The organism is Opitutus sp. sgz309028, assembly GCF_059821195.1.
The window spans coordinates 633739-690373 of record NZ_JCAMRR010000001.1 but is presented as its reverse complement, the minus strand read 5'-3'; the positions used below and the strand labels follow the sequence as shown (position 1 = coordinate 690373).

Below are 56635 nucleotides of genomic sequence, written 5' to 3'. Positions count from 1 at the left end.
ATCCAGCTGCCCATGCGCGAGGTGCTCGAGCTCGCACCCGGCTCCGTGGTGCAGCTGACGCAGCACGCCAGCGATCCGGTCGGACTTTTCGTCAACGACCAGCTCGTCGCCTATGGCGAAGTGGTCGTCGTCGAAGACAACTTCGGCATCAAGATCACTGAGCTCGTCGGGAGCGCCAAGTCGTGAACCTGGGACTGTCCACGCGCCCGGACGGGCGCTTGCGTCCGCTCGCCGAGAATCTCGCCCCGGTTGGTGTGGTGCTGCGGCGCCGCTATCCGTCGCGGCTCATTTGTGCGCTGGTTGTCCTCGCGCTGCTGGGGTGTGTCGCGCCGATTTTCGCGGCCCCGACGCATGCCGACGAGGTGATCGTGCCCAACGCGAAAACGGCTGACGCTCCGGCGAGCGGCGTGAAGCCCGTGTCGGGTTCGCTGACATTCGTCGCCGTGCTGCTGCTCGGTGGCGCCAGCGGCTGGATGTTGTGGCGCGGGCGGGCGAATCGCTCCGCCTCGCTCGGTCGCGCCGGGCGTCATCTCGCCGTCGAGGAAACGCGCTCGCTCGGTAACCGGCAGTATCTCGTGGTGGCCTCGTATCAGAATCGCAAATTCCTCCTCGGCGTCTGTCCGGGGCGGATCGACCTGCTGTCGCCGCTGGATGAACCGGCGGCGGCCGGGCTGGAGCGCACGCGCGAATGAGCGCTGGCTTCTCGTTGCTCCGCCGCGTCGCGGGCCGATGGCACCCGCGGCCGTTGTTGCTGGCCGTGCTCGTATGCTGGGCCGTGTGCGGCGTGGGCGCCGCGGCGGCGCTGGCGCAGGCCAACTCGCCGAACAATGTGATCGTGCCCGAAAGTCCGGCGGCGGCGCCCGCTGCGGGCAACGCGCCCGCGGCCTCGAATGCGGCCGCTTCGCAGACGGTCAACGCGGATCCGTTTCGGCTGAACATCGGTCTCGAAGGGACGGGGCAGGAAGGGCAGGTGAGTGTCGCGGTGCAGATCGTGCTCGTGATGACGCTGCTCTCGGTGGCGCCCTCGATCGTGCTGCTGATGACGACGTTTACGCGCCTGGTGATCGTGCTTGGTTTCGTGCGCACCGCGCTCGGCACGCCGTCGGCGCCTTCGAACCAGATCGTGATCGGACTCTCGCTGTTCCTGACGTTCTTCATCATGGGGCCCGTCGTGGACCGGATTCACACGGAGGCGCTCACGCCGTATTTCGCCAAACAGATCACGGCCAACCAGGCGCTCGAGCGCGCGACGGTGCCGTTGAAGGAATTCATGCTGAAGCAAACGCGGACGCGCGACCTGGAATATTTTCTCCAGCTCGGCGGCTACGGGCCGACGGCGGTGAAGGACCTGCCGATGCGCGTGGTGATTCCGGCGTTTGTGATCAGCGAACTGCAGACGGCGTTTCAAATGGGCTTCCTGCTGTTCCTGCCGTTCCTCGTCATCGACTTCCTCGTGTCGTCCGTGCTGATGGCGCTTGGCATGATGATGATGCCGCCGGTGACGGTCGCGCTGCCGCTGAAGCTGCTACTGTTCGTGTTGGTGGACGGCTGGCACCTGGTTGTGAAGTCGCTCGTGCAGAGCTTCGTCGCGTAGAGACAGCCCAGAGCCCAGAGCCCCAAACATGTCTTCTTCACCCGCACCTCTCATGCCCTCGGCTCTCAGCTGTTGGCCCTTGGCTTTACTCGCATGAATCCGGAACTCGCGATCGATATCTTCAAGACCACGGTGATGTTCTCGCTGTATACGGTCGGGCCGTTCCTGCTCACCACGCTGGTCATCGGCCTGACGATGAGCCTGCTGCAATCCGTCACCAGCCTGCAGGAGCAGACGCTCACGTTCGTGCCCAAGCTGATCGCGCTGTCCGGGCTCGTGATTCTGCTCACGCCCTGGCTCCTGCGGACCTTGTCCGAGTTCGCCATCACGATGATTTCGCGGATCGGCACGCTCGGACATTAAGGGAACGGGAGAATCAGCGGGCGGCGGTGCGTCTTCATGTCCCTCGAGTTTCTCGTCACCTGGCTGATGGTGCTCCTGCGAACGCTGGGCGTCATCTCGCAGCTGCCGCTCGTCGCGGGCCGGCCGATTCCGATGATGGCGAAGGTCGGCATGGGCATGTGCATCGCCACGCTGCTGGTGGGCATCGTCCCGGCGGCGGTGGTGCCGGTGACATTGGGGGATTTGGTCGTGGCGGTGGGCGGCGAGACGCTCGTCGGATTGGCGCTCGGTTTCGTTGGCCGGCTCGCGTTTGCGGCCGCCGAGATGGCGGGGCGCATCATCACCACCGAAGTGGGCCTGACGGCGTCGCCGGGCATGGGTATCCCCGAGCCTTCGTCGGAGCCGATGGCGGCGCTGTTGTCGACGTTTGCCATCGTGCTGTTCTTTCTTTTCGGCGGTCACCTGATGATGCTGTCGGCCTTGGCGAAGAGCTTTTCGATCGTGGTCGCCGGCCGGCCCCAGCTCGCTCCGGACGCCGGCGAGTCGATGATCGCAGCGACGGCCCATCTGATCGAACTGGGCCTGCGGTTGTCGGCACCGTTCATCGCGATGAACTTTCTCGTGGTGTTGTCGTTTTCCGCCCTCGGACGGGTCGTGCCGAAATTGAATCCGTTCATCATCAGTTTCTCCGTGAAATCGATCGCAGGCCTCGGACTGCTTGCGACTGCGGGCGGTCTGATCGCGAGCTATCTGTATCAGGAATTCAGTGATACGCCGCTGCGGATGCTGGAGCTGGTGATCGGTTCGTGAATCCGCCGCGCCGATCCGGCCGGAGCGGCAAATTTTGCCGGGGAAAATTCACGAAGTTCCGACGGCGCGTCCGGGAGTGTTTGGGTCGGGCAGATAAAAGTTTAAAACGCTGATGGTAAGTAGCTAAAGATGCGTTGCGACCCCTTGGCATTCGCATTGCTAAACAGCGTGCGCGCATGGCCGAGACCGACCAGGACCAAAAAACCGAACAACCGACCGAGAAGCGGCTCAACGAGGCGCAGGATCGTGGTCAGTTCGCGCGCTCTCCGGAGCTGACGGTGCTGTTCTTGCTGGCGGGGGTGTTGGGTGTGTTGGGTTTCACGGCGAAGACGGCGTCGCGCGACATCGCCGATTATGCGGTGACGATGTTCACCGACTTCGCGTCGATCCCGGTGGCGCGCGACACGGTGAACGTGCAGCTGTCCGAGGCGATGCTGGTGTGCGGGCAGGCGATCACACCGATGCTCTGTGCGTGCGTCGGCGCCGCGCTGATCGCCGGCGGAGTTCAAAGCGGTTTCCGGATGTCGCCCAACGCGATCGGCTTCAAGCCGGAGCGGCTCGACCCGATCGCCGGCTTCGGCCGGATCTTCAACAAGTCCGCCTTCGTGAAGGGGGGCGTCGACCTGTTGAAGTTTGGCGCGATCGGTGGCGCGCTTTATCTCGGCGTGCGCGGGTTGATGCTCGATCCGCTTTTCAGCGCGCCGGTCGAGGCCGCGTATTTGGGACACTTCCTGCAGAACGCGACGCTGATCTTTCTTTCGCGCCTGATCTTCGCGCTCGGGATCGTCACCGCCATCGCCTACACCTACGAGAAATTCAAGACCTCCCGGCAGCTGATGATGACGAAGCAGGAGGTCAAGGATGAGCACAAGAACCAGGAGGGCAATCAGCAGGCGAAGTCCGCAATGCGCCGCATGGCGCGCCGGCTGATCCAGCGCCAGATGCTCAATGCGGTGCCGACGGCCGACGTCGTCGTCACGAATCCGACCCACTACGCCGTCGCGCTGAAATACGAGCGCGGCAAGGACCAGGCGCCGGTGATTCTCGCGAAGGGTGAGAATCGTTTCGCGCAGCGTATCAAGGCGCTCGCGGCGGAGCATGGCGTGCCGATGGTCGAGAACAAGCCCGTCGCCCGCACGCTCTTCGCGCTCGGCAAGGTCGGCGATCCGATTCCCGCGGAGCTTTACCAGGCGGTCGCGAGCATCCTCGCCGTCGTGTATCGGACGCATCGATACTATTTCCACCGGCTCAAGGCGCGCCGGCTCGAGCAGATCGCGTAAGCCATGGCCGCGTCCACCGCCACCGCCTCGACTCCGTTCACCGCGCTGATGAAGCGCGCGGATCTCATTTTCACCGGCGGACTGTTCATCACGGTCCTCCTGCTGATCATGCCGATCCCGACGGTCCTCCTGGACATGTTCCTGGCGATGAACATCGGGCTGTCGCTGCTGGTGCTGCTCGCGATCATCTACATCAAGGATCCGCCGGAGTTCTCGAGTTTCCCGACGCTGCTGCTCGCGCTCACGCTGTTCCGGCTGGCGCTCAACATCAGCTCGACGCGCCAGGTGCTGGTCAACGGCTACGCCGGCCAGGTGATCGACGCCTTCGGCCACTTCGTCATCCAGGGCAACTACATCGTCGGTGCCGTCGTGTTCCTGATCCTCGTGGTCATCAACTTCGTCGTCATCACGAAGGGCGCCGGCCGCATCGCCGAGGTGAGTGCGCGCTTCACCCTCGATGCGCTGCCCGGCAAACAGATGGCCATCGATGCCGAGCTCAACGCCGGCATCATCGACGAGGTTACCGCCACCGCACGCCGCCTGAAGGTGCAGAAAGAGGCCGATTTCTACGGCGCGATGGACGGTGCCTCGAAGTTCGTCCGCGGCGACGCCGTCGCCGGCATCATCATCACGCTCGTCAACGTCATCGGCGGTTTCGCGATCGGCGTGCTGCAGATGGGGCTGTCGCTCGGCGAGTCGCTGCAGAAGTTCACGCTGCTCTCGATCGGTGACGGTCTCGTGTCTCAGATCCCCGCGCTGATCCTGTCCGTCGGCGCCGGCTTGTTGGTCACGCGCGCGTCGGAAAACGCCAACATGGGCGTGCAGCTCGCCGGCCAGCTCTTCCGTTATCCGCGCGCGCTCAAGATCGCGTCCGGGATGCTCGCGTGCTTCGGGATCATGCCGGGCATGCCGATGCTGCCGTTCTTCATGCTTGCCGGCATCGCGGCGTTTCTCGGCAAGGTGCTCAAGGAGCAGGAGGACAAGACCGGCCATGCGCTCGGCGCCGAAGCCGCGGCCGCCGAGAAAGCGAAAACCGCCGCCAGCGGCAAAAGCGCTGCGCCCGCCGCCGACGCGAATGGCGCCGCGGCGCCGGCCGCGTCCGGCCCGAGCGAGGACGTGCGCAAGCTCATCGACGTGGATGTGTTCGCGATCGAGATCGGCTACGGCCTGTTGAATCTTGCCAATGCAAAAACGGGCGGCGACCTGCTCGCGCGCGTCACTGGTGTGCGCAAGACCCTCGCCCGCGAGAAGGGCATCGTGGTCCCGCCGATTTCGGTCCGCGACAACCTCGAACTCGAGGCCAACGACTACCGTTTCCTCCTCCGAGGCAAGCCGCTCGCGCGCGGCCAGCTGCACCCGGGCCGCTCGCTCGCGATGAACGTTTCCGCCAGCAAGGTCCGCCTCCGCGGCGTGCCCACGCGCGAGCCGGTTTTCAATCTCGAGGCGACGTGGATCGACGAGACGGAGAAGAAGACCGCCGAGCTCAACGGCTACACGGTCGTCGATCCGGCCTCCGTGCTGATCACGCACCTGTCGGAAACGCTGAAGTCCAACGCGCACCACCTGCTCGGCCGGCAGGAAGTCCAGTCGCTCATCGATCACATCAAGCAGACGCAGCCGGCGCTCGTTGCCGAACTGCTGCCGGACCTCGTCACGCTCGGCATCATCCAGCGCGTTCTCCAAAATCTGCTGCGCGAGAACATCGCGATCGTGAACCTGCCGCTCATCCTCGAGGGCATCGGCGATTTCGCGTCGCTCTCGAAGAATCCCGACGATCTCAGCGAGCTCATCCGGCGCCGGCTCGGTTTGTATTTCGTGCCCGAATTCGAAACGCGTCCGGGCGTCGTCCGCGCGGTCACGCTCGATCCGCGGCTCGAACAATGGCTCGGCTCGAAGGTGCAGCGTTCCGCGACGGACGTCGGTCTCGCGCTCGATCCATCGACCACGCGTCACGTGCTCGACGAACTCAGCCGCCGCACCAACGACCTCACCGCGCAGGGCCACCCGGCCGTGCTGGTGGTGTCGACGGAAGTGCGGCTGCCGCTGAAGCGCTTCTTCGAATCGTCGTTCCCGCGCCTGACGGTGTTGGCGTTCCAGGAACTGCCGCCCGCCACCGAAATCGAGAACGCGGGGATCGTCGCCGTGCCCGCGCATCTCGCCCGCGCCGAGGCTCCGTTGAAAGCCGCCGCATGAAAACGCGTTCAAATAGCGAGCATCGAGTAGCGAGTAGCGAGCATGAGGTGCGTGCTCGGGCTGCTCGCTACTCGCTACCCGCTACTTGCTGCTACTAACGATGTCCGCGCAACCGACACGTCCCGCTCCGGGTTCCTGTTTCAAATTCACGGTGCGCACCGCCGAGGAAGCGGTCGCGGCCATCCGCGAGAAAATGGGGCAGGACGCCCGCGTGTTGTCCGTGCGCTCCGTATCGCCGACCGGGATACGCCGCTTCTTCGGTTCGCCGCGTCTGGAAGTCATCGCGCAAATGCCGGGCTCACCCGAGGAAATGACCGACGCGCCCGCGGCGACGCCGGCTCCGGCCGAAACCTCGGGCGCGCTCGAGGAAGTTTCCGGCGAACCCGCGCTGCCGGAGATCGCGCCGGTGGACGATGCCCGCACGCGTCTCAATATCCGCCACACCCCGATCGGTCTCACCGATCTGCTGCGTCGCTCGGGCCTGACGGAGACGGCGTTGAACCGGCTGCAATCCGGTGCGAACTGGCGCGAGATCAACCGGCTGCCGCTGCATCGCGCGCTGGCGGAAACCTCGCGTCTGCTGCGCGAACGCGCCGGCGCCCGCCCGGCCCGCGCGCCGCTCTCGCGCGCCGCGTTCGTCGGCACGCCCGGTGTCGGTCGCACGACGGCGCTCTGCAAGTGGCTTTCGCTGGAAGTGTTTCGCCGCGCGCGCGCGGGGCATGTGGTCACGATCGAGTTTGATCGGCCGAATCCGCTCGGTCCGTTGCCGGTGTTCGCCGAGGCGCTCGGCGTGCCCCTCGCGCATTTCCCCTGCGAAACGCAGCCGGCGGTCCCGGGCGGTTTCGTTTATTTCGATCTGCCGAGTCTTTCGCCGCGCCGCCCGACGGACAATGCCGCGCTCGCCACCTGGCTGGACCGCGAGCGGATCAACGAACGCGTGCTCGTGCTCAACGCCGCCTACGATCGCGCCTCGCTGCGCGACGCGTATGCGGCCGGCCGCGATCTCGGCGCGACGCACCTGGTTTTCACGCACCTCGATGAAGTGCCGCAGTGGGGCAAACTCTGGGACTACCTGTTCGACGAGGATATCGAGCCGCTGTTTCTCGCGACGGGGCCGTCGCTCACCGGCGATTGCGAGGAGGACGTCTCGGGCGCGATCGCCCGCCGCACGCTGCCGGAGAACTGAACCGCCATGCCCGCCCAACCTTTTTCGCGTCCATGAAATTTGTCTTTCTCGCCGGCGGAGTCGCCGGGTTCCTCTGCGCCGGGATCGCCGGCTATCTCGCCGAGCGCACGGCCGACCGCATCTTCTTCGACGCCGCGGTCGGCTGTCTCGTCGGCGCGCTGCTCTTCCGCTGGTTCTGGACCGTGCTGGTGCGCGGTATCCGCGAAACCATTCTCGACCGCCACGCCGCCGCCTCCGCCGCGGCCGCGGCGGCTCCGCAACCATCCAAGCAAAAGTAACCCGCTTCACTCATGGACTCCCCCGCGACCGCCACCCCCAGCATGGATGCTGCTCCGAAAACCGTCTGGCGCGCCTATCAGGGTGTTTCGCCGAGTGCCGTCGACGAGAAGGACCTCATCGAGCGCCACTTGTATCTGGTGCGCAATGTCGTCGACCGCATCAAACTCAACCTGCCGACGCACATCGACGCGGACGATCTCTACAGTGTGGGCGTCACCGGCCTGATCGCGGCGGTGCGGAAATTCGATCCGGAGCAGGGCTGCACGTTCGCGAGCTACGCGGCGATGCGGATTCGCGGCGCAATCCTCGACGAGCTGCGCCGCATGGACTGGTGCCCGCGTCGCGCCCGCGCGCGTTCGCGCAAGTTGAAGGAGACGATCATCGAGGTGGAGCAGAAGCTCGGCCGGGCGGCGACCGACGCGGAAGTATGCGCGGCGCTCGGGCTATCGCAGAAGGATTACGCCAAGTGGGTCGAGGACGCGCGTCCGGTGACGTTCCTCGCGATCGATCATCGCAGCGACGGCGAAGAAGGCGAGGGCGCCTCGCTGCACGAGTTGCTGGCGGACGAGACCGACGTCACGGGCCGCGAAAACATGGAGAAACGCGAGTTGCTCGAGCTTCTCACTCAACGGATGACGGAACTGCCCGATATACCGAAGAAGATCCTCGCCATGTATTATTTCGAAAACATGCGTCTCGCCGAGATCGCCGCGGTCTTCGGCCTGACGGAGTCCCGCATTTGCCAGATCCACGCTCAAACCATTCTAGGCCTGCGCGGCTACCTGCAACGCGTCCGCAACCGGTGACGAAGCCGGCAAAGTTCAGCTATTCGGTTCCAGGAAGCCGCCCGATGTCGCGTTTGCGGGGACGTGGGCCGCGTGAGCATCGCCTGGCGGTCCGCCTGGACGCGCGGCTTCGGGGCGTTCGCCAGCCATGCTGATTCTCATCGGAGCTTTCATCGTTTTCGTGTCGACGCTCGGCGGGTTCATGCTCGCGGGCGGTTCGCCGCTGGTGTTGCTCCACGTTTCCGAGTTCGTGGTGATCGGCGGCGTCGCGCTCGGGGTGTTGATCATCGCGAGCCCGGGGCACGTGTTGAGGGACATCGTGCACAAGGTGAAGGCCTGCATCACCGGCAAGAGCGCGAGCAAGGCGGAGTTTTTCGACATGTTGAAGCTGCTCTACGAGATCTTCATGGTCGGTCGTCGCAACGGCCTGATCGCCCTCGAGGAGCACGTCATGGAGCCGGAGAAGAGCTCGATTTTCCAACGCTACCCGTCGTTGCTGCAGCATCCGGAGCGGCTCGAGTTCCTCGTCAACGGCCTGAAGCCCGTCATCGACGGCAAGATCAAGCCGGACCAGCTCGAGGAGCTGATGACCGCGGAAATCGATGCGAAGGAGGAGGAGTGGAATCATCCGGTGCACATCCTCCAGCTGGTCGGAGATTCGCTGCCCGGCATCGGTATCGTCGCCGCGGTGCTCGGTATCATCAACACGATGGCCGCGATCGCCGAAGGTCCGGAGAAGGTCGGCGAGAAAGTCGCCGCGGCGCTCACCGGCACGCTGCTCGGGATTTTCTTCGCCTACGGCTTCATCAATCCCGTGGCGAACCGCATCAAGTTCAACAATGCCTCCGATCTCCTCTGCCTGCGGTGCATCATGCAGGCAGTGGCCGGATTCGCCAAAGGCCTCGCGCCGCTGACCGCGGTCGAAATCGCCCGTCGTTCCCTCGACAGTTCCGTGCAGCCCGGCGCGGTGGAACTGGAAGCCGCACTGAAAGCGCTGCCGCCGGTGAAATGAAGCCAAGAGCCCAGAGTCCAGAGCCCGGAGCCGATCCATCGATCGGCCTGCCTGCTTGCTCGTCTGGACGCTCTGGGCGCTCAGCTCTGGGCTCTCGGCTCACCTGACCCATGGCTAAGAAAAAAGCAGCGGCGCATCACGGCGGGGCGTGGAAGGTGGCTTACGCGGATTTCGTCACCGCTATGATGGCGCTGTTCATGGTGCTGTGGATTTCCGCGCAGGATCAGAAAATCCTGATCGCCACCTCGCAGTATTTTCAAAACCCCTTCCGCTCGCCGGTCGATGCGACCTCAGGCGTGCTGCCGTTCAACAGTGACAAGGCCAACCAGAGCAAGGGCGAGAACGAGGGCACCGAGAAAGAGGACGTGAAGAAAAAGCAGATCGAGATGACGTTCCTCAACACCGTCGCCGCCGACTTCTATCGCCTGCTTCATCTTGACCAGAACCTCGAGGACAAGCCGATCGATATCCAAGTCACCACGGACGGCCTCCGCGTCACGCTGTTCGATCGCGCCAAACGCCCGCTCTTTCGCGGCAACACCGCCGAGTTCACGGAGTGGGGCACCTTTGTCCTCCAGAACCTGTCGTGGACGATCGACCGCCATCACTTCCGGGTCACGATCGACGGGCACACGAAGGCGCACCTGAGCTTCGACCGTGTGGATTACACACCCTGGGAGCTGTCCGCCGATCGCGCCAACGCCGCCCGCCGCGAGCTCGTGCACTACGCAGTGGCGCCGACGCTGATCGAGCGCGTCACCGGCTACGCCGACACAAAACCCCTCGACGGACACGATGCCGACGCCGAGTCCAACCAACGTATCACCCTCAGCCTTACACTCTCCGCCAAGCCGCGCGAAACGGCCAACGTGACCGTCGACGAAGCGGCGCGTGCCGCCCAACCCGTTCCCCCGTCATGAACTCCTTTCTCCAAGGCAAGAAAACCCTCTCCGTTCCTCCGCTGCGCGCCGTGGCCGCGCCGCCGCGCACGGCGATCGGCTCCGCTGCGGCCGCGACCCCCCGCCCGCCCGCCGGTCCGAAGTGCGAAGGCACCGGCCCGACCGTGGAGGTGGTCAAGGAAGGCGACAAGGTCGTCCGTCTCGTGGTGCTTTGCAGCTGCGGCGAACGCATCGAGATCGAGTGCCTGTATCCAGGGACCTGATGCGCCTTCATCGTCGTTGATGTCCGGCCGGGCTGCTTCAGCCCGGCCTTTTTGTTGGCGCGCTCTGCCGGAGCGGGAGCCAGCACCATCAGCGGCAATTCCTGCCCGGCCGGCCACGGCAAGTTTTTCCAAACGGGGCGCCATATCTCACAAATGACTGGTAAAGAGTTAGTTGTGATCTTGGCACCGGCTTTGCTCTCTGTCAGCGCCCATGAATATCGGCCTGTATCAAAGCGCCTCTTCGCTGTCCGCCCTCGAGCGGTGGCAGGATGCCGTGGCGCAGAACATCACGTCGAGCCAGGTCACGGGTTATCGGAAGCGCACGGTGAATTTCTCCACGCAGACGGCCGGCGAACTGCAGTCCGATCCGCGCCGGCCGGTCGGTCACGAAGGCGGCATCGCGACGCTGTTCCCGAAGGTCAATGCCGGCATCAATTTCACCTTTGGCGAGACGCAGCCGACGCGGCGTGAGCTCGACGTCGCGATCCAGGGCGAGGGGTATTTCGAGGTGCAGCGGCCCGACGGGTCCCACGTCTATACCCGCAGCGGCGAGTTTCGCATGCGGGCCGATCGCACGATCGTGACGTCCGCAGGCGACGAACTCCTCAGCACCGCGGGCGCGCCCATCGTGCTCGTGCCGAACGGCGGGGCGATTTCGATCAATCAGGACGGAGCGGTTTTCCAGGGCGAGACGCAGCTCGGGCGCATCTCCGTGCAGCGTTTTCCCGACAACGCCGCGCTGATGCCGATCTCGGGCGGCTATTTTGTCGCGCCCGAAGGTGTCACCCCCGAAGCCGTCGACGAACCCGAACTGCTGCAGGGTTATCTCGAAGGCAGCAACGTCACGCCGCTGCGTGAGATGGTCGACCTCGTGCTGATTTCCCGCGCCTACGAGGCGAATCAGAAAATGATCAACGAGTTCGACAAGCAGGCGCAGAAGGCGCTCGAGGCGCTCGGCTGAGCGGCGAGGAACGCTGCGACCCCACGCACATGATTTCCCCAGACAGACAACCGCAATCACGACTGCATGGCCGAGCCCGCAATGGGGGCGGGCCGGCCCCTTTTTCCAGCCAAGAGCTGAGAGCCCAGAGCCGAGAGCTCGGGCCGTCAGGCTCTGGGCTCTGGGCCTCCGGCTCTCAGCTCTTCCGCCTATGAACCTCTCCCTCTACTCCGCGGCCACGGGCATGGAGGCCCAGCAGCTCAACCTCAACACGATCGCGAACAATCTCGCGAACGTGAACACGCCCGGGTTCAAGCGCAGCAAGATCGAGTTTCAGGACCTCCTTTACCAGAAACCCACGCGCGCCTCGGGCACCGATTCCGGCGGCGGCAACCTCGTCCCCACCGGCATCGAGGTCGGCAACGGTTCGCGCGTTTCCTCGACATCGAAGGTTTTCACGCAGGGCCAGATCACTTCGACCGGCGAGGAACTCGACGTCGCGATCCAGGGCGACGGCTTCTTCGAAGTGCAGCGCGTCGACGGCACGATCGCCTACACACGCGACGGCACGTTCAAGCTCAACGCTCAGGGCCAGGTCGTCACCACCGACGGCCTCCCGGTGCTCAGCGGTTTCCAACCGATTCCGCCGGGCGCGACGGCAGTGAGCATCGCCGAAAACGGACAGGTGACCGTGCAGACGCCGAACGGCAGCACCACCTTCCGCCTGACGCTCACGCGTTTCGCCAATCCTTCCGGCCTGCGCAGCATGGGCGGCAATCTTTACGAGGAAACGCCCGCCAGCGGCACGCCGGAGATCGGCCAGCCGAGCGAGCTCGGTTTCGGCAGCATCATGCAGGGCTACATCGAGGGTTCTAATGTGAACATCGTCGAGGAAATGGTCGCCCTCATCGTCGCCCAGCGGGCCTATGAGATTAATTCCAAATCGATCCAGACGTCGGACGAAATGCTCCAGAACGTCGCGCAAATGAAGCGCTGATCCATGCGAATCCTCCTGCTGCTTTCCTGCTTCGTTTTCGCCCGCGCCTTCGCCGCCGACGCGGCTCCGGCGCTCGCGCCGCTCGAGGTCACGAGCACGCCGCTCACCCGCGAGCGCGTGATCGGCGAGCTCACGCGGGCGCTGGCGTCGCACTTCAATCTCGAAGGCGACCTGCAGCTCGACTTCCTCCGGCCGTGGGAGCCGCCCGCGCGGCTGGCGAACCTGTGGACCCTCGAGATCGTCGAGTATCCGTCGGTCGCGTCGCCTTCGATGCTCGTGCGCTGCCGCGTCCTCGCCGATGCGCAACCCGCCGCCGAGTGGTCGCTGGTGTTGCGCGCTGCGCTGTGGCGCGATGTCTGGGCCGCCCGCCAGCCGCTCGCGAGCGGCGAGACTTTCGATCCGTCGGTCCTCGAGGTGCGCCGCGTCGATCTGTTCCGCGAGCGCGATGCACTGCCCGCGGTCGTCGGCGATCGTTCGTATGCGATGACCCGCGCCATCGCTGCCGGCCGCCTCCTGACCTGGCGCGACCTCCAGCGCCGGCCGCTCGTGAAGAAGGGCGAGCTCGTCGAGGTATCCGCCGTGGAAGGACAACTCCTCATCACCATGAAGGCGCTCGCGATGGAAAACGGCGCCCAGGGCGAAACCGTCACCGTGCGCAATCCCGAGTCGCGGAAGGATTTCGCTGCCATGGTCGTCGCCGAAAACCGCGTCCAGGTCCGCTTCTGATTTTTCCGGTGAATCCCCGCCTCCTGCTCCCGCTTTTCCTCCTCGCCGCCGCTCCGGCGTTCGGCGCCAACGGTTCCCTGTGGCCGGTCAACGGCGCCGGCGAGCGGTCGATGGTCGCGGATCGCAAGGCGGCCCGCGCGGGCGACATCCTCACGATCATCGTCAGCGAGTCGGCGGTCGCGCAGAGTTCGCAGAGCAAGAAGTCCTCGCGCGACGCGAACCTCAACGATTCCGTCGAGCAATTCCTGTTCGCCAACAGCCGCGCGCTCACGCATCGCGGCGGGTTGCCCGGACTCAAGCTCGGCGGCCAGTCGAGCTACGCCGGCGGCGGCGATGTTTCCAATTCCCAAAGCCTCTCGGCGCGCGCCGCGGTCCTCGTCACCGACACGCTGCCCAACGGCAATCTCGTGATCCAGGGCGTGCGCGTGGTCACGTTTTCCGGCGAAACCCAATACGTCGTCCTGCACGGACTCGTGCGCATCGACGACGTGACGCGCGACAACACCGTCGCGTCCTCCAACATCGCCGATGCCCGCGTCGAATTCTACAGCGAAGGCCAGCTGACGGATGCGCAGAAGCGCGGCTGGTTCTCGAAGCTTTACGAAAAACTGCGTCCGTTCTGAAAACGCCGAGAAGCCGCAAAACGGAAAAGCTGAAACCAGAAATGAAAGCCAGGCTGACATTCCTTGCGCCCGCCCGTTTGATCGGCCGGCTTCTGTTCAGTCTTTCGGCGTTTCTGCTTTTCAGCGTTTCGGCCCACGCCTCGCGCGTGAAGGATCTCACCATGCTCGAGGGCGGCCGCGACAATCAGATCGTGGGCTACGGTCTGGTGGTCGGTCTGGCGGGCGACGGCGACAGCAATGCGGCGACGACGCTGCGCAGCGTGGCCAACATCCTCCAACGCTACGGGCTCACGGTGAACTCGACGGACATCAAGGCGAAGAACGCCGCCGCGGTCATGATCACCGCCGACATCGGCGCCTTTCTCAAACCCGGCGCGCGCATCGACGTGAACGTCGCCTCGATGGGCGACGCGAAATCGCTGCAGGGCGGCGTGCTGCTGCAGACGCCGCTGCTTGGCGCCGATGGCCGCGTCTACGCCGTCGCGCAGGGCCCGGTTGCGATCGGCGGCTTTTTCGGCGGCGCCGGTGGCGCGGGCGGCGCGACGGTGCAGAAAAACCATCCGACGGTCGGCGTCATCAGCAATGGCGCGATCGTCGAACGCGAGATCCCTTCGACCTTCGTGCGCGACAACCAGCTCCGTCTGTTGCTGCACAATCCGGATTTCACGTCCGCCGCGCGGATGGCGGACGCGATCAACGCGCGCTGGCCGGCGGCCGCGAGTGCGCTCGACGCCGCCACCGTGAACGTGGCCCTGCCCGAGAATTATCACGGTCAGGACGTCTCGTTCATCGCCGATCTGGGCACGATCGAAGTGGTGCCCGACACCCTGGCGCGTGTCGTGATCAACGAGCGCACCGGCACGATCGTCGCCACGTCGACCGTGCGCCTTTCGCAGGTCGCGATCGCCCTCGGCTCGCTCACCATCACGGTCAGCTCCAACGTCGGTGTCAGCCAGCCGAACGCGTTTTCCGGCGGCCAGACCGTTGCGGTGCCGAGCACGCAGACCGACGTGAACGAAGTGAAGGGCGGCTTCACCGTCCTCAACGAACCGCCGACGATCGAACGCCTCGCGGCGGCGCTCAATGCGCTCGGCGTGTCGACCCGCGAGATGATGGCCATTTTCCAAAGCCTGAAACGCTCCGGCGCGCTGCAGGCCGAACTCGTGATCAATTGAGCGCATGAACGTCGTTCCCCTCAACGCCACCACGCCCGCCGCCGTCGACCGCGTCGCCGATCTCGCCGCGAGCCCGCGCCTGCGCGCCGCCCCACTGACCGGCGCGGCCCTGCGCAACGCGCCGGCGGAGGTGCAGCGCAAGGAAGTCGCCGCCCAGTTCGAGGCCATCCTCGTGCGGCAGCTGCTGAAACCGACGATGACGTCGATGCTCGGCGACGAAGGCGCGGCCGGCAGCATCTACGGCGATTTGATGACGGATTCGTTTGCGACCCAGCTCACGCGCGGCGGCGGCCTAGGGCTGAGCCGCCTGCTCGAACAGCAATTGACGCCCCGCCAGCCCACGCGGCCGGCGGCGGACCAACCCCAGGAATAACCCGCTTTCTCTTTCATGAATTGGCACGCGATCGCCGACTCGCTTCGGCAGGAATTGACCGAATACGGAGAGCTGCTGCGCCTTTTCGAGCAGCAGCAGGAAAGCCTTTTCAAACGCGATCCCGACGCCGTGCTCCGCCTCGGCGGCGCGATCGAGGATCAGGCACACATCCTCAACGATTGCCGCCAGCGTCGTGAGCAGGACGTGGCCACGCTCGCTCGCAGCTTCGGCCTGCCGGCCAGCTCGACGCTCCGCTCGCTGCTCCCGCAGCTCGAGGCCGACGCCCGCCCGCTGCTCGAAGCCCTGATCAACGAGATCAACGTCCTCCTGCACCGCGTGCGCCGCACCAGCCGGCACAATCACGCGCTGCTCTCGCGCACGCTCGAGCTCCACCAGGAAACGCTCCGGCAACTGCGCCCCGAATCCTTCACGAAGACTTACGGCGCGTCCGGCCGGGTCTCCGTGGCAGGCACCCACGCGACGCCCTCGCTGCGCGCCGCGGGCTGAGCGCTGCGCGCGCAAATTTCAGATCTCAAATCCCAAGCCCATGTCCGGCCTCTTCGGCAGCCTCCACTCCTCGGTCAATGCGCTCAACGCGCACAGCCGTTCGATTGAGATCGCGGGCAAGAATCTGGCCAACATCAGCAACAGCTCGTATGCGCGCCAGCGGGTGATTTATGGCGATCGCGGCACCGTGGTCACTCCGACCGGCGCGCAAAGCCTCGGCCTGGAGGCGCTGGGGGTGCAGCAGCTGCGCGACGCGCTGCTCGACCGCCAAGTCGTGCGCGAGTCGGCGCTGACCGCCTATTATCACGCGCAGCAAAGCGGCTATCAGCGCGCGCAGGCCGCGCTCGGCCAGGACATCTCCAGCACCAGCCGCAGCGCCGGCACGTCGAGCAGCACGTCCGACACCGGCATCGCCGCGGCGCTCGACGATTTCTTCAACGCCTTCCAGAGCTTCGCGGGCAATCCGACCGACCCCGGCCAGCGCCAGAGCCTGTTGCAGACCGCCAGCCTGCTCACCGATCGCATCAATCTCGCGGATACACGCCTCGCCCAGGTGCAGTCCGACCTCGACGCGCAGGCGGCGACGGACGCCGGCGAGGCCAACGTGCTGCTGCAGACGATCGCCGACCTGAACGGCCAGATCGCCCGCTTCGAGATCAACAACCCCGGCTCCGCCGTCGACCTGCGCGACCAGCGCCAGGCTTCGCTCGAGAAGCTCGCGGCCAAGCTGCCCATCGAGACCGTCGCCAACGCCGACGGCACGCTGGAAATCACGACCAAGGACACCGGCGGCAATCCGGTCATCCTCGTCACCGGCGCGACGGCCACCGGCCCGCTCGTGTTCGACGGCTCCACCACGCCGCCGTCCGTCACCGCCGGAACGCCCGCGACGGCGCTCGCCGTCAGCTCCGGCGCGATCGGCGGATCGATCAGCGCCCGAACCGGCGCGATCCAGGAACTCCGCGACAAGCTCGATCTTCTCGTCAACCAGCTGGTGACGTCCGTGAACGACGCCTACAATCCGACAGGCACCACGGGCGATTTCTTCGACGCCGCAGGCACGAGCGCGGGCGCCCTGGCGCTGGCGGCGGGGTTGACGGCGTCCAATCTGAAAGCGAGCGATGGCGGCGCCGCGGGCGACAACTCCGTTGCGCTGGCGATCGCGCAACTCGGGACCAAACGCTTCAGCACCAGCGGAGCGCCGCCGGATCTGATCGATGGCTCGCTGGGTGGTTTTTATTCCGGAGCCGTCAGCGGCCTCGGCCAGGCGCTCTCGGGCGTGAACTCGCGCGTGACGGATCAGTCCAGCATCGAGAACCTCGTGCGTTCGCAACGCGATGCGGTGAGCGGCGTGTCACTCGACGAGGAGATGGCCGACTTGATCAAATACCAGCGCGCGTTTCAGGCCTCGTCGCGCGTCTTCACCACGATCGACAACCTGCTCGACCTCGTGGTCAACCAACTCGCCCGCTAACGCGGAAACCTTCGTTCACCATGAGAGTCGCCTCCAATTCGGTTTCGGATTCGATGCTCCGTCAGATCCAGCAGCTCACGACGGATCAGGCGAAGCTGCAGTTGCAGGTCTCCAGCGGGCGCCGCATCACGCAGCCGGAGGACGATCCCGCCGCGATCGGTCGCGTGCTCAATCTGCAGAGCGAGCAGCGTCAACTCGCCCAATACGTGCGCAACGCCGATCGCGCCATGGCGCTGGCGCAGACGTCGTATTCCGGCCTGCAGGGCCTCAAGAAGGTGTCGGATCGCGCCAGCGAACTCGCCACCCTCGGCACCGGCGCCCTCAGCCCGGATGCGATGAAGACTTACGCGACCGAGGTCGACCAGTTGCTCGAACAAGCGGTGCAGCTCGCGAACACGAAGCAGGCCGGCGATTACATTTATGGCGGCACCGCCGTCGACGCGCCGCCGTTTTCCATCACGCGCGACGCCGACGGAAAAATCGCGTCGGTCACTTTTGTCGGCAACACCGAGCAGACCTCGATCCCGCTGTCGGAGGCGAGCAGCGTCTCGCCCTACACCTCGGCGGCAACGAACACCGGTCTCGCCGATTTCATTTCGGGGCTCGTGGCCCTCCGCGATGCGCTGACCGCTGGCAACACCGATGCGGTCCGCGGGGTGCAGCCGGCCCTGACGGCGGCGGAGGATGCGATCATCGGCGCGATGGCCGACAACGGCGGTGTGCAGACGCGCATCGAAGCCGCCCAATCGCAGCAGGCCGATCGCGCCACCAGTCTCGAATCTTCCATCTCCGCGGAGTCGGCCGCCGATCTGCCGTCGACGATCGTGAAGCTCAGCCAGACGCAGACCGCCTACGAGGCGGCCCTGGCTTCCGCGACCAAGATCATGAACCTCACCATTCTCGATTATCTCCGCTGAAAACCCGGCGCCTTCCGCATCTTTTCGCAACCGCACCTTCCTCCATGAAAGTCCTCGACCTCACCCCGCTCGATTTCGGCCAGACTGCGATCAACGAGATCCTTCTGCCCCACGGCATCATCGGCTTCTCGGCCTACAAGCGGGCCGAGCTGCTTTACCTGCCCGACAATCTTCCGTTCCTCTGGCTCCGGTTGTGCGGACCCGAAAACCTGGATCCCGTGCACTTCGTCGTGATGGAGCCGGGCAACTTCGTCCCGGGCTACGAGCCGGAGATCTTCGACGAAGATGCCGAGCAGCTCGGGATCGAGAGCGCCGCGGATGCGATGCTGCTCAACATCGTCACCCTCCGCAACAACCAGCCCGCCGACGCCTCGATCAACCTCGTCGGCCCGCTCATCGTGAACCGCCGGACGCGCACCGGCCGGCAGCTGGTGATTTCGAATTACGCGCGTTACAGCGCGCATCATCCTCTGATTGACCATTCCCGCGAGCCGGCTTTCGCTCAGACCGCTTGAAAACCTCCCGCCATGCTCGTCCTTTCTCGAAAAGTTAATGAGGCGATCGTCATTGGCGATGCCATCGAGATCCGGATCACCCGGATCGAGGGGGATTTCGTCAAGATCGGCATCGCCGCTCCCCGGGATGTGCCCATCTTCCGCAAGGAAGTCTTGAGCGACATCGCCGCCAGCAATCAAGCCGCCGTCGTCCACGCGCCGCGACAAGGTTCGCTGCCGACGCTGCCGCTGGCCAAAAAGAAACCCGCGCCGGCGCCGACCCAGAACGGTTCGGAAAACGCGCTGGCGACCAAGCTTTGAAGTAGGGCAGGGGGAGGGAAGGCCGGTCGCACTGCGACGACCTTCGGAGACTGCGGTCGGGGAGGACCGCAGGTGGACAGTGTTTCTGACAGGGCACGGTTGCGGACGCGGGGAGGAAAAGCCCGTCCGACACGCGCCGCCTTCGGCAGGGAATTTCCTGCCTTCGCGTTTGGGGCAAGTTTTGCCTGGGATCGGTTGATTCGATGCAAAAAGCTATAAAACGGTGACTTACATACCTGGCACGCGGCTTGCACATGAGGGCGGCACTTCGTTAACCCCGCTTCCTCTTCATCGATAACCGCAAGCCCATACCGCCGTGAGCGTCATCAACACCAACATCCAAGCCATCGCCGCCGCGCGTTCACTCAATGCCAGTCAGGAAATGCTGGGACGTTCGCTGACGCGGCTCTCGTCCGGTTCGAAGATCGTGAACCCGTCCGACGATGCGGCGGGTCTCGCGGTGTCGGAGAAGCTCGACGCGCAGAATCGCCGGGTGCAGGCCGCCTCGACGAACGTCCAGAACGCCATCTCCTACATCCAGACGGCGGACGGTTTCATGAGCGGCATGACGAAGATTCTGTCGCGCATGAGCGAACTCGCGATCCTGGCGAAGGACGTCACGAAGAACAGCACCGACATCGATCTTTACCAGCAGGAGTTCAGCGCGCTGCAGGATCAGCTGCGTGCGACGATCGGCGGTCCGACCAGCGAAATCGGCGGCACGACCGCGATCGACACTCCGCTCGGCGCGTTTAACGGCATTTCCCTCTTCGGCTCGAACAGTGCCGGCCACACCGTGACGATCGGTCAGGCGGTCGGGCAGGACATGACCATCAAGGAGTCCAATCTCCGCACCGGCGCGATGGCCGACATCATCACGCAGGATTCCTCCGGCGTCTACTCGCTCGGTATCACGGATTCGGATGCGATCGAGAACATCACCGACGCAATCCAGCAGGTTGCCACCGAGCGCGCCAAACTCGGCGCTTCGCAATCGCGGCTCGAGCTGGCATCGACGACGCTGTCGGTCGAATACGAGAATCTCGCGTCGGCGATTTCACGCATTCGCGATGTCGATGTCGCGAAGGAGTCCACGCAATACGCCAAATACAACATCCTCGTGCAATCGGGCACGGCGATGCTGGCGCAGGCGAACCAGAGCCCGCAGTCGGTGCTGAAGCTCCTGCAGAGCTGAGGCCGCGACGCGGCGTTCAGATAACGATCAACGGGGCGGATAATTCCGCCCCGTTTGTTTTTTTACTCCCGGGGCGTTTCCGGGTGCAGGACCCGGTGCACCATCCACGCGAGCTCGTCGGTCGTGAAGGGTTTGCCCAGGAGTTCGACGTGGCCGATCTGCGCGATCTCCTGCGGCGGGATTTTCAGGAAGTAACCCGACATGACGATGATCGGCAGATCGGGCGCAAACTCGCGCAGCTTGCCCGCCAGCTCGGTGCCGGTCATCCCGGGCATGGTCTGGTCGGTGATCAACACCGCGCACGCGTGCGGATCGGCGCGCAACGCCTCGAGGCATTGCGGCGCGGTGTCGATCGTCGCGGCGCGGTAGCCTTTGTTCTCGAGCGCGAACTTCGTGAAGCTCGCGACGGTATCCTCGTCGTCGACGATGAAGATCATTTCCCCGTTGCCGCGCGGCGACTGCATCGTCGCGCCGCCGTCCGGCTCGGCGTCTTTCGCGGCTGTCGGCAGGTAGATGTGGAACGTCGACCCGACGCCCATGCTGCTCTCGACGTCGATGGCGCCGCGGTGCGCGCGGACGATGCCGTGCACGACCGCAAGGCCGAGGCCCGTGCCTTCCCGCACTTCCTTGGTCGTGAAGAACGGATCGAAGATGCGCTGCAGCGTGGATTCGTCCATGCCGTGGCCGGTGTCGCTCACCGTCAGCCGCAGGTAATCGCCGGACGGCAGGGTCGCGAGGGTGGCGCTGCGGGGGCCGTTCTGGTCGACCGGCGCCAAGGTGATCGAGAGCACGCCGCCCTTCACGCTCATGGCGTGAGCGGCGTTGGAGCCGAGATTCAGGATGACCTGGTGAATCTGCGTCGCGTCGCCGAGCACGGGACCGCACTCGGGCGAGATGTGCGTCTCGATCGCGATCGTCGCCGGGATGGTGGCGCGCAGCAGGCGACGCGCTTCCTCGATGACGAGCGCGATGTCGAGCGACGTGTGCTGGTCGTCCTGCGAATGGCGGCCGAAGGTGAGGATTTGCTCGACCAGTTCCCGCGCCCGGATGCTGGCGCCGCGCGCCTGCGCGAGATAATCGTGGGCGGTCGTGTTGTCGCCGAGCACGTCGGCCACGAGCTCCTGATAGCCCATGATGCCGGTGAGGAGGTTGTTGAAATCGTGGGCGATGCCGCCGGCGAGCGTGCCGAGCGTTTCCATTTTCTGCGCCTGGAAGAGCTGGAACTCGAGTTTGCGGCGGGCTTCCTCGCTGTCGCGGCGGCTGCTGATGTCCTGCAGGGCGCCGATCAGGCGGACGGGTTTGTGGTCGCGCATCTCGGCGCGGGTGAGGGCGCGCACCCAGATCCGGCGTCCGGTCGCGGTGATGAGCGGGAGTTCGAGGTCATAGTGCCGGCCGTGGGTCATCGCCGCTTTCATCGCCGTGGAAACGATGTCGCGGGCTTCGGGAGCGAAGAACTCGATCGAGGAATGGACGGTCGGGCGGTAGCCGGGCTGCACCTCGTGGATGCGCCGCACCTGGACGGACCAGGCCAGCTGCATCGTGTCGAGATCGAGTTCCCAGCCGCCGATCTGCGCCAGCTCGCTGACTTGCGTGGCGAGCTGCTCGAATTGGTGGAGCTTCTGCTCGAGGTTCTTGCGGGCGGTCACGTCGGTGTGCATGCCGACCATGCGGATCGGACGGCCCTGCGCGTCGCGGGTCACGACCTTGCCGCGGTCGAGGATCCACTTCCAGTCGCCCTGCTTCGTGCGCATCCGATACTCGTGGTGGTAGAGCGGGGTGCGGCGGGCGAAGTGATCGTCGGTGGCGCTCAGGCAGGCGGGCAGATCGTCGGGATGGATGAGGCTGTTCCAGCTTTCGATCGTATCGGGAATCTCGCCGACATCGTATCCAAGCATCTGTGACCAGCGCTGGTCGTGATAAGTGATGCCGGTGGGGATGTTCCAGTCCCAGACGCCGTCGTTGGTGCCCTCGATCGCGAGCTGCCACCGCTCCTCCGCCATGCGCAGGGCCTCGAGCGTCTGCTTCTCGGCGGTGACGTCGCGGTCCATGCCGACGACCCGGACGGCCTGGCCCTGTTCGTCGCGGCGGATGTAGGCGTGCATCTCGATGTAGCGCACGAAGCCGTCCGCCAGGACGATGCGAAATTCGTTGTCGAACTCCTCGCGGCCGAAGTGCAGCGCCTCCTGCTCGACCGCCTCGGCGCGAGGGCGGTCCTCGGGATGAAGCAAGTCGAGCCAGCCTTGGTGCGTGCCGGGGAAGGCGGTGCGATCGACTCCGTAGATTTCGAAGAGGCGGTCATCCCAGATTAGGTGGCCGGTTGCCGGGTCCCAGTCCCAGACGCCATAGCGCGAGGCGCGCAATGCCAGCTGCCAGCGATCGGTGAGGGTGCGGAGCCGCTCTTCCTTCTCGCGCTCGGCCGTGACGTCGCGACTCGTGCCGGTGATGCGCAGGAGTTTGCCCTGCGCGTCGCGCTGCACGATCGCGCGCGACTCGACGTGGCGCACGCCCTGGTCGCCGGGCACGACGACGCGGAATTCCTGGTCGTAGAAATTGCCGCCGGCGAGGACCAGTTCGAAACGACCCTGGGCGAGCGGCTGGTCATCGGGGTGGAGACACTTGAGCCACGCCTCGAACGTGCCGTCGAACTCGCCAACGGCGAGGCCGTGGATCGCGTGCGTGCGCTCGTCCCAGGTGTGCTTCTGCGTGGCGGCATCCCATTCCCAGACGCCGAGGGCGGCAGATTGGGTGGCGAGTTGCAGGCGTTCGTTGAGGACCCGCAGGTGTTGTTCGGCGAGACGATGGGCGGTGACGTCAGTCTGGATGGCGATCCAGTTGACGAGTTTGCCGGCGGCGTCGTGCACCGGCTCCATGTCCACGATCAGCCAATACGGGTGGCGGCTCTTGGTGTAGTTGAGAATTTCGACGTAGCAGCGCTCGCCGGCCTGAATCGCGCGGCGGAGTTGAGCCACGCTCGCGGGATCGGTGTCGGGCCCCTGGAGGAAATGCCCCGGCTTGCGGCCTTTCACCTCCGCGAGGGTGTAGCCGGTCATGCGTTCGAAGGCGGTGTTGGCCCATTCGAGCCGGCCGTGGGCGTCGGTGATCACGACGCCGTTGGTGGTGTTGCGCGCGACGAGGCCGAGCTGCGCGTTTTCGCGCGTGGTGGTGCGGAGGTTGACGCTGAGCGTGCGCAGTTCGTTGGTGCGGCGCGCGACGAGTTCCTGCAGGCGCGCGGCCTGTTGCTCGAGCACCGCGTTGAGGCGCGCCTGTTCGCTCTCGGCGGCCTTGCGACGTTCGTCGAGAGCGACGGCGGTCTCGGCGGACAGCATCGCGTGCACGAAACCGACCACGACCAGTGCCGAAAGGAGGAAAACCGGCGCGTAGTGCGGATCGATGAACGAGTAGTTCATCGCCACCAGTGTCACGGCGATCAGGCAGGCCGGGAGGAGGGTGACGCCGTAGAACAGGCGCCGGGCCAGCGCGCCGGTGGCGGAGCGGGCGACCAGCAGGCGCAGCGACCGGCTGTCGGGTCGCAGCAGGAGAATGCCGGCGCTCAGGACCACCAATGCGAACGAGTCGAACCGGCCGACCTGCACTGGTCGCGCGTAGGGCGTCGCACCCTGCAGCAGGTGCATCAGCAGGCTGGCCGCGGCGAGCGCGAGCACCGAGATCGTTAGCCAGGTCGAGACGCCGCGGCGCGTCCGTTTCATGCGGCGGCCGAAGGTCGCCAGCGCGCAGCCGGCGGCGATGAAGAGCACGGACGTATCGAGGGGCAGGAGCGGTTGCGGTCGCCCGTCGGAGAGATCGACCGGGGTGCGGAAAAACAGGCTGTCGAACCGCACCGCCCCCGCCAGGGCATCCCTGGCCAGCAACAGCACGGCCAGCGCCGTGGCGCCGACGGCGGTGGCCAAAGCGGTGCGCGGAAACCGGTCCGTGTGGTGCAGCCATAACGCGGCCGCCAGCAGCATGAGCACGACCGAACTGGCGAGAGCGGCGTGGCCACCCGTGAAGGCCGCGACGGAGAAGCGCGCGAACGAAAGAACCAGGAGAACCCACGCGGCGGGGCCGGACGCCCGGCGCAATTTTTCTTCAAGCGGCATTCAAGGAAGGGAGAAGTGGAGAGGGGAGCGTGGGGATTTGACGGGTCGAACGCAATGGCGCCGCAGCCGAATCTGAGGGACTCACCCCGGTTTTCAGAGGCTTTAGTTTCGCAGGCATGTGACGAAATGGAGTCTGCCCAGTCCCTTCCCGCCCCGGAAGGTGTGCATCCGGGTGCTTAAGTTTGAGCTGTTCGTGACGATTCCGAAACCGACCACCTGCCTTTTCCTACATGAAACTACCGAAAGTCCTCATCTCCCTGATTGCTCTTTCCGGCGCGATCGTCGCTCCCGCGTTGCTCGCGGCCGGCCGTGAACCGCCGGTGCCCGTCCGCACGGTGGCGCCCGAGTATCCCCGCGAGCTCAAGAACCAAGGCGTGTCCGGCATCGTGATGGTGAAGGTCACCATCGACGACCAGGGCAACGTGGCCGAGGTCAGCGTGGCGAAGTCCAGCAACGAGGCCTTCGACAAGTTCGCGACCGAGGCGCTGAAGAAGTGGAAGTTCAAGCCGGCCAAGCAGGACGGCGAAGCGGTGTCCATGCAGGTCACGATCCCGATCAAGTTCGTCGCCGAGGAGAGCTGATCCCGGTCCGGCCGCCTGTCGTTTCACCTACTACCCCGACGCATCATGTCCTTTGCCAATCTCACCATCGGAAAGAAAATCACGCTGGGCTTCGGCCTCCTGTTCGCGCTCCTCATCGTGATTGCGGTCATCGCCTACTCGGCGTTGGGCGTCGCGGGTCGCCGGCTGGCACTGTTCGCCAGCAGCGCGCAGGAAACCTACGCCGCGGCCACGCTCGAGTCGTCGATGCAGACGCTCAAGCTGCAGGTGAACGAGTTTCTCGCCACCGGTTCCGACGAGAGTATCGCCGCCTGCGAAACCGCCCGCAAGGAACTCGACGCCAGCCTCGCCGGCGCCGCGAAGTTGATCGTCGAACCCACGCGCGCCGCTCAGGTGGCCAAGGGCCGTGAACTGCTCGAGACGTATCACCAGGCCTTCGCCGCCCTCGTGGCGAATCACAAGGCCCGCAAGGCCATCGAGCGCGACGTGCTCGACCCTGACTCGAAGACGATCGCCGACGGCCTGCAGGAGATGCTCGCGCAGGCGAGAACGCAGGGCGACATGAACGCGGCCTTCCAGATTTCCAACGGCCTGAAGGCGTTCTTCGAGTGCACCAGCCTCGTGAACGCGTTCCTGCTCACCTCCGACCTGACCAAGGCCACTGCCGCCCGCGAAGCGCTGGCCGTCACGGTCGAGCAGATCCAGCGCATGCAGAAGGATCAGCTCGAAATGGAAAAGCTCGACGCCTCCCTCAAGGACGAGGCCAAGAACGCCCTCCTCGCTCAACTCCAGCAGACCGCGGTGACGTTCAGCGGCGGACTCGATCAAGTGGTTTCCGGCCAGCAGGCCCGCGCCAAGATCCTCCAGGAGCGCATCAATCGCGTCGCACCCGAGTTCACCGCGGCGCTGGTCCGGGTGAAGGACTCGGTGCACACTTACCAGAACGAGCTCGAGGAGCGCACCAACGCCGAACAGCACCGCAACGAAAAGGTCGTGTTCACCGTGACCGCCGTCGGCCTCGCGCTTGGCGCGGTCGCCGCCTGGTTGATCACCCGTGGCGTCACCCGCCGCATCACCGCCGTCGCCGCCCGCCTGGCGAGCGAATCCGACAAAACCGCCTCCGCGGCGATGCAGGTTTCGCAGGCGAGCCAGTCGATGGCCAGCGGCGCCTCGGAGCAGGCCGCCTCGCTCGAGGAAACCAGTTCCTCGCTCCACGAGATGGCGAGCATGACGACGCGCAACTCGGACAACGCGCAGAACGCGAAAACCCTCGCGAACCAGGCGCGCCAGACCGCCGATGCCGGAGCGATCGAGATGGAGCAGATGAAGACCGCGATGGCGGCGATCAAGGGCTCCAGCACCGAAATCTCGAAGATCATCAAGACCATCGACGAGATCGCGTTTCAGACGAACATCCTCGCGCTGAACGCCGCCGTCGAAGCCGCCCGCGCCGGCGAGGCCGGTCTCGGTTTCGCGGTCGTCGCCGATGAAGTCCGCAACCTCGCGCAGCGCTGCGCCGGCGCCGCCAAGGAAACCGCCGACAAGATTTCCGCCTCGACCGAAAAGAGCGAGCAGGGCGCCCGCATCAGCGAAAAGATGGCCGCCAATCTCGCCGCCATCGTCGAGAAAACCCGCCAGCTCGACGAACGCATCGCCGAGATCGCGCAATCCTCGCACGAACAAAGCGAAGGCATCGGCCAGCTCAACACGGCCGTCGCCAGCATGGACAAGATCACCCAGGACAACGCCGCTCTGGCGGAGGAATCCTCCGCTTCCGCCGAGGAGCTCAAGTCCCAGGCCGAGCAGGTCCGCCTCGCCGTCGCCGAACTGATGCGGATGGCGAGCGGCTCCGACGACGCGGCGTCCAAAAAGAAGAACAAAAAAGCCAAGGCCGAGTCCTCCGAGCCCGCGCCCAAGTCGGACGAGATCAAGACTCCCGTGCTGGTGCGTCGCAATGCCCTCGCGGTCCGCCCCGCCCGCCAGCCGGCCGGAGCCCGGGCGAACGCCGCGGACGCCGAGGCCGCTGCCGAATCCGAGGAAACGCATTCGGGCCCGAACGGCGCCAACGGTCACCAGGACACGGACAAGTTCTTCGCCTGACGCGTATCCGCGTCAGCCTGACAGGCGGGTCTCTCGGCCCGCCTTTTTTGTGCCCAGACGTCGCGCGTCGCGAGCCCGCCGTCAGGCGGCGGTCTCGTCGGTGGCGACCCGCGTATCGACGATCACGGCGGTCACCAGATCGCAGCCGACGTTCGTCATGGTGCGGGTCATGTCGAGCACGCGATCGGCGCCGATCACGATGCCGATGCCTTCCGGCGGAATGCCGAACGACATCAGCAGACCGGCGATGAGCGGCAGCGAGCCGCCAGGAATGCCGGCCACGGCGACCGCGCTGAGCACGCTCAACGCCAGCAGCGTCAGTTGCTGCACGAAACCGAGGTCGACGCCGAAAACCTGCGCGACGAAGAGGACGACGCAGCCTTCGTAAAGCGCGGTGCCGCTCATGTTCATCGTGGTGCCGAGCGGCAGCACGAAACCCGCCGTCGAGGGCTTCACACCCAGCGTCTCCCGCGCGCAGTCCAGCGCCGCCGGCAGCGTCGCTGCGCTCGAGCTGGTCGAGAACGCCGTCACCAGCACCGTCTTGATGTCGCGAAAAAACGCCGCGGGCGACCGTGTCGTCCAAACCTTCAGGAAAACGGTCATCGATCCGAACAGGTGGATCAGCAGGACGGCCATGCAGCCGAGCACGAAGACGCCGAGCGCGATCAGGATATCGATGCCGATCTTCACGATGACGCTGTAGATCATCGCCGGCACGGCGTAGGGCGCGAGGCGCAGCGCGAAATGGACGATGCCGGTCATCAACTCGCTCACGAGGTCGAGCCCGGTCTGCAACTTCTGCCGCTTGTCCGCGGCGAGCTGGGTTCCGACGGCGCCCGTGAGGATCGCAAATACGATCAGCGGCAGCACGTCGCCGAGCATGGTGCGACCGCTGCCGACCACCGCGCCAAAGAGATTTTTCGGCATGAACATCTCGACGATCGTCATCGCGTTCATCTCCGGCTGCGTGGCGCGGGTCGCGATCGTCTGCTGCGCGGCGCCCCCGAACTCCGCCATCAGTCGAACCTTGGCTTCCGGAGCGAGATGGCTGCCGGGCTGAAGCAGGTTCATCATCAGCAGGCCGAGCGCGACGCCGATGGCCATGTTGAGCGCGAACAGACCGAACGTCCGGCCGGCGAGGGGCCCCAGCCGATCCAGCCGGCCGAGTTGCAGCACGCCCGCGGCGAGCGACGCGAACACCAGCGGCAGCACGACGAAAAACAACAACCGCAGGAAAACCTGTCCCAGCGGATCGAATACCTCCGTCGACAGCGTCCGCGCCCACGTGAGCGCGGGAGGAAACACGCTGCCGACCGCAAGTGTCAACGCGCCGGCGAGCGCGCCCGCCACCAGTCCGATCAAGATACGGTTCGCCAGTCGCCGATTCGTTTCTGCCATAGGGTGCGGCGACGCTGCGCAGCGCCGCCGGCGATGTCCACCTCAGTTAGCCACCGTTCGAACGGGGCCGGCCGCTCAAGGCGTCGCTCGCGGCGCCTCCGCGGCAGGCGGGCCGACGGTGCGACCGCCCCGTCGCGCTTGCATGAAACCGGAGATCCGCAGCCGCGTGCGATCCAGCCACAGGTAGATGACCGGCACGGTGTAGAGCGTGAGCAACTGGCTGACAGCCAGTCCGCCCACGATCGCGAGTCCCAGCGGCCGGCGCATCTCGACGCCCTCGCCGGTCGCCAGCACCAGCGGCAGCGCGCCGAGCAGCGCGGCGATGTTGGTCATCAGGATCGGGCGCAGCCGCATCTGCGCGGCGCGATAAATCGCTTCGCGCGGCGAGGTGTTGTCCTGCCGTTCCGAAGCGAGCGCGAAGTCGATCATCAGGATCGCGTTTTTCATCACGATGCCGATCAGCAGGAAAAGACCGAGCAGCGCGACGAGGCTGAACTCCGTGCCCGTCAGGCGCAGCGCGAGCAGCGCGCCGACGCCTGCGGACGGCAGCGTGGAAAGAATCGTCAGCGGATGCACCGTGCTTTCATACAAAATGCCGAGCACGAGATAAACGGCGACGAGCACCCCCAGAATCAGCAACGGCTGGCGCTGCAGGCTGCGCTGAAACGTCTGCGCCGTGCCGGCGAGTCCGCCCTGGATCTCGGTCGGCAGCATGATTTCCGCCATCGTGCGGTCGATCGCCGCGAGGCCTTGTTCGAGCGAATAACCGGGAGCCAGCGAGAAGCCGATGTTTTCGGCGGCGAACTGCCCGCGATGGTTCACGCGATCGTTGATCAACGAATATTCGTAGCGCGTGAACGCCGACAGCGGCACGCGTTCGCCGTTCGATCCGATGACCTGCACCTGGTCGAGCGTGGCCGGATCTTCCGTGTAGCGCGGTTCGAGCTCCATCACCACGCGATACTGGTTCAACTCGTCGTAGATGGTGGAGATCTGGCGCTGGCTGAAGGAGCTGTTGAGGACCTGGGTGACCATCTGCATGTTCACGCCCAGCCGGCGGGCCGCTTCGCGATCGACCGTGAGCATCACCTGCTTGGCGCCCCGATCGCGCGGCTCCTCGACGTCCGTGAGCTCGGGCAGTTTTTGCAACGCGATCGACACCCTCGGCGCCCATTTCCGCAGCAGCGCGAGGTCGTCGGACAGCAGGGTGAAATCGTAGGAGCCGGCATCGGAGCTGCGCGGCATCCCGATGTCCTGCGAGACGCTGAGCCACATCATCCCGCCGGGCACGGGCGGAACGCTGCGCCGCAGGCGGTCGACGACTTCGGTCGCGGAAACCCCGCGTTCCGCGAGCGGCTTCAACCGGACCATCATCCAGCCGTTGCTCAGGCCGTTGCCGCCGCCGCTCATGCCGACGACGTCCGCGACCGCCGGATCGGCGAGGAGCAGCCGGCGGTAGGCCTCGATCTTCGGCTGCATGATCTGGAAGGAAAAACCGTCGTCGCCGCGCACCCAGCCGTTCAGCTGCCCGGTGTCCTGCTCCGGCAGAAAACCCTTCGGAATGCTGACGTAGAGCGAGACGTTCAACGCGATCGTCCCGACGAAAATCAGCAGCATGAGCGTGGGATGCCGCAGCACCCAGCCGAGCGAACGCGCATAGATTCCGCGCACGAACTCGAACGAGCGATCGCTCAGCTGCCGGAAACCCAATCCCCGACGCCCCGCGGCCGGCGCGGGCGCCGCGTGGGGCCTGAGCCAGCGCGAGCAAAGGCTCGGCGTGAGCGTCAGCGAAACTGCGAGTGACACCAGCATCGCCGCCGCGAGGGTGATCGAGAATTCGCGAAACAGCCGCTCGACCAGTCCGCCCATGAACAGGATCGAGATGAACACGGTGACCAGCGAGAGGTTCATCGCGAGCAGCGTGAAACCCACTTCGCCGGCGCCGCGGAGCGATGCGCGCAACGGCGAGAGTCCGCGCTCGATGTGGCGGGAGATGTTTTCGAGGACGACGATGGCGTCGTCGACCACCAGGCCGGCCGCGACGATCAGCGCCATCAACGACAGGTTGTTCAGCGAAAACCCGTAGACATACATGATCGCGAACGTGCCGATCAGCGAAACGGGAATCGCGAGGCTGGGGATGAGCGCGGCGCGGGCGTTGCCGAGAAAGGCGAACACCACCAGCATCACGAGCGCGGCGGCGAACAGCAAAGTGATCTTCGCCTCGTGCAAGGTCGCGCGAATGCCGGGCGAGCGATCCATCACGAGCGCCAGTTCGGCGTCGGCGGGCACGAGCGCGCGAAGGCCGGGAAGCTGTTCCTTGATCGCCTCGATCGTCGCGATGATGTTCGCGCCGGGCTGGCGCCGCACCATCAGCAGCACGGCGTTGCGGTCATTGTGAAAGCCGCTCGCATAGCGGTTCTCCACGGAATCGGTCACTGTCGCAACGTCGCCCAGGCGGACGGGCGCGCCATCGCGATAGCGGATGATCAAGGGCCGGTATTCCGCGGCCCGGCGCAGCTGTCCGCTGATTTCCACCTGCCAGTTCCGCGCGCCGTGCTCGATGAAGCCGCGTGGCCGCAGCGAATTCGTTTCCGTGATGGCGCGCCGCACCTCATCGAGCGAGATGCCGTGGTGGGCGAGGGCGTTGGGATTGAGCTGAACGCGGACAGCGGGGAGCGCGCTGCCCCACACCTGCACGTCGCCGACGCCTGCGACCTGCGAAATTTTCTGCGCCAGCACGGTCGACGCGAGATCGTAGAGATCGCCCGGCGCCAGATTGGGCGAACTGAGGGCCAGACCGAGGATCGGCGATTGCGAGGGGTTGACCTTCCGGTAGCTGGGATTGCGCGGCATCCCGGATGGCAGCTGACCGCGGGCGGCGTTGAGCGCGGCCTGCACGTCGCGCGCGGCTTCGTCGATGTCGCGATCGAAATCGAATTCCAGGGTGATGCTGGTCGATCCCTGGCTGCTGTTGGAGCGAATCGCCATCACGCCGGCGATGCTGCCGAGCGAGCGTTCCAGCGGCGTGGCGATGCTGGACGCCATCGTTTCGGGGCTCGCGCCGGGCAGCGAGGCGCTCACGTGGATCGTCGGGAAATCCACCTCCGGCAGTGGCGCCACCGGCAGCAGTCCGTAGGCGAGCCAGCCGAGCAGGACGATGCCGATCGCGATCAACGCGCTCGCCACCGGGCGTCGCACGAAGGGACGGGACAGGTTCATTGCGGGGCGGCGGCGGGCAGGGCGGACGGAGCGGACTCGCGGCGACGCCTCGCCTGCGCGCGGTGCGCGATCCGGTCAAAGAAGAGATACACCACCGGCGTCGTGAACAACGTCAGCACCTGGCTGACGAGCAACCCGCCGACCATCACCAATCCGAGCGGCTGGCGCAGCTCCGCGCCCGAACCGGTCGAGAGCATCAGCGGCAGCGCGCCGAAGAGCGCCGCGAGGGTGGTCATGAGAATCGGCCGGAACCGCAGCAGCGCCGCCTGACGGATGGCGGCGACGGGTGAGAGCCCCTGCCGGCGCTCCGCCTCGAGCGCGAAGTCGATCATCATGATGCCGTTTTTCTTCACCAATCCGATCAGCAGGATGATGCCGATGACAGCGATCATATCGATCGGCCGGTTCGTGACCCAGAGCGCCAGCAGCGCTCCGACCGTCGCCGACGGCAGCGTCGATAGAATCGTGATCGGATGGATGCTGCTCTCGTATAGGACGCCAAGGACGATGTACATCGTGACGACCGCCGCGAGGATCAGCATCAACGTGCTGGAAAGCGAGGAGCGGAAGGCGCTCGCCGCGCCCTGGAAACGCAGCTCGATCGCCGGCGGCAGCCCGATCTCGCGGGTGATCCGCTCGATCGTCGCCACCGCCTCGCCGAGCGAGGCGCCGCCGTTGAGATTGAACGAGATCGTGGCCGCGGGGAACTGCCCGACGCGGTTGATCAGGAGCGGCGCACGACGTTCGCTCACGCGCGCGATGCTCGAGAGCGGCACCGGCGGACCGTTGCGCGGCGTGACGTAGATGCTTTCGAGCGCCGCGGGGCCGGTGATCAGCCGCGGGTCCACTTCGAGAATCACCCGATACTGGCTCGCCTGCGTGAACAGCGTCGAAATCTGCCGCTGACCGAAGGCGCTGTAGAGCGCGTCGTCGATGTCGGCGACACTCACGCCGAGCCGGCTGGCGACGTCGCGGTTGATTTCAAGATACGCCTGCAGCCCCTGTGCCTGCAGATCGCTGGCCACGTCGCTCAACGCGGTTTCCTGCGAAAGGCGCGAGACCAGCCGCGGCACCCATTCCTCGAGGAGCTCGCTGTCCGGCGTCGTGATCATGAACTGGAATTGCGTGCGGCTCACCCGGTCCTCGATCGTGAGTTCCTGCACGGGCTGCAGATAGAGCGTGATGCCCTGGATCTCCCTGGCGCGGGCGCGCAGCCGCTCGATCACGTCCTGCGCCGATTCGCTGCGTTCCTCGTGGGGCTTGAGATTGATCAGCATGCGGCCGCTGTTGAGCGTCGAGTTCGTGCCGTCGACGCCGATGAACGACGAGAGGCTGCGGACAGCGGGATCCTGGAGGATCATCGCGCCGAGCGCCTGCTGCCGCTCCGCCATGGCGGAAAACGAAATTGCCTGCGGAGCTTCGGTGACTGCCTGGATCGCCGAGTTGTCCTGCACCGGGAAAAAGCCCTTCGGCACGATGACGTAAAGTCCGGCGGTCAGCGCCAGTGTCGCCACGGTCGCGAGCAGCGCCATTTTCTGCCGGGCCAGCACCCAGTCGAGCAGCTCGCCGTAGCGGTCGATCACGCGGTCGAGGAATCCGCGTTTGCCCGTGTCGTGCGACATGTTCGCCGGCAGCATGCGGGCGCACATCATCGGCGTGAGCGTCAGCGAGACGACCAGCGAGATGAGGATCGAGACCGCGAGGGTGATCGCGAATTCGTGAAACAGCCGGCCGGCCACGTCGCCCATGAACAGCAGCGGAATCAGCACCGCGATCAGGGAGAGCGTGAGCGAGACGAGCGTGAAACCGATCTGCGCCGCGCCTTTTAGCGCCGACTCCATCGCGGAGTAGCCCTGTTCGCGGAAACGGGCGATGTTCTCCATCATCACGATCGCATCGTCCACCACGAAGCCGGTCGCGATCGTGAGCGCCATCAGCGTGAGGATGTTGAGCGAATAACCCGCGAGATACATCACGCCGAACGTGCCGATCAGCGAGAGCGGCACGGCGATGCTCGGGATGATCGTCGCGGCGGGATTGCGGAGAAACACAAAGGTGACGAGGACCACGAGGCCCACGGCGAAGATGAGCTCGTGTTGCACCGAGCGGACGGACGCCCGGATGCTTTGTGTGCGATCGGTGAGGACCGTCAGCTCGACCGCCGCCGGCAGGCTGGCGGACAACTGCGGGAGCAGGGCGCTCACGCGGTCGACCACTTCGATGACATTGGCGCCAGGCTGGCGCTGGACGTTGATCAACACGGCCGGGAGATCGTTGGCCCACGCGGCGAGCCGGCGGTCCTCGGCGCCGCTCTCGATGCGGGCGACCTCGCCGAGCCGCAGCGGCGCGCCGTCGCGCCAGGCGATCACAAGATTGCGATACTCCTCGGGCGAGCGCAGCTGGTCGTTCGCGTCCATCAGGATGCTGCGGATCGGACCGTCGAAACTGCCCTTGGGCTGGTTGACGCTGGCGGCGGAGATGGCGCTGCGGATCGACGCGAGATTGAGGCCGCGCGCGGCGAGCTCGGCGGGGTTGACCTGCACGCGCACCGCGGGCCGCTGGCCGCCGGCGAGGCTGACCATGCCGACGCCGGGAATCTGCGCGAGCTTCTGCGCGATGCGCGTATCCACCAAATCATGTACACGCGGCAGCGGCATCGTGGTGGAGGTGACGGCCAGCGTCAGGATCGGCGCATCGGCCGGGTTGACCTTGCGATAAATCGGCGGCGCCGGGAGATCGTTGGGCAGGAGATTGTCCGCCGCGGCGATGGCCGCCTGCACCTCCTGTTCGGCGACGCCCATCTCGATCTCGAGCGAGAACTGCAGGGTGATGACGGATGCACCGCTCGAGCTCGACGAGGACATCTGGCTCAGGCCGGGAATCTGGCCGAAGCGGCGTTCGAGCGGCGCGGTGATTGCGCTCGCCGTCACGGCCGGACTCGCGCCCGGATAGAACGTGAACACCTGGATGGTGGGAAAATCCACCTGCGGCAGCGCGGCGACTGGCAGGAGCCGGTAGGCCATGACGCCGGAAAGCAGCAGGGCCACCATCAGCAGCGTGGTCGCAACCGGCCGCTGAATGAACGGACGCGACAAACTCATAGCGGCTTGGCGGTCGTGGGGGCGGGTTCGTCGTTGGCGATCACCACGGCGCGGCCTTCACGGAGTCGGTCGAGACCTTCGAGAACCACGGGGTCGCCAGGCTTAAGACCTTTCGTGACCGCCTGGAGCGTGCCGTCGATCGGACCCAAAACGACATCGCGGACGATCGCCTTGTTTTCGGGTCCGATCACGTAAACGTAGGTGCCGCGCGAGCCGAACTGCACGGCGGCGGAGGGAATCACCACGGCGTCGTCGAGCGTGCGCACCCGCATGCGGACGTTCACGAATTGATTCGGGAAAAGCTGGTCCTGGTCGTTGTCGAACTCGGCCTTGAGCCGGAGGGTGCCCGTCGCGGTGTCGATCTGATTGTCGACGGTCTTCAGCGTGCCGGTCGCGAGGACCTTGGTTTCGCTGCGATCCCACGCCTCGACAGTGAGGATTTGTCCGCTGCGCACCGGATCGAGCACCGATTGAAGATCGACCTCGGGGATGGTGAACGTCACCGCGATCGGCCGGGTTTGCGTGATGACGACGAGCCCATTGGCGTCGCCCTCGCGCACCAGATTGCCGGGATCGACGCGACGCAGTCCGGCGCGGCCGGTGATCGGCGCCTGCACCCGCGTGTAGGTGAGTTCGAGGCGGGCATCGTCGACTTCCGCCTGGGCCGCGGCGAGCATGCCTTCGCGCTCGGCCACCAGCGCCTGCTGGACCTCGAGCTGCTGCGTCGTGACGAGGTTCTGCGTGTGCAAATTCTGGATGCGCTGCAGGTCGCTGCGTGCGCTTTCCAGCTGTGCGGCGCGTTGCTGCAGCTGCCCTTCCACCTGGGCGAGACGGATGCGGTAGGACGCAGGATCGATTTCCGCGAGCAACTGCCCCTCTTCGACGCGCTGGCCTTCCTCGAAGGCCACCCGCAGCAGTTCGCCGGCTACGCGGCTCCGGACCGTCACGGTGTTGAGCGGGGTCACGGTGCCGATCGCTTTCACGTGCACCGGCAGCGGCTGGAGTTTCGCGTCGACCGTGCGCACGGGCACCCGCGGCGGATACTCCGCCCCCGCCCACGCGGGCATCGGGTAACGCCCACGCTCGGGCTTCGCGCGGAACGCGAAATACCATACGGCAACACCAATGCCGATGACCACCACGCCGTAAAGAAACCAGCGGGCACGTGAACGTTTGGACGGAGAATCTGACATCGACGCCGCTAGACGGATGCGGCGCAAGAAGGCTTCACCTTTGACACGAAACGCCGGAAAATTTTTTCGGGATTTTTCGTTCGGATCGTCCGGCGGCGATTCGATCGGCCATCAGCGGCCGCGGCTCAGGCGTAGCGTTCTTCCTTCCATGGATCCGCGGAGTTCGAGTAACCCCGCACCTCCCAGAAACCGAGTTTGTCCTCGGCGAGAAATGTGATGCCGCTGACGAACTTGGCGCCTTTCCACGCGTAGAGTTTCGGGATGATCACGCGCGCCGGGCCGCCGTGCTCGCGCGTGAGCGGCGCGCCATCGAAGTGCGTGGCGACGAGCACGTCGTCGTCGAGGCATTGCGCCAGCGGCGCATTCGTCGAATATCCGTCGTAGCTCGTGAAATAAACGAACTGCGACTCGGGCCGAGGCTCGACGAGTTCATAAAGTGTCGTGAACGCCACGCCGCTCCAGCGGCAGTCGTATCGGCTCCATGTCGTCACACAGTGAAAATCGCTGATATCTTCCACTTGCGGCAGCGCATTGAATTCGTTCCAGGACAGGTCGCGGGGTTTTTCGACCAGGCCGTTCAACGTCAGCTTCCATTCGGTCAGCGGAATCTCCGGCTGCACGCCCAGGTCCAGCACGGGAAAACCGGTCGTGAGCTTCTGCCCCGGCGGCAGCCGATCGGTTGACGCCGTCGCGCGGGCGACAACGCCGCGGGCTTTTTGTTTTTCGGCCCATTTCTGCTTCGCCTCGATGTAGCGGGCTTTGGACATGCGACCAACGTGCGCGGGCGCGCGATTGCAGGCAAGTGCGGCGCGGAAATGAAGGGTGTGTCAACGTCAGGACGCGGAGCGCCCCGGCGGCTCTCCGCCGGGGCGCCAATCACGCACTATCTCTTCCTGTTGTTGAATCGGGCGTCGTGTGATTGCGGCACGCGCGTCCGATCAACGGGACTCCGGCTCGGCGTTTACATCCGCCGAGGCGGAAATTCTCTGGGCTTTGGCCACGGCTTGGGCGTAACGATCGTAGTCGTCGGCCAGCGAGGCCTGCGCGGTGGCCCATTGATCCGCCGACGCGCGCTGGGCGTCGCGGAGACTGCGCTGCAGTCGCAACTCGGCGCGACGCACATCGTCGTCCGCGGCGCGGAAACGGGCGGCGCCGGTGGCATCGAAATTCCGCGCCCGCAGGCGAACCGAGTCCATCGCCCGCTGATTCGAAGCAATGTTCATCTCGATCTGCCGGGCGAACTGGTCGCGCGCGCCGGGGCTGGGCGCCGCCACTTCGCTGCGCGCGGGCACCAGCACCGGAGCGGGCGGCGCGACGCCGGCCCGGGCGGTCGCCTCGCGGAGTCGTTCGCGACGCATGCCGATCGTCTCCGGTGTCCCGACGCTGAGCGAAGTGACGCCGTTGGCGGCGCTCGCCGCGGCGGCATCGCCGTTAAGCCCGATGGTGCCGGAATTTCCGTAGATCGCCGGCGCGCGGTTAGCCGTCGCGGGCGGATTCAGATGCGCTGCGCCGATCGCCGAGGCGGGATTGCCGCCGCTGTTGAGGGCGGCCGACGCATTGGCCGCGGCATCGATGCGCGGGCGTTCGGAATCGTCGGCGCCAGCGTAAAGCGTGCCTGCCGCGCAAGCTGCACCAAGCAAGGCGGCGGGAAAAGTGAGGCGTTTGAGAGATGTTTTCATGGACGGTCCTTTCGTTGGAACGTTGAGCTCAGCGCAGACGGGGAGGTATTCCGCATCGACCGTGCCGATCCACTGCCTCGAGACGGAAGCCGCTGAATCTCCATCACTAGAAAAACGGGGTAAAAAACCGTCGGCCGGTGCTATCCCGAATCCTGCATGACGGCGTCGGCACAAAACGGGATTCCTGCATGCCCCACTTACGACCTTGCGGCCCGGGTTCAAAGTGGTGACATCCGCCGTTCAATCCTCGATGAACTCCTCACCTGTTGTTGCGTGGAACCAAGGACGTCGGGCGCCGCGGGAGGCTCGCGCATGAGTCCGAAGCCGGTGCTGGAAATTTCCGGTCTGCACATCGAGCGCGGCCACACCGTAATTTTGCGGGGCGTCGATTGGACGGTGCGGCCCGGCGAACACTGGGTGATCCTGGGGCCGAATGGTTCGGGCAAGACGTCGCTGTTGAAGGCGTTGACGGGATTTCTGTCGCCGACCTCGGGCGAATTCGCGGTGCTGGGGCAGCGTTATGGCGCCAGCGACTGGCGGGAACTGCGGCGACACGTCGGGGTGGTGACGAGTGCGTTCGCGGCGGCGATTCCGCCGGCAGAGGTGGCGCTCGAGACCGTGATGAGCGGTAAGTTCGCGCAGCTTGATTTGTGGGCTCCGGTGTCGGCCGCGGACCGGCGCGCGGCGCTGCGGCTGCTCCGCGACGTCGGCGCGGCGAAGATTGCGGAACGCGAGTGGCTCTACCTTTCGCAAGGCGAGCGGCAGCGCGTGCTGATTGCGCGGGCGTTGATGGCGCGGCCGCGGCTGCTCATCCTCGACGAGCCGTGCGCCGGCCTCGATCCGGTGGCGCGCGAACATTTTCTGAACGTCGTCCAGGGGCTGGCGGTGCGTCGCGATCGCAGCGCGCCGGCGATCGTGCTGGTGACGCACCACGTCGAGGAAATCATGCCCGCCTTCACGCATGCGCTGCTGTTGCGCAACGGCGGTGTTGTCGCGGCCGGCGAGATCGAGCGCGTGCTGGTCGGCACGAAACTGGCGGAGACGTTTGCGGCGCCGATGAAGCTGCGGCGCGTCGACGGGCGCTGGCAGCTGCGGCTGCAGCGGACGTGAATCCGCTCACCCAGCTGATCGACGCGCTCGATCTCACCGGCGTGTGGACCTACCTCGCGCTATTCCTGGCGGCATCGCTGCTGATGATCTGGCGGCTCGAGGCGCTGCTGAAGCACGGTTTGGAAGGCACCGCGCTCGGCACGCTGGTGATGCCCTATTGTTCGGGGCTCGGTAATCTCCTGTTCGTCGGCATCGTGGTGGCACGGAAGGACCCGCTGCAGGAAGTGTTGACGAACTGCCTCGTGAACAACGTCACAAACCTCACGGTGGTGCTCGGGTTGCCGGTGCTCGTCTGGGGACTCTGGCTGAAATCCGCCGCGCGGCCGGCGCGCCGGCGGAAGGCCGCGGCGCGAGGTCGCGAAAACGTGGATACGGAACAGCAGTTGAACCGGCTTTCGCTGCTGCTGACCCTTGCGGCGGTGTTGTTTTTCAGCGGCGTGACCTGGGTGCTCGGCCGGGATGGCACGCTGGATCGTGGCGACGGCCTGGTGCTGATCGCGTTGTTTCTCTTCTGGCAGTGCCTGCAGGTGTTCGACGTGATGAAGCACAACGTCCGGCAGCGGCGCTCGTTTGGGGGCGCGTTTTACTTCGATCTGCTGATCGTGCTTGTCGGCGCGTATGGGCTGTATGTGAGCATCGACTGGCTCGTGGCGTGGCTATCGGACCGGCCGGCGGGATTTATCAGTGCGGAAAACCTCGGCTGGCTGAGCGGTTGGCTGATGGTGCTGCCGAATGCGTTGCTGGCGTTTTATTACGCGGCGCGGGGGCGCGCCGACGTCGCTTACGCGTCGCAGGTCGGCGATGGCCACATTTGCATTCCGCTGTGCATCGGGCTGTGCGCGGCGCTCCAGCCCGTCGCAGTGCCGGCGTTTTTTCAAAGTGGTCTGCTGCTGCTGAGCGGCGTCGCGCTCGCGCATTTGCTGTGCGTGGCGCTGGTCGGCGGGCTGCCGCGGTGGAGCGGCTGGGGACTGATGGCGGCCTACGCGTGGTTCGTGGGTGCCGGGCTGCTCGGTTAACGCCGCGCGCGCGGCGTCGAAAAGCATCACGAGGTCAGAACGAGCGGATCGGCACGGAATTTTTCGCTGAGTTCGAAAAACGCCGCCTGCGCCTTCAGCCACTTCGCATCGGCGCGAATCTCGGCGAGCGAGCGCGTGGTGTGATTGCAGATCAGGTAGCTTTTCTCGCCGATCTTCATGCAAGCGTCGTAGGACGTGCCGGGCGCATCGGTCGCGAATTCGAAGTCGCCGGGATCGTGCGGCCGGCCGGTCGCGGCGGCGCGCAGCGGCTCGGCATCGGTCGCGAGTTGCTCGCGGAAATTCGAGCCGCGCGGCCCCGAGTAGGCGAGCACGCCGGCGGGAGCGGCGGACAGGATCGCCCATTCGTCGAAGAGCGGACGGCGATAAAGCGCATCCATGCGCGCGAAGCTGCTTTGGATGAGTTGACGGGCGGCGGCCAGGTCCATGCGTGGAGAACGAAAAGGTTTACTTCTGCGCGAAGATCTCGGCGAAGAACGTCTTCATGTTCTCCCACGAACGCCGGTCCGCGGCGGCGTTGTATCCGACGCCTTTGAGTCCAGCGGCCGCGATCTGGTCGGCGCCGGGATTGGTGAAGGCGTGCACGGCGCCCGCGTATTGGTTGAACTGATAATCGAATTTGCCGTCGTTCAGGCTCTGCAGGAACGCGTCCAGGTCGGCCTTGCTGATGAACGGGTCCACCGCGCCATGGCAGATGAGAAACTTCGCGTGGTTTTGGCGGGCGGCTTCCGCGGACGCGGGCACGAGGCTGCCGTGGAAACTGACGATGCCGACGAGCGGCGCACCGCTGTAGGCGAGGACCTGCGAGACGGCGCCGCCAAAACAATAACCGATCGCCGCCACGCGATTGCCGTCGACCACCGGCTGTTTCAGGAAGGTGTCGAGCGCCGCGCGCGCCCGCTGACTCATCAGAGGCTTGCCGTAAAACTGACCCGCGAGCTCGCCGGCTTTCTTCGGATCGGTCGTCACCACGCCGGCGCCATACATGTCGGCGACGAACGCCGCATAGCCGAGCTGCGCGATCTGTTCCGCGCGGCCTTTGACGTAGTCGTTCAAGCCCCACCACTCGGGAAAGATCACGACGCCGGGGAGTTTCTTGGCGGCGCTTTTGGCGTCGTCGTAGGCGAGATAGCCTTCGAGTTTCACGCCCTCGTGCTCATAGGCAACGGGGCGCTTGACGATTTTCGCGGACAGCCCCGAAGCGAGGGCGAGGGAAAGGCAGAAAGCGGCGAGGGTCTTCATGGCAGGCGGAACGTAGATGTGCCGCCCGGCTCGTCAAATGCGACGCGCGTCGGGTCGGGAGCTGCGACCTTCACCGCCCTGCCGAGGGCTAGAATCCGCCGGCGATGTAGCTCTTGAGCTGCTCCGCTTCCGCGCGGTGCGTGTCGGACACCCAACGGGAAATATCGCCGATCGAGATCAGCCCCACGAGCCGGTCATTCGCGAGAACGGGAAGATGCCGGCAACGCTTCTCGCTGAAGAGCAACATCACGTCGTCGACCGTGCTCTCGGGCGTGATCGTGATCAGGTTGGTCGTCATCACGTCGGCCACGCGCATCGTTTTCGGATCCAGGCCCGCGCCGACCACGCGGCGCAGGACGTCACGCTCGGTGAAAATGCCGGCCAGGCGGCCGCTTTCGAGCACGACGATCGCACCGATCCGGTGGCGGTTCATTTCGGCGACCGCTTCGGCGATCGTGACGGTTCCGGGCACGGAATGCACCACGGCACCCTTGCGTTCCAATAGCGCAGAGATGGGGGTATTCATGAGAAAGCGGGGTTGCGCCTGAGCATGGCCAGCCGCCGGCGAGCCGCAACCGCAAAGCCGGAAAACGCGGAAAATATCGGCGCCGGCGACGACCCTGAGACATCGCTTGAACGTGGGCGCTCGCACGCGATGCCCCTTGCGAGTTTGGTCGCGCCGGCTTTGTTCACCGTCATGAGCTTCGGAAAAATTCTCCTGATCGTTGTCGGCCTGCTCGTGGTGGTCGGCGTCATCATCGCGGTTTCCGTGGCCGGCGTTTTCAACCGGCTCGTCACCCTGCAACAAGGCGCCGATGCGGCGTGGGCGCAGGTGCAGAATGTCTATCAGCGGCGCGCCGACCTCGTGCCGAATCTGGTCAACACCGTCAAAGGCGCGGCGAACTTCGAGCGCACGACGCTGAACGAAGTCACCGAAGCCCGCGCGTCGGTCGGCCGCGTGCAACTGCCGCCCTCGAGCGCGCCGACGGACCCGCAGCAGTTCGCGGAATTCGAGCGTGCGCAGGGCCAGCTCGGCTCCGCGCTTTCGCGCCTGCTCGTCGTCGCGGAGCGTTATCCGGAGTTGAAGGCGACGGCGTCATTTCGCGATCTGCAGGCGCAGCTCGAAGGCACGGAGAACCGGATCGCGGTCGAGCGCGGCCGTTTCAACGAGGCGGTGCAGGCTTACAACACCGCGATCAAACGCTTCCCGGCCGTGATCTTCGCCGGCATGTTCGGCCACACGCCGCGGCCGTATTTCTCGGCCACGCCCGGTGCCGACCGGCCACCGAGCGTCGACTTCGATTTTGAGTCGAAGGTGGAGCCGAAAAAGTCGTGAGCGGGCGGGCAGGAATTCACCGCGCAGGCGGTTGGCCGACCGGCTGGCGAGTCGGGTTCGCGTGGCTGCTGCTGGTGGTCGGTGGCACGTTTGCGCGCGCGGCCGAGACGATTCCGCCGCCGCCGGAAAATCATTTCAACGACTACGCCAACGTCGTGCGCCCGGACGTGGCACGACAGCTGAACGATCAGCTCGCGCAATTCGAACGCGCGACCTCGAGCCAGATCCTCGTCGCCATCTATCCCCGGATGGAGAGCGATTCGTCGGTGGAGGATTACACCGTGCGCGTCGCGCAAAAGTGGGGCGTCGGCGGTCGGGCCAAGGACAACGGCGCGGTGCTGTTCATGTTCATGCAGAGCCATGACGTGCGGATCGTGACCGGTTACGGTCTCGAAGGCGCGCTGCCCGACGCGCTCTGCAAACGCATCATCGAGGACGAAATGATTCCGCGATTTCGCTCCGGCGATTTCACCGGCGGCATCAACGCTGGCGTGCAGGCGATGATGGCGGCGGCCCGCGGCGAATACACCGGCACGGGTCGAACGGCGCGCGAAGCCGGCGGCGAGAATCGCCGGGGACTCGGCCCGCTGGGAATCCTCGTGGTGATTCTTTTCATCGTGATCGCGAGCGCGGTGAATCGCCGCCGCGGCTCCTATTATTCGCCCCGTGGCCGGCGCGGTTTGTGGATGGGCCCCGGACCGTGGGGTGGTCGCGGCGGCGGAGGAGGTTGGGGCGGCGGAGGCGGCGGCACGTTCTCCGGCGGCGGCGGAAGTTTCGGTGGCGGTGGCGCCGGAGGAAAGTGGTGAACGCATGAGCCTGCTCGAAAAAGAACCTCACATCGATCACGACAAAGTGGTCGCCGCGATCGGCGCCGCGGAGCGGCGAACCTCGGGCGAGATCCGCGTGCTCCTCGCGCGTCAGCCGGCACCGGATCCGGTTGCGTCGGCGCGGACGCACTTCGAGCGGCTCGGCATGACCCGCACGGCGGCGCGCAATGGCGTGCTGATCTTTCTCGCGCCGCGCTCGCACACGTTCGCGGTGATCGGCGACACGGGCGTGCATCAGAAATGCGGCGAGGCGTTCTGGCGCGAGGTCGCGGCGGCGATGGAAAAACAATTTCGCGCCGGCGACTTCACCGCGGGCCTGGTGCAGGCGATCGAACGCGCCGGCGCACTGTTGGCCGCGCATTTTCCCCGCCAACCTGACGACAAGAACGAACTGCCCGACTCGATTGTGGAGGTGTAAAGCGATCAAATTGTCAGCCGCGGAATGCACAGGGTGCACAGGTTACTGACTCTGTTTTCGTCCCTCATTCCGTGCGTTCTGTGGTTCAAAAAATCCACTGGCGAGGTAGCGGCGATCGTCCCGATCACCAATCCGAGGTAGGGATGCGTGTCCCACGCGTCCTGAGTTCGGCGGGCGCCTAGCGAAAAAGCGGACGCCGAAATTTTAACCACGGAATGCACAGAATAGTGACGCTGTTTTCGCGCCTCATTCCGTGCGTTCCGTGCATTCTGTGGTCTAAGTACTCGGCGACCGCGTAGCGGCGATCGTCCCGATTACCAATCCGAGGTAGGGACGCGTGTCCCACGCGTCCTGAGTTCGGCGGGCGCCTAGCGAAAAAGCGGAAGCCGAAATTTTAACCACGGAATGCACAGAATGCACAGAACACAGACTCTGTTTTCGCCGCTCATTCCGTGCGTTCCGTGCATTCTGTGGTTTAAATACTCGGCGACCGCGTAGCGGCGATGGTCCCGATCACCAATCCGAGGTAGGGACGCGTGTCCCACGCGTCCTGAGTTTGGCGGGCGCCGGCGAAAAAGCGGAAGCCGTAATTTTAACCACGGAGTGCACAGAATGCACAGAATACTGACCGCTTTTTTCGGTCCTTCATTCCGTGCGTTCTGTGCATTCTGTGGTTTAAATACTCGGCGACCGCGTGGCGGCGATCGTCCTGATCGCCAATCCGAGGTAGGGACGCGTGTCCCGCGCGTCCTGAGTTTGGCGGGCGCCGGCGAAAAAGCGGAAGCCGAAATTTTAGCCACGGAATGCACAGAATGCACAAAATACTGACTCTGTTTTCGTCCCTCATTCCGTGCGCTCCGTGCATTACTGTGGTTTAAATACTCGGCGACCGCGTAGCGGCGATCGTCCCGATCACCAATCCGAGGTAGGGACGCGTGTCCCACGCGTCCTGAGTTCGGCGGGCGCCGGCGAAAAGCGGAAAACGGCACCGTCGCGCCTCAGCGCTGGAAGAGTCGGTCGAGCGCGTTGAGCGATTTTACCGGCGCAGCTTTTTTCTCCGGCAACGGCGCCACGACAATCGGCCGCGGCGCCGGCGGCGGTTCGACGGCGGCCGCGCCGCGCTCCTTGGCCGATCCAGCCAGCGCGCGATCGAGTTTCGCGGCGGAAACCGGTTCGGCGGTGCCGAGCTCCTGGGCGAAGAGGCTCACGCGAAACTCTTCGATCAACCAGCGCAGGCCGGTTTCTTCCGATGGCATTCGCGCCAGCGCGGCGAGATACGGTGCGAGTTGTTTTGCGCGTTCCGTATCCTTCGCGGGATTCTGGCGCCAGCGATCTGCGCGGAGCTTCATCGCGCGCAGGTAACGCGGGAAATGCGCGAGCTGCGGATACGGTATCGTCCGGATGAAATCGGGCGGGAGCAGCGTCGCGAGGTCGCGTTCAAGATTTGGATGCGGCTGCGGGTGCACGAACAGCGCCTGCCGCAGCGTCAGGATCTCGCGCAGGAGGTCCACGAGCCGCGGCACGAGTCCGCGGAAATCGGTCTTCGCTTTTTCGAGCGCTGCCGAAAAGGAGGCGGTATCGAGTTTGCCGCTCGCCTTGATCCGCGCGGGATCACAAAGCCAGCGACGGAGCGCGACAAACGCGTCGGCCTGCAACTGATCGAGCGGCGCGAGGGTGGCGATGAGCGGACCGAGTTCGCGCAAGCCGCGCAGGTCGCGTTCGAGCCAGCCGAGATCGCGGCTGAGTTCCAGCTCGAGCAGACGCGAGAGCCCGCGTCGCATCTGCTTCTGCGCGTCTTCGGGTGTTTTGAACAGCCGCAGCGCGACGCCGTCCGTTTCGACGCTGAGCGCGGGAAACGCGTGCACCGGCACGCCGGCCTGCTCGGTCACGAGCACGCGTTCCGGAATGGCGCCGAACGTCCACGTGCTCGCGGGCGGCTGCTCGTGACGCGCCCGGGCGCGCCGCCACACTTCGGGTTCGGCGCGGGCGATCGCGACGCTCGCTTCGCGTTTCTCGGCGTGGAGCGCGGCGTGGATTTCATGGAGTTCGCGGCTGGCGACGATTTCGCGACCCCGATCGTCGAGCACGCGCACGCGGACGCGCAAGTGCTCGGGCGGCGGGCTGTCGGCCCACACCGCCGGATCGACGGCGACGCGAAAGCGCTCCGCGATCTGGAAGGTCAGCGCTTCGACGAGCGTCTCGCGTCGATCGGTCAGCCGGTCGCGTTGCGCCACCTGTGCGGCGAGCGAGCGCGCCGTTTCCGCAAGCGGAATAAAGGCGCGACGCAGATCTTTCGGCAAAGCGCGCAGGTAGTGTTCGACTTTCGCCTCGAGGTGACCGGGCACGGCCCAGTCGAGTGCAGCGGGCGTGAGCGCCTCGGCTTCGCGGACGTTGACGTCGAGCGTCACGCCGTCGTCGGCCTGTCCGGGCTTGTAGGCGTAGTTGAGCGGCAGCGCGCGATTCTCGAGCGGCAACGCGACGGGAAAAGATTCCGCGTCGGGCGTCACCGCCGTCGGATCGCGCAGATCGTCCGCGCTCATCTTGAGGAAATCGGGATCGGTGGTGCGCCGGTCGCGCACGAGGTCGACCAGTTCGGCGACGGAGGAAACACCCACGGGAGTCGCGGCCGGATCCTCCGATGCCGGTCGCGCGGCGGGCGTCGCGGTCGCAGGCAGCAGGCGGTCTCCGTAAAATCGATACGCGGCTTCGTCGAGATTGAGATAACCGGCATCGCGTGTGCGTGTGAGGACGGCTTCGACGTTTTCGCGGACCTTGCGGTTGTGCGTGATGAAATCGAGCGGGAAGGTGACGGTGTCGTTCACCAGCCCTTCGCGGATGAAGATTTCGGTGGCGTGCACCGGATCGATTTTGCCGTAGCCGACGCTGCGGCTTTCGAGCTCGAGGCCGTAGAGCCGCGTGCGCTGCTTCACCATCACGCGGCCGGCGTCGACATTCCAGAACGGCTCGCTGTGCGCGACGCGCACCAGGTGCGTGCCGAGGTCGAGCGCCCAGACCGGGTCGAGCCGCGCGCAGGTGCGCGCGTAGAGCCGCGACGTCTCCATGATCTCGGCAGCGATGATCCAGCGGGGCGCTTTCGTTTTTTTGGGCGCGGAACGACCTTCGCCATCGGAGCGGCGTTTCGCGGGTTCCGCTTTCTGGAACAGCACGGAGCCGGGGAAAAGCGCGACGCGCCGATCGTGGGTCGCCTTGTAGGCGCCGGTTTCCTCGTCGAGCCGCGCGATGTTGCCGAGCAGGCCGGCGAGGATGCTGCGGTGAATCGCGCGATAGGGTGGCGTGCCGAACGCGGTGGACGCGTCGTCGATGGTTTTCAGACCGTGAAACGCGCTCGTGAGTTTGAAGTTCTCGCGCTCCTGCAACACGTCGAGCAACTGCGCGTGGATGTCGCGCCACTCGCGCATCCGCGTGTAGCTCAGAAAGTGATCGCGGCAGAAGCGACGCAGCCGGGCCTGCGAGAGGTTTTCAAACTCGTCGTGATACGTTTCCCAGATGTTGAGGAGCGTGAGAAAATCCGAATCCGGATGACGAAAGCGGCGGTGCGCGGCGTCGGCTTGCTGCTGCTTGTCCAGCGGACGCTCGCGCGGATCCTGGATCGAGAGGCCGGCGGCGATGACGAGCACTTCGCGGACCGCCTTCTCGGCGCGCGCCTGGAGAATCATGCGACCGACGGTGGGATCGACCGGCAGTCGGGCGAGTTCGCGGCCAAGGGGCGTGAGCGCGCGGCTGTAGGGCGGATTCTCCTGATCCTGGCGTGGCGCGGCGGCGGGGGCGGAAGACTCCGCCTTACCCGAGGCGTCCGACGGCGCGAGCGCGCCGAGCTCTTCGAGCAAGGCGTAGCCGGCGCGGATGGATTTCGCGGCCGGCATGTTGATGAACGGGAAACGCTCGATGTCGCCGAGGCCGAAGGCCTTCATGCGCAGGATCACGTCGGCGAGATTCGCGCGCTGGATTTCCGGCTGTGTGAATCGCGGGCGCTCGAGGTAATCTTTTTCCGAATACAGCCGGATGCAGACGCCGTCGGCGACGCGGCCGCTGCGGCCCTTGCGCTGGTCGGCACTCGACTGGGAAACGGGCTCGATGGGCAGCCGGCGCGTGCGCGCCTGCGGCGAGTAGCGGCTGATGCGGGCGAGGCCGGTGTCGACCACGAAGCGGATGCCGGGAATCGTGAGCGAAGTCTCCGCGATGTTGGTGGCGAGGATGATTTTCCGGTGCTGCGTGGGCGCGAAGACGCGCTGTTGTTCGGCGTTGGAGAGCCGGCCAAACAACGGCACGAGCTCGCTGCGCGAACGGCGGTCCTCGACGCGCGGGGTGAGCAGATCGCGGAGTTCGCGGATGTCGCGTTCGCTCGGGAGAAAAACGAGGATGTCACCGCTGGCGCTTTCGCGGACGATGCGCTCGACGGCCTCGGCGGCGCCGTCGAGGTAGTGAAGCGCCTCCGCGCGCGCCGAGGCGACGGCGGAGGCGTCGGATTTTTCCTCGTTCTGGTCGTTGTCGGTGTAATCGCGGCCGAATTCGTCGAGTGGCGCGTAGATGACCTCGACGGGAAACGTGCGCCCCTCGACCTGGACAACGGGGGCACCGTCGAACGCCTGGCTGAACGCGGCGGTGTCGATCGTGGCCGACGTGATGACGATCTTCAGTTCTGGCCGTTTATAGCGCAGCGTGCGGAGATGCCCGAGCAGGAAGTCGATGTTGAGCGAGCGCTCGTGCGCCTCGTCGATGATGATCGTGTCGTAATCGCGCAGCAGCGGATCGCCCTGCACCTCGGCGAGCAGCATGCCGTCGGTGAGGAATTTTACGACGGTGTCGCGCGTGGTTTCGTCGTTGAAGCGGATCTTGCAGCCGACCTCGCGGCCCCACGTAACGCCGAGCTCCTCGGCCACGCGGCGGGAGACGGACAGCGCGGCGACGCGGCGCGGCTGGGTGCAGGCGATGCGGCCGTGCGTGCCGCGACCGGCGGCGAGGCACATTTTGGGGATCTGCGTGGTTTTGCCGGAACCGGTCTCGCCGGCGAGGATGACGACCGGGTTGGCCTGGATGGCGGCGGTAATCTCCTCCGCCCGCGCGGAGATCGGCAGCTCGGGCGGAAACTCGAGGCGGAACGGAAAGGAATTGGCGGGTGCGGCAGCCACGAAAATTAGGTTGTCATTAACGACGAAGCGAAGAATCCAGAACGACTCTCGCGACGATACCAACTGGAATATTGCTGAACTCCCGAATGACAAAACGACCACCGCTTTTGCCCGAGGAGACGTTTCAGCGCGTGACGCGCGTGGCGAACATCGATGGCTTGAGCGTGCTGGCGGTGGCGGGCTTTCTCGCGCTGGCGGCGGCGTCGGGCCGCGATTTCCAAGGCGCGGCGGTGGGCCTGCTGGTGGCGGCCGCGGGCGCGATCGAACTGCACGGTCTCGGTCTCTTGCGCGCCGGCCATGCGCGCGGGATGAACTGGCTGATCGCGAGCCAGCCCTACCTGATGGCCGTGCTGCTGGCGTATTGCGCGTGGAGCCTGCTGTTCGCGACCGTGCCGCCGATTCCCAAGGAGATGGCGCCGCTGATCGCGGAAAATGCGCGGCAGCTGGGCCTGTCGTCGGAGGACTATCTTCGCGCCGTCGCGAAGATCGCGTATGGCACGATCGCCGTCGTGACAGTGTGTTATCAGGGCGGTTTGACGCTTTATTATCTGCAACGGAAGCCGGCGGTCACCGCCGCGGTGGAAACGGAAATCTGACATGAAAGGACGAAGTGCGATGCGGGCATGGCGCGGCGCGCTGGCCGGCGTCGTTTTTGCCTGGATGGCGGCGACCGCCAGCGCGCGGCCGTTCATCGTGCTCACCTACAACGTGGAGAACCTCTTCGACGCCGACGGCGTCGCGGCGTTCGAGGAGTATCAGCCATCTCGTTACACGCGGGCGCATCTGTTGACGAAGCTGCGCAACATCACGGACGTCGTGGCGCAGTTCGAAGGCGGACGCGGACCCGACATCATCCTGTTTCAGGAATTCGAGGCGGATCAGACGCCGTCGCGGCTCGCACCCAATTACGCGCGCATCCTGCAGCGTTACGCCAGCCTGCGGCTCGAGGAGATGCTGGGCGGGAAGTTCGACCGTGCGATCGCGGATCTGCCCGCCGAAGCCCTGCTGGCGAAAGCGTTCGCGGAGCGCGGGCTCACCGGCTACGAGATCGTCGTCGGCGAGAACGTCCAGGCTGGCGCGGGTGGCCAGCGGCGGCTCGCGCAGACGTGCGTCGTTTTCACGCGTTTTCCGATCAAGGCCGTGCGATCGCATCCCACCCGCGATGCGCGCGCGATCCTCGAGGTGCAGGTCGACGTCGATGGGGCGCGGTTGTATCTGCTCAACAATCACTGGAAATCCGGCGCGGGCGATCCGCAGACGGAGCAGACACGCGTGGAAAACGCGCGCACGCTGCGGACGCGGCTCAACGAAATCCTCGCGGCCGACCGGCAGGCCGACGTGATCGTCGCGGGCGATTTCAATTCCCACTACAACCAGAAGCAGCGTTATCCGGAGATGTCCGTGACGGGCATCAACGACGTGCTCGGCTCGCAGGGCAACGAGCTCGCGATCCGCGGCGAGCAGCGCGATCTCTACAATCTGTGGTTCGAGGTGCCGCCGGCCGAGCGCGGCAGCGACACGTTTCGCGGCGAGTGGGGCACGCTGATGCAGATGCTGGTCACGCGCGGCCTCTACGATTATCGCGGCGTCCAGTATGTGGACAACTCCTTCGGCGCGGCGAAGATGCCCGGCCTCAATCTCGACGCCAGCGGACTGCCGAAACGCTGGAGTTTCGATGGGCCGGCGGGCGCGGGGTTCTCGGATCATTTTCCCATCTACGCGAAATTCACGACCGTGCCCGACGACCGCTCGGATCGCTGGCTGCCGCTGCGCCAGGCTTCGACCGGCGAGCTGCCGCCGTTGAAGCAAAGCATCGATTATGCGCGGATTGAGCTGGAGAAAGTGGCGTTGCGCGCCGCAGAGCTGCCGACGGGCGAAAGTCTGCGGAGGCCGGAAAATCTCGGACGCATCGTGCGGGTCGAAGGGCGGGTGGCGCCGGGGAAGCGGCTGGCGGTGGAGTTTCTCGGCGAGGTTTACGACGTGTGGAGCTTCGATGCGAAACTGCGCGACACCTTGCGGGCGAATCACCGCACCGGGGAAGCGATCCGATTTTATGGCGAGCTCGGCCAGCATCGGGAACGCTGGCAGTTCGTCGTCCAGGACGAGAGTTGGGTGAAATAAGACGGGAAGCGCTCGGGCGCGCGATGTTTGCTCGCCTCGGGCGGGCGCGTGTGAGACTCGTGCTGGCGACATGTCCTTGTTGAACCAGAATCCGATGGAGCGCGCGGTGCGCTGGCTTGCCGCCCAGGCGAATTTTCCGGCGAGCCGGCTGACGGCGTCCGCCGAGTCGCTCCTGCTGGTCGGTCTGCTGGCGGAAGCGCAAGGCATCGTGGAAGCGGAGCGGCATCTGGTGCAAACGCGCAACGGCGCCCAGGATGCGGCATTGCGCGCGCATGCGCTGCGGCGCTCGCGAGTGCACTACAAATGCGATAACAGCGCGAAGGTTTAGTCGGTTTTGGGCGGTGGGGCGCTCCGGAGAGAATCCGGCCCGGCAGATGTAACTTTTCGGCGGGCGCGGTGTTTTCGTTTTACCGCTATGAAAACATTCCCCCTCCTGATCGCGGCCGGCCTCTGGGCTGCGCTGCCGCTGGCTGCCACCGCGGAAATCGAACGCGTCGTCGAAAAGAGCTTCAACGTCCAGCCGGGCGGAACGCTCTCGGTCGAAACCTCCGGTGGAAGCATCCGCGTCGAAACAGCGCAAACCTCGCAGGTCAACGTGGTCGCGAAACAACGCATCCGCGCCAGCTCGGAAGCCGAGGCGGACAGGCTTTTGAAGGACCTCGATCTCACCATCGAGCAAAACGGCAACGACGTGCGCGCGCGGGCGAAGTTGAACGGGATCAAATGGGGCCGTCAGCCGGTGCAGGTCGATTTTGTTGTTTCCGTTCCCACGCGCTATCACGCCGACCTGCGGACGTCGGGTGGCAACGTGGACGTCGGCGATCTGGACGGACGCCTTCAGGCGCGCACCTCCGGCGGCAACGTGACGTTGGGCCGGATCACCGGCGACGTCGACGCTGGCACATCCGGCGGCGATGTGCGGCTGGCGGAAGGCAAAGGCCGCGTGAAACTCGGCACCTCCGGCGGCAACATCCGCGTGCAGCGCGCCGGCGGTCACACGGAACTGGATACATCCGGGGGCAACATCGAGATCGAGTCGGTGGAAGGCTCGATCCAGGCGGACACGAGCGGCGGCAATGTGCGCGCCGGCATCCGCGGGCCGCTCCAGGGCGATTGCGTGCTGGGCACTTCGGGCGGCCAGGTGCGCGTGACGGTCGACAAGACCGCGGCGTTCAATCTCGATGCCTCGACCAGCGGCGGCGACGTGGACGCGGAAGGTCTCACGATCACGATCGAACGCGGCGGTTCGGGCAAAAGCCGGCTGGCGGGCAAAGTGAACGGCGGCGGTCCGCTGCTGAAACTACGCTCAAGTGGCGGCGACATCGACGTGAAGACCCGTTGAGCCGGATCGCGGGCGCCGCGGAATCGCGCTGGCGCCGCGGCGGCCGGTTGATTCAGTGGACGCATGACGCGCGAAGACGCTTATGCGGAACTGGTCCAGCGGCTGAAGCATACTCACCTGCTAGGCACCATCGGCGAACTGTTGGGGTGGGACGAGCAGGTGAACCTGCCGTCGAACAGCGCGGACCAACGTGCCGAACAGCACGCCGCGCTCGCGGCGGCGACGCATGCGGCCGCGAGCGATCTTCGTATTGGCGAACTGCTCGCGACGTTGCGCGACGAGTCTGAACCCACCGGCGATCACGCCGCAGTGCTGCGCGAGGCGCGGCGAGATTACAAACGGGCGACGAAGCTGCCCGCCGAATTCGTGCGCGAAAAGGCGGTGCAGGGCAGCCGCGGTTATCACGCGTGGGCCGAGGCGAGAAAGGAAAACGATTTCGCGAGCTACGCACCTGTGCTCGAAAAGAATCTCGAGCTCGCGCGCCGGGAGGCGGGCTATCTCGGTTGGGGCGACCGCGCCTACGACTACATGATCGACAAGAGCGATCCCGGCGTCTCGACCGCGATGGTGGCTGCGCTCTTCGACGAATTGAAGGAGGAGCTCGTGCCGCTGGTGCGGGCGATCACGAGCTCGCCGGTCGTGCCGAGGAAGGACGCGTTGCGCGGTTTTCCGGTCGAGCTGCAACGCACGTTTCTGCGCGAGGTGGCGGAGCGGATCGGCTTCGACTACAGCCGCGGGCGGATCGACGTGTCGTTGCATCCGTTCTGCTCCGGCACGGGCGCGGACATCCGGATGACGACGCGGTTCAAGGAAGACGAGCCGCTCGATTCGTTGTTCAGCGCGATTCACGAGACCGGACACGGCTTGTATGAACAAGGTCTGCGCCGCGAACATTACGGCACCGCGCTCGGGATGCACGCGGGCATGGGGGCGCACGAATCGCAGAGCCGGCTGTGGGAAAACCAGGTCGGGCGGAGCCGCGGCTTCTGGCGGTTTTTCGAACCCCGCCTTCGCGAGCTCTTCGCGAAGCAGACGGCGGACGTGACGTCGGACGAACTTTACCTCGCGATCAACGCGGTCGCGCCGACGCCGATCCGCGTCGATGCGGACGAAGTGACCTACAACCTGCACATCATCCTGCGGTTCGAGCTGGAGCAGCGACTCTTTGCCGGCGAACTCGCGGTGCGCGATCTGCCCGCGGCGTGGCGCGAGGCATCGAAGGCGTTGCTCGGTCTGGAGCCGGAGACGGATCGCGAAGGCGTGTTGCAGGACGTGCACTGGAGCGACGGCGCGTTCGGTTATTTCCCGAGTTATTGCATCGGCAACATGATGGCCGCGCAGCTCTGGTATCGCGCGCTGGAGGTGCGGCCGGCGCTGGAGGACGACTTTGCGGCGGGGAATTTTTCCGGGCTGCTCGGCTGGCTGCGCGAGACGGTGCACGCGCCGGGACGGAAATATTTGCTGCCCGAATTGGTGAAACGCGCGACGGGTGAGGAGCTGTCGCCGAAGTGGCTCGTGCGGTATTTGCGCGAGCGATACGCGACGCTTTACCGCGTATGAGCGCCGGCGGTCGAGGCGGTCGCCACCGGGCGTCGCGGAGATTTGTTTGGCGTCCGGACGTCTGAAGCTTGGAATTTCGGCTGCATGTCCCTGATCGACACCCACACCCATCTGGAATCGTTCGCACGCAGAGGTGCGCTGGCGGAAATCCTTGCTCGCGCGCAAGCGGCGGGCGTGGGGACGATGATCACGATCGGCACGTCACCCGACGACTGGGCGCTGTATCGCGGACTCGCGTCGGAGCACGCGGCGGACGGTTTTATCCGTTACACCGTCGGGCTGCATCCGTGCTCGGTGGAGGCGGATTGGGAAAACGCGGTGGCGGGCATCGAGGCATTTTGGAAAAATGAAGACGGCGCGAACGCAGTTATGCCGGTGGCGCTGGGCGAGTGCGGGCTGGATCGCTTTCATTTGCCGAAGGAGCCGGCGGAGGCGGAACGGATTTTCGCGTGGCAGCGCGCGGCGTTTGCGGCGCAGCTCGGGATTGCGAAAAGGCTCGGCACGCCGGTGGTGGTGCATTCGCGTGGGGCGTTTCGGGAGTGCGTGGAGATGATTGACGCGAGCGGCGTGGACTGGACGCGCGTCGTGTTTCACTGTTTCACGGAAGGCGAGGCGGAGATGAACGAGTTGCTGAGCCGCGGCGGCTTCGGCTCGTTCACGGGCATCGTGACCTACAAGAGCGCTGAGAACGTGCGCGCGGCGATGAAGGCGCAGGGGCTCGCGCGATTGATGATTGAGACGGACGCGCCGTATCTCACGCCGGTGCCGCACCGCGGCAAACCGAACGAACCGGCGTTCGTGCGGCACACGGCGGACTTTTGTGCGCGGGAAGTATTCGGCGTCAGCGACGAGGAATTCGCCGGAGTCACCACGGCGAACGCGCGAAGGTTCTTCGGGCTTTAGAGCCCACGGAACTGCAGGGGGGCAATGATAGAGGTGCCCACGGAACACACGGAAAACACGGAATTTTAAAACCACGAAACACACGAAATACACGAAAATGGGTTTGCCCCGATTTTTCGGACACGGGGTTGAGCGGATTTGATGTGGTTAGTTGCTGACAGATTCGAAGTCGAGCGGCGTGCGATAATTCAGGGCGGAGTGGAGGCGGCGGGTATTATAGAAGCCCTCGATGTAGTGGAAGATCGCACGGTGGGCGTCGGCCTGGGTGCGGAAGCGATGACGGAACAGGTGTTCCAGTTTGAGCGTGCTCCAAAACGACTCCATGGCGGCGTTGTCGTAGCAGTTGGCCCGCCGGCTCATGGAAGCGATCAGGCCATGGCGGGCCAGAGCGTTGCGATAAGTCGTGCTGGCGTATTGGATACCACGGTCGGAGTGGACCATGACACCGGGAGCGGGCTGGCGGACGGCGACCGCTCGTTCGAGTGCGCTCAACACCAGCGAGGTCTCCAGCGTGGTGGCCGTCGCCCAGCCAATCACGCGCCGGCTGCACAGGTCCATGATGGCCGCCAGATACAGCCATCCTGTCGCCGTCTGCACGTAGGTGATGTCGCTCACCCAGACCGTATCGGGCCGCTGCGGCCGGGCGATCTGCAGCAGATGATTGGGCGCGATCGGATGGGCGTGGTGGCTATCGGTCGTGCGCGCCCGGAAGCGGCGGCGCTGGCGCCCACGCAAGCCAGCCGCCCGCATCAGACGAGCGACCCGATGACGGCCGCAATGCACCCCGAGGTCCCGCAACGCGAAGCGCATGCGCGGACTGCCATAGACCTCGCGGTGTTCGGCATGCACCCGGGCGATTTCGCTCAGCAGTTGGCGGTTCGCCGTGGCCCGCGCGCTCGGCTGCTGCTGGCGGCGGCACCAAGCATAGTAGCCGCTGCGCGAGACGCCCAGTTCATGACACAGCCGTTGCACGTCGTGTTGGCCGCTCAAGGCTTTGATTTGGGCAAACCTCTCAGCGGCGGTTCGGTGAGGATGCCCAGCGATTTTTTTAGGATGTCACGCTGCTCTCGCAGGCGCTCCACCTCTTCGCGTAACGCCGCGTTCTCGCGCGCCAGCTCCTCGGGCGAACGCGCCGGCGCGGCGGCCCCCGGGGGCCGCGCTTGGCTGCCCCAGGTATACAGCAGGTCGGCGCGAATCCCCAGTTGCCTCGCAATCTCGGCCGCGCTGCGGCCGCTCGTGCGCCATAGCTCCACCGCATCCTGCCGGTATTGCTCGGTAAACTTGCGACGGCGCGTTGCGCCGTCTGAACTTGATTGGGTCATTGGTAGGCTCTCTTTTTTGAGCCCAATCCCTGTCCGTCAAATCGGGGCAACCTCAAAAGGACGGAGTCGGAGTTCGTCTTTTCTTCCGTGTATTCCGTGGGCCAAATTTTCAGTGGTTTGGCTTTCGTGTGTTTCGTGTATTTCGTGGTTCCTCTCCGTCAGCCACGAGCACGAAAAAAGGCGGCTGTGAGGCCGCCTTCGTCATAGTTTCGATTCCGATTTCGTGGGCCGGTTTTACGCCTCGTCGAACTTGCGGTTAAAGAGCGCTTCAAGCTCGTCGAGCATCGCGGCGGCGTCGTCGCCGCTGGCGATGAAACGCACCTTCGAACCCTTGCCGGCGGCGAGCATCATCAGACCCATGATGCTCTTTCCGTTTACCTGCTCCTCCTCCTTTTCCACGAAGACGTCGGACTTAAACTTGTTCGTGATCCGGACGATCATGGCGGCGGGGCGGGCGTGGATGCCCATTTTGTTCTGTACAACCAACTCTCGAATAAGCTGCTGAGATGCGGCAGGTGTGGCGTCGCTTTTGTTC

Annotated in this window: 51 protein-coding genes and 1 pseudogene (2 of these 52 running past the window's edge); 38 read left to right on the top strand and 14 right to left on the bottom strand. The window is 65.5% G+C overall.

Annotated elements, in window-relative coordinates:
* The 25 genes from fliN to AC6RV7_RS02445 form a co-directional block, all read left to right on the top strand.
* Positions 1-186 carry the 3' portion of a flagellar motor switch protein FliN gene (fliN, locus tag AC6RV7_RS02565; RefSeq protein ID WP_500092333.1) on the top strand. Its footprint begins 66 nt before the window's first position, so 186 of the gene's 252 nt are visible here — the last part of the coding sequence; its start codon lies beyond the left edge, outside the window; the stop codon is at positions 184-186.
* Positions 183-692, top strand: coding sequence for a flagellar biosynthetic protein FliO (locus AC6RV7_RS02560; RefSeq protein WP_500092332.1), 510 nt, complete (start codon positions 183-185; stop codon positions 690-692). Before fliN ends, AC6RV7_RS02560 begins: the two co-directional genes overlap by 4 nt.
* A 239-nt stretch (positions 693-931) precedes the next feature.
* Entirely contained in the window at positions 932-1594 is a 663-nt protein-coding gene (gene fliP, locus AC6RV7_RS02555) for a flagellar type III secretion system pore protein FliP (RefSeq protein WP_500093005.1), read from the top strand.
* A 93-nt stretch (positions 1595-1687) separates the two neighbouring features.
* A complete protein-coding gene (locus AC6RV7_RS02550) occupies positions 1688-1957 on the top strand; it encodes a flagellar biosynthetic protein FliQ (RefSeq protein WP_500092331.1) in 270 nt (89 codons plus the stop codon).
* Positions 1958-1993: 36 nt separating this feature from the next.
* Positions 1994-2746 carry a flagellar biosynthetic protein FliR gene (locus AC6RV7_RS02545; RefSeq protein WP_500092330.1) on the top strand — a complete coding sequence of 251 codons (753 nt, stop codon included), beginning with the start codon at positions 1994-1996 and terminating at the stop codon, positions 2744-2746.
* A 176-nt stretch (positions 2747-2922) separates the two neighbouring features.
* Positions 2923-4026 (top strand): EscU/YscU/HrcU family type III secretion system export apparatus switch protein, encoded by a 1104-nt coding sequence (locus AC6RV7_RS02540; protein ID WP_500092329.1) that lies wholly within the window; start codon positions 2923-2925, stop codon positions 4024-4026.
* Between the two features lie 3 nt (positions 4027-4029).
* Entirely contained in the window at positions 4030-6219 is a 2190-nt protein-coding gene (gene flhA / locus AC6RV7_RS02535; RefSeq protein WP_500092328.1) for a flagellar biosynthesis protein FlhA, read from the top strand.
* A gap of 100 nt (positions 6220-6319) precedes the next feature.
* Positions 6320-7405: a flagellar biosynthesis protein FlhF gene (locus AC6RV7_RS02530; protein WP_500092327.1), complete on the top strand. Its 1086-nt coding sequence runs from the start codon at positions 6320-6322 to the stop codon at positions 7403-7405.
* Between the two features lie 32 nt (positions 7406-7437).
* Positions 7438-7683, top strand: coding sequence for a hypothetical protein (locus AC6RV7_RS02525; RefSeq protein WP_500092326.1), 246 nt, complete (start codon positions 7438-7440; stop codon positions 7681-7683).
* Positions 7684-7695: 12 nt separating this feature from the next.
* Positions 7696-8490 (top strand): sigma-70 family RNA polymerase sigma factor, encoded by a 795-nt coding sequence (locus tag AC6RV7_RS02520; protein ID WP_500092325.1) that lies wholly within the window; start codon positions 7696-7698, stop codon positions 8488-8490.
* Positions 8491-8617: 127 nt separating this feature from the next.
* Positions 8618-9481, top strand: a complete 864-nt coding sequence (locus AC6RV7_RS02515) for a motility-associated protein (RefSeq protein WP_500092324.1) — start codon at positions 8618-8620, stop codon at positions 9479-9481.
* A 110-nt stretch (positions 9482-9591) separates the two neighbouring features.
* Entirely contained in the window at positions 9592-10401 is an 810-nt protein-coding gene (locus AC6RV7_RS02510) for a flagellar motor protein MotB (protein WP_500092323.1), read from the top strand.
* The gene (locus AC6RV7_RS02505; protein ID WP_500092322.1) at positions 10398-10643 is read left to right on the top strand and encodes a hypothetical protein; all 246 of its coding nucleotides are present in this window, start codon (positions 10398-10400) and stop codon (positions 10641-10643) included. The genes AC6RV7_RS02510 and AC6RV7_RS02505 overlap by 4 nt, the downstream gene beginning before the upstream one ends.
* A gap of 211 nt (positions 10644-10854) precedes the next feature.
* The gene (locus AC6RV7_RS02500; protein ID WP_500092321.1) at positions 10855-11604 is read left to right on the top strand and encodes a flagellar hook-basal body protein; all 750 of its coding nucleotides are present in this window, start codon (positions 10855-10857) and stop codon (positions 11602-11604) included.
* Between the two features lie 190 nt (positions 11605-11794).
* Positions 11795-12580 (top strand): flagellar basal-body rod protein FlgG, encoded by a 786-nt coding sequence (gene flgG, locus AC6RV7_RS02495; protein WP_500092320.1) that lies wholly within the window; start codon positions 11795-11797, stop codon positions 12578-12580.
* Positions 12581-12583: 3 nt separating this feature from the next.
* The gene (flgA, locus tag AC6RV7_RS02490; protein ID WP_500092319.1) at positions 12584-13306 is read left to right on the top strand and encodes a flagellar basal body P-ring formation chaperone FlgA; all 723 of its coding nucleotides are present in this window, start codon (positions 12584-12586) and stop codon (positions 13304-13306) included.
* Between the two features lie 8 nt (positions 13307-13314).
* Complete coding sequence (locus tag AC6RV7_RS02485; protein WP_500092318.1) at positions 13315-13929, top strand: flagellar basal body L-ring protein FlgH; 615 nt, start codon at positions 13315-13317, stop codon at positions 13927-13929.
* 41 nt (positions 13930-13970) lie between these two features.
* On the top strand, positions 13971-15104 hold the full coding sequence (locus AC6RV7_RS02480) for a flagellar basal body P-ring protein FlgI (protein WP_500092317.1): 1134 nt from the start codon (positions 13971-13973) through the stop codon (positions 15102-15104).
* Positions 15105-15108: 4 nt separating this feature from the next.
* A complete protein-coding gene (locus tag AC6RV7_RS02475) occupies positions 15109-15477 on the top strand; it encodes a hypothetical protein (RefSeq protein WP_500092316.1) in 369 nt (122 codons plus the stop codon).
* A gap of 15 nt (positions 15478-15492) precedes the next feature.
* Positions 15493-15984 carry a flagellar protein FlgN gene (locus tag AC6RV7_RS02470; protein WP_500092315.1) on the top strand — a complete coding sequence of 164 codons (492 nt, stop codon included), beginning with the start codon at positions 15493-15495 and terminating at the stop codon, positions 15982-15984.
* Positions 15985-16024: 40 nt separating this feature from the next.
* The gene (gene flgK / locus AC6RV7_RS02465; RefSeq protein ID WP_500092314.1) at positions 16025-17458 is read left to right on the top strand and encodes a flagellar hook-associated protein FlgK; all 1434 of its coding nucleotides are present in this window, start codon (positions 16025-16027) and stop codon (positions 17456-17458) included.
* Between the two features lie 20 nt (positions 17459-17478).
* Positions 17479-18375, top strand: a complete 897-nt coding sequence (gene flgL / locus AC6RV7_RS02460) for a flagellar hook-associated protein FlgL (RefSeq protein ID WP_500092313.1) — start codon at positions 17479-17481, stop codon at positions 18373-18375.
* A 44-nt stretch (positions 18376-18419) separates the two neighbouring features.
* Positions 18420-18890 carry a flagellar assembly protein FliW gene (gene fliW, locus AC6RV7_RS02455; protein WP_500092312.1) on the top strand — a complete coding sequence of 157 codons (471 nt, stop codon included), beginning with the start codon at positions 18420-18422 and terminating at the stop codon, positions 18888-18890.
* A gap of 12 nt (positions 18891-18902) precedes the next feature.
* The gene (gene csrA, locus AC6RV7_RS02450; protein WP_500092311.1) at positions 18903-19190 is read left to right on the top strand and encodes a carbon storage regulator CsrA; all 288 of its coding nucleotides are present in this window, start codon (positions 18903-18905) and stop codon (positions 19188-19190) included.
* A gap of 316 nt (positions 19191-19506) precedes the next feature.
* The gene (locus AC6RV7_RS02445; RefSeq protein ID WP_500092310.1) at positions 19507-20385 is read left to right on the top strand and encodes a flagellin; all 879 of its coding nucleotides are present in this window, start codon (positions 19507-19509) and stop codon (positions 20383-20385) included.
* Between the two features lie 62 nt (positions 20386-20447).
* Here the strand turns inward: AC6RV7_RS02445 and AC6RV7_RS02440 are convergent, their stop codons facing one another.
* Entirely contained in the window at positions 20448-24482 is a 4035-nt protein-coding gene (locus tag AC6RV7_RS02440; RefSeq protein WP_500092309.1) for a PAS domain-containing hybrid sensor histidine kinase/response regulator, read from the bottom strand.
* Positions 24483-24712: 230 nt separating this feature from the next.
* Between AC6RV7_RS02440 and AC6RV7_RS02435 the strand changes: the two genes are divergently transcribed.
* Together AC6RV7_RS02435 and AC6RV7_RS02430 are read left to right on the top strand one after the other, a co-directional pair.
* The gene (locus AC6RV7_RS02435) at positions 24713-25063 is read left to right on the top strand and encodes an energy transducer TonB (RefSeq protein ID WP_500092308.1); all 351 of its coding nucleotides are present in this window, start codon (positions 24713-24715) and stop codon (positions 25061-25063) included.
* A gap of 45 nt (positions 25064-25108) precedes the next feature.
* Positions 25109-26719: pseudogene (locus AC6RV7_RS02430) on the top strand (methyl-accepting chemotaxis protein); the annotation flags it as partial.
* A gap of 504 nt (positions 26720-27223) precedes the next feature.
* Here AC6RV7_RS02430 and AC6RV7_RS02425 read toward each other — a convergent pair.
* The 6 genes from AC6RV7_RS02425 to AC6RV7_RS02400 form a co-directional block, all read right to left on the bottom strand.
* Positions 27224-28540, bottom strand: coding sequence for a dicarboxylate/amino acid:cation symporter (locus AC6RV7_RS02425; protein WP_500092307.1), 1317 nt, complete (start codon positions 28538-28540; stop codon positions 27224-27226).
* Positions 28541-28615: 75 nt separating this feature from the next.
* The gene (locus AC6RV7_RS02420) at positions 28616-31762 is read right to left on the bottom strand and encodes an efflux RND transporter permease subunit (RefSeq protein ID WP_500092306.1); all 3147 of its coding nucleotides are present in this window, start codon (positions 31760-31762) and stop codon (positions 28616-28618) included.
* Complete coding sequence (locus AC6RV7_RS02415; RefSeq protein ID WP_500092305.1) at positions 31759-34863, bottom strand: multidrug efflux RND transporter permease subunit; 3105 nt, start codon at positions 34861-34863, stop codon at positions 31759-31761. Before AC6RV7_RS02415 ends, AC6RV7_RS02420 begins: the two co-directional genes overlap by 4 nt.
* Positions 34860-36056, bottom strand: a complete 1197-nt coding sequence (locus tag AC6RV7_RS02410; RefSeq protein ID WP_500092304.1) for an MdtA/MuxA family multidrug efflux RND transporter periplasmic adaptor subunit — start codon at positions 36054-36056, stop codon at positions 34860-34862. Before AC6RV7_RS02410 ends, AC6RV7_RS02415 begins: the two co-directional genes overlap by 4 nt.
* A 125-nt stretch (positions 36057-36181) precedes the next feature.
* Positions 36182-36823, bottom strand: coding sequence for a sulfite oxidase-like oxidoreductase (locus tag AC6RV7_RS02405; RefSeq protein ID WP_500092303.1), 642 nt, complete (start codon positions 36821-36823; stop codon positions 36182-36184).
* A gap of 171 nt (positions 36824-36994) precedes the next feature.
* Positions 36995-37735: a hypothetical protein gene (locus AC6RV7_RS02400; RefSeq protein ID WP_500092302.1), complete on the bottom strand. Its 741-nt coding sequence runs from the start codon at positions 37733-37735 to the stop codon at positions 36995-36997.
* A gap of 312 nt (positions 37736-38047) precedes the next feature.
* On the opposite strand from AC6RV7_RS02400, the gene AC6RV7_RS02395 reads away from it, so the two are divergent.
* Positions 38048-38845 (top strand): ABC transporter ATP-binding protein, encoded by a 798-nt coding sequence (locus AC6RV7_RS02395; RefSeq protein WP_500092301.1) that lies wholly within the window; start codon positions 38048-38050, stop codon positions 38843-38845.
* On the top strand, positions 38842-39861 hold the full coding sequence (locus tag AC6RV7_RS02390) for a calcium:cation antiporter family protein (RefSeq protein WP_500092300.1): 1020 nt from the start codon (positions 38842-38844) through the stop codon (positions 39859-39861). Before AC6RV7_RS02395 ends, AC6RV7_RS02390 begins: the two co-directional genes overlap by 4 nt.
* 26 nt (positions 39862-39887) lie before the next feature.
* Here the strand turns inward: AC6RV7_RS02390 and AC6RV7_RS02385 are convergent, their stop codons facing one another.
* From AC6RV7_RS02385 to AC6RV7_RS02375, 3 genes are all read right to left on the bottom strand, one after another.
* A complete protein-coding gene (locus AC6RV7_RS02385; protein WP_500092299.1) occupies positions 39888-40307 on the bottom strand; it encodes a hypothetical protein in 420 nt (139 codons plus the stop codon).
* A gap of 19 nt (positions 40308-40326) precedes the next feature.
* Positions 40327-41121 (bottom strand): dienelactone hydrolase family protein, encoded by a 795-nt coding sequence (locus AC6RV7_RS02380; protein ID WP_500092298.1) that lies wholly within the window; start codon positions 41119-41121, stop codon positions 40327-40329.
* Between the two features lie 88 nt (positions 41122-41209).
* Entirely contained in the window at positions 41210-41647 is a 438-nt protein-coding gene (locus AC6RV7_RS02375) for a CBS domain-containing protein (RefSeq protein WP_500092297.1), read from the bottom strand.
* 171 nt (positions 41648-41818) lie between these two features.
* Here AC6RV7_RS02375 and AC6RV7_RS02370 point away from each other — a divergent pair, with 171 nt between their 5' ends.
* Genes AC6RV7_RS02370 through AC6RV7_RS02360 form a run of 3 tightly spaced genes read left to right on the top strand, consistent with a single transcriptional unit; the run spans position 41819 to position 43702 of the window.
* A complete protein-coding gene (locus AC6RV7_RS02370; RefSeq protein WP_500092296.1) occupies positions 41819-42457 on the top strand; it encodes a LemA family protein in 639 nt (212 codons plus the stop codon).
* Positions 42454-43263, top strand: a complete 810-nt coding sequence (locus AC6RV7_RS02365) for a TPM domain-containing protein (RefSeq protein WP_500092295.1) — start codon at positions 42454-42456, stop codon at positions 43261-43263. The genes AC6RV7_RS02370 and AC6RV7_RS02365 overlap by 4 nt, the downstream gene beginning before the upstream one ends.
* Positions 43264-43267: 4 nt before the next feature.
* A complete protein-coding gene (locus AC6RV7_RS02360; RefSeq protein WP_500092294.1) occupies positions 43268-43702 on the top strand; it encodes a TPM domain-containing protein in 435 nt (144 codons plus the stop codon).
* Between the two features lie 998 nt (positions 43703-44700).
* On the opposite strand, the gene hrpA is transcribed toward AC6RV7_RS02360, so the two are convergent.
* Positions 44701-48852: an ATP-dependent RNA helicase HrpA gene (hrpA, locus tag AC6RV7_RS02355; protein WP_500092293.1), complete on the bottom strand. Its 4152-nt coding sequence runs from the start codon at positions 48850-48852 to the stop codon at positions 44701-44703.
* 86 nt (positions 48853-48938) lie between these two features.
* Here hrpA and AC6RV7_RS02350 point away from each other — a divergent pair, with 86 nt between their 5' ends.
* From AC6RV7_RS02350 to AC6RV7_RS02325, 6 genes are all read left to right on the top strand, one after another.
* Complete coding sequence (locus tag AC6RV7_RS02350) at positions 48939-49448, top strand: hypothetical protein (RefSeq protein WP_500092292.1); 510 nt, start codon at positions 48939-48941, stop codon at positions 49446-49448.
* Between the two features lies 1 nt (position 49449).
* Positions 49450-50973 carry an endonuclease/exonuclease/phosphatase family protein gene (locus AC6RV7_RS02345; RefSeq protein ID WP_500092291.1) on the top strand — a complete coding sequence of 508 codons (1524 nt, stop codon included), beginning with the start codon at positions 49450-49452 and terminating at the stop codon, positions 50971-50973.
* 70 nt (positions 50974-51043) lie between these two features.
* Complete coding sequence (locus tag AC6RV7_RS02340) at positions 51044-51301, top strand: hypothetical protein (RefSeq protein ID WP_500092290.1); 258 nt, start codon at positions 51044-51046, stop codon at positions 51299-51301.
* A gap of 87 nt (positions 51302-51388) precedes the next feature.
* A complete protein-coding gene (locus AC6RV7_RS02335; RefSeq protein WP_500092289.1) occupies positions 51389-52315 on the top strand; it encodes a DUF4097 family beta strand repeat-containing protein in 927 nt (308 codons plus the stop codon).
* Between the two features lie 63 nt (positions 52316-52378).
* The gene (locus tag AC6RV7_RS02330; protein ID WP_500092288.1) at positions 52379-53875 is read left to right on the top strand and encodes a carboxypeptidase M32; all 1497 of its coding nucleotides are present in this window, start codon (positions 52379-52381) and stop codon (positions 53873-53875) included.
* Between the two features lie 84 nt (positions 53876-53959).
* Positions 53960-54778 (top strand): TatD family hydrolase, encoded by an 819-nt coding sequence (locus AC6RV7_RS02325; protein WP_500092287.1) that lies wholly within the window; start codon positions 53960-53962, stop codon positions 54776-54778.
* Positions 54779-54925: 147 nt separating this feature from the next.
* On the opposite strand, the gene AC6RV7_RS02320 is transcribed toward AC6RV7_RS02325, so the two are convergent.
* From AC6RV7_RS02320 to AC6RV7_RS02310, 3 genes are all read right to left on the bottom strand, one after another.
* Positions 54926-55768, bottom strand: a complete 843-nt coding sequence (locus AC6RV7_RS02320; protein ID WP_500092286.1) for an IS3 family transposase — start codon at positions 55766-55768, stop codon at positions 54926-54928.
* Positions 55765-56100 carry a transposase gene (locus AC6RV7_RS02315; RefSeq protein ID WP_500092285.1) on the bottom strand — a complete coding sequence of 112 codons (336 nt, stop codon included), beginning with the start codon at positions 56098-56100 and terminating at the stop codon, positions 55765-55767. Before AC6RV7_RS02315 ends, AC6RV7_RS02320 begins: the two co-directional genes overlap by 4 nt.
* Before the next feature lie 234 nt (positions 56101-56334).
* Positions 56335-56635: the 3' portion of an HPr family phosphocarrier protein gene (locus AC6RV7_RS02310; protein ID WP_500092284.1), read on the bottom strand. The gene runs 2 nt beyond the window's last position; 301 of the gene's 303 nt are visible here — the last part of the coding sequence; the start codon is cut by the window's right edge — 1 of its three bases falls inside, at position 56635; it ends in the stop codon at positions 56335-56337.

What these genes read in the sequence shown, in the direction of transcription:
- AC6RV7_RS02405 (WP_500092303.1), bottom strand. Translation starts at nt 36,823, where the DNA reads ATGTCCAAAGCCCGCTACATCGAGGCGAAGCAGAAATGGGCCGAAAAA.
- AC6RV7_RS02515 (WP_500092324.1), top strand. Translation starts at nt 8,618, where the DNA reads ATGCTGATTCTCATCGGAGCTTTCATCGTTTTCGTGTCGACGCTCGGC.
- AC6RV7_RS02525 (WP_500092326.1), top strand. Translation starts at nt 7,438, where the DNA reads ATGAAATTTGTCTTTCTCGCCGGCGGAGTCGCCGGGTTCCTCTGCGCC.
- AC6RV7_RS02475 (WP_500092316.1), top strand. Translation starts at nt 15,109, where the DNA reads ATGAACGTCGTTCCCCTCAACGCCACCACGCCCGCCGCCGTCGACCGC.
- AC6RV7_RS02440 (WP_500092309.1), bottom strand. Translation starts at nt 24,482, where the DNA reads ATGCCGCTTGAAGAAAAATTGCGCCGGGCGTCCGGCCCCGCCGCGTGG.
- AC6RV7_RS02375 (WP_500092297.1), bottom strand. Translation starts at nt 41,647, where the DNA reads ATGAATACCCCCATCTCTGCGCTATTGGAACGCAAGGGTGCCGTGGTG.
- AC6RV7_RS02420 (WP_500092306.1), bottom strand. Translation starts at nt 31,762, where the DNA reads ATGAACCTGTCCCGTCCCTTCGTGCGACGCCCGGTGGCGAGCGCGTTG.
- AC6RV7_RS02505 (WP_500092322.1), top strand. Translation starts at nt 10,398, where the DNA reads ATGAACTCCTTTCTCCAAGGCAAGAAAACCCTCTCCGTTCCTCCGCTG.
- AC6RV7_RS02425 (WP_500092307.1), bottom strand. Translation starts at nt 28,540, where the DNA reads ATGGCAGAAACGAATCGGCGACTGGCGAACCGTATCTTGATCGGACTG.
- flgK (WP_500092314.1), top strand. Translation starts at nt 16,025, where the DNA reads ATGTCCGGCCTCTTCGGCAGCCTCCACTCCTCGGTCAATGCGCTCAAC.
- csrA (WP_500092311.1), top strand. Translation starts at nt 18,903, where the DNA reads ATGCTCGTCCTTTCTCGAAAAGTTAATGAGGCGATCGTCATTGGCGAT.
- flgA (WP_500092319.1), top strand. Translation starts at nt 12,584, where the DNA reads ATGCGAATCCTCCTGCTGCTTTCCTGCTTCGTTTTCGCCCGCGCCTTC.
- AC6RV7_RS02530 (WP_500092327.1), top strand. Translation starts at nt 6,320, where the DNA reads ATGTCCGCGCAACCGACACGTCCCGCTCCGGGTTCCTGTTTCAAATTC.
- AC6RV7_RS02325 (WP_500092287.1), top strand. Translation starts at nt 53,960, where the DNA reads ATGTCCCTGATCGACACCCACACCCATCTGGAATCGTTCGCACGCAGA.
- AC6RV7_RS02330 (WP_500092288.1), top strand. Translation starts at nt 52,379, where the DNA reads ATGACGCGCGAAGACGCTTATGCGGAACTGGTCCAGCGGCTGAAGCAT.
- AC6RV7_RS02360 (WP_500092294.1), top strand. Translation starts at nt 43,268, where the DNA reads ATGAGCCTGCTCGAAAAAGAACCTCACATCGATCACGACAAAGTGGTC.
- AC6RV7_RS02315 (WP_500092285.1), bottom strand. Translation starts at nt 56,100, where the DNA reads ATGACCCAATCAAGTTCAGACGGCGCAACGCGCCGTCGCAAGTTTACC.
- flgL (WP_500092313.1), top strand. Translation starts at nt 17,479, where the DNA reads ATGAGAGTCGCCTCCAATTCGGTTTCGGATTCGATGCTCCGTCAGATC.
- AC6RV7_RS02380 (WP_500092298.1), bottom strand. Translation starts at nt 41,121, where the DNA reads ATGAAGACCCTCGCCGCTTTCTGCCTTTCCCTCGCCCTCGCTTCGGGG.
- AC6RV7_RS02340 (WP_500092290.1), top strand. Translation starts at nt 51,044, where the DNA reads ATGTCCTTGTTGAACCAGAATCCGATGGAGCGCGCGGTGCGCTGGCTT.
- AC6RV7_RS02510 (WP_500092323.1), top strand. Translation starts at nt 9,592, where the DNA reads ATGGCTAAGAAAAAAGCAGCGGCGCATCACGGCGGGGCGTGGAAGGTG.
- flgG (WP_500092320.1), top strand. Translation starts at nt 11,795, where the DNA reads ATGAACCTCTCCCTCTACTCCGCGGCCACGGGCATGGAGGCCCAGCAG.
- AC6RV7_RS02395 (WP_500092301.1), top strand. Translation starts at nt 38,048, where the DNA reads ATGAGTCCGAAGCCGGTGCTGGAAATTTCCGGTCTGCACATCGAGCGC.
- AC6RV7_RS02415 (WP_500092305.1), bottom strand. Translation starts at nt 34,863, where the DNA reads ATGAGTTTGTCGCGTCCGTTCATTCAGCGGCCGGTTGCGACCACGCTG.
- AC6RV7_RS02520 (WP_500092325.1), top strand. Translation starts at nt 7,696, where the DNA reads ATGGACTCCCCCGCGACCGCCACCCCCAGCATGGATGCTGCTCCGAAA.
- AC6RV7_RS02550 (WP_500092331.1), top strand. Translation starts at nt 1,688, where the DNA reads ATGAATCCGGAACTCGCGATCGATATCTTCAAGACCACGGTGATGTTC.
- AC6RV7_RS02335 (WP_500092289.1), top strand. Translation starts at nt 51,389, where the DNA reads ATGAAAACATTCCCCCTCCTGATCGCGGCCGGCCTCTGGGCTGCGCTG.
- AC6RV7_RS02350 (WP_500092292.1), top strand. Translation starts at nt 48,939, where the DNA reads ATGACAAAACGACCACCGCTTTTGCCCGAGGAGACGTTTCAGCGCGTG.
- AC6RV7_RS02480 (WP_500092317.1), top strand. Translation starts at nt 13,971, where the DNA reads ATGAAAGCCAGGCTGACATTCCTTGCGCCCGCCCGTTTGATCGGCCGG.
- AC6RV7_RS02435 (WP_500092308.1), top strand. Translation starts at nt 24,713, where the DNA reads ATGAAACTACCGAAAGTCCTCATCTCCCTGATTGCTCTTTCCGGCGCG.
- AC6RV7_RS02400 (WP_500092302.1), bottom strand. Translation starts at nt 37,735, where the DNA reads ATGAAAACATCTCTCAAACGCCTCACTTTTCCCGCCGCCTTGCTTGGT.
- flhA (WP_500092328.1), top strand. Translation starts at nt 4,030, where the DNA reads ATGGCCGCGTCCACCGCCACCGCCTCGACTCCGTTCACCGCGCTGATG.
- AC6RV7_RS02385 (WP_500092299.1), bottom strand. Translation starts at nt 40,307, where the DNA reads ATGGACCTGGCCGCCGCCCGTCAACTCATCCAAAGCAGCTTCGCGCGC.
- AC6RV7_RS02410 (WP_500092304.1), bottom strand. Translation starts at nt 36,056, where the DNA reads ATGTCAGATTCTCCGTCCAAACGTTCACGTGCCCGCTGGTTTCTTTAC.
- AC6RV7_RS02370 (WP_500092296.1), top strand. Translation starts at nt 41,819, where the DNA reads ATGAGCTTCGGAAAAATTCTCCTGATCGTTGTCGGCCTGCTCGTGGTG.
- AC6RV7_RS02345 (WP_500092291.1), top strand. Translation starts at nt 49,450, where the DNA reads ATGAAAGGACGAAGTGCGATGCGGGCATGGCGCGGCGCGCTGGCCGGC.
- AC6RV7_RS02470 (WP_500092315.1), top strand. Translation starts at nt 15,493, where the DNA reads ATGAATTGGCACGCGATCGCCGACTCGCTTCGGCAGGAATTGACCGAA.
- fliW (WP_500092312.1), top strand. Translation starts at nt 18,420, where the DNA reads ATGAAAGTCCTCGACCTCACCCCGCTCGATTTCGGCCAGACTGCGATC.
- AC6RV7_RS02545 (WP_500092330.1), top strand. Translation starts at nt 1,994, where the DNA reads ATGTCCCTCGAGTTTCTCGTCACCTGGCTGATGGTGCTCCTGCGAACG.
- AC6RV7_RS02540 (WP_500092329.1), top strand. Translation starts at nt 2,923, where the DNA reads ATGGCCGAGACCGACCAGGACCAAAAAACCGAACAACCGACCGAGAAG.
- AC6RV7_RS02500 (WP_500092321.1), top strand. Translation starts at nt 10,855, where the DNA reads ATGAATATCGGCCTGTATCAAAGCGCCTCTTCGCTGTCCGCCCTCGAG.